The organism is Mycobacterium sp. 360MFTsu5.1 (assembly GCF_000383495.1).
Taxonomy (GTDB): Bacteria; Actinomycetota; Actinomycetes; order Mycobacteriales; family Mycobacteriaceae; genus Mycobacterium; species Mycobacterium mucogenicum_B.
Genome location: NZ_KB911469.1, coordinates 227,774 through 281,767, shown reverse-complemented (window position 1 = coordinate 281,767; position 53,994 = coordinate 227,774). Strand labels below are relative to the sequence as shown.

Below are 53,994 nucleotides of genomic sequence, written 5' to 3'. Positions count from 1 at the left end.
GATTCGACCGTCGGACACAGTCTTTGCGAAAGAAGGGGACCAAAACGCACATGGCCAAAACTCAGATGTCGTCGAGCGGTGGAGCCATCAGGATGATCGGGGTGGGCCTGGCGGCGGGCGGATTGATGCTCCTCGCGCCGGCCGGCCTGGCATCGGCCGATGGCGGGCCGCTTGACGGGTTGGGTGGCGCGCTGACCAACGAGGTCGGTTTTGCCCAGCACTTCACCACCCACAACATCGGGGGACTCGAGGGCATCGCCGCGATCAACACCGGCGGACTGCAGGCCGGCGTGGGGTCGCTGAGCTCGGGCGTGCTGTCGGGGTCGACGGTCACGTCGTCCCTGCTCAATTCAGGTGGCAACCTGACGACATTCGCGGTGCAGGGCATCCTGCGGCCCGGCCACTAGCCGGCCCGGGGCGGCGGCGCGGAAGGCGCGCGGCGGGTCAGCCGTGCGCCACCCGCAGCATGTGGGCCACATCTGTCAGCTTCACCCGCGGGCGGTTCTGGCCCTCGCCGGTTGACCGCTCGTGCGCGTCGATCAGGCGCCAGTGGTCATTGGTGACCAACGCGGGCTGCCGGGACAGGAACCACGCCGCCAGGTCCTCGGTGTGGGTGGGGCCGAAGTCGGCCAGCTCGGCGCCGCAGATGTCCTCGATCAGGGTGTTGACGGTGTCCTGCGAGTCCTTCTTGTTGCTGCCGATCACGCCCGACGGCCCGCGCTTGATCCAGCCGACGACGTACTCGTTGCGTCTGCCCTCGACCCGGCCCTCGGTGTGCGGGATGGTCGCGGCGCGCTCGTCGAACGGCAGGCCCGCGGTCGGGACGCCGCGGTAACCGACGGCACGCACCACCAGCTGGGCCGGCAGTTCATCGCGATGACCACTGTCCTTGGCGACGATCCGGCCGCCGTCGTCGACCAACTCGTTGTGGCCCAACACGATTGACTCGACGCGATCGGTGCCCTTGATCTCGATCGGCGACGTCTGGAACTTGAACACGATGCGGCGCTCGCGCCCGAGGGCCCCGCGTTCGGCGTAGCTGCGCAGAATCTTGATGTTCTGCCGCACGGTCTTGCCGGCCGCTTCCAGGTCCGCGTCGGTGATGCCGTCGACATCGGCGGGGTCGACGATCACGTCGACGTCGGCCATGGCCGCCAGGTCACCGAGCTCGCGCAGTTCCAGCGTCGTGAACGGGGCCTGCAGCGGGCCACGGCGGCCGATGATCACGACCTCGCGGACGCCGCGGGCGCCGAGGGCCGTCAGCGCGTGGTCGGCGATGTCGGTGGCCGCCAGCTCGGCGGGATCGCTGACGAGGATGCGGGCCACGTCCAGCGCCACGTTGCCGTTGCCGACGACCACGGCCCGGTCCTTCGTGACATCGGGGTTCATGGCCGCGAAATGCGGATGCGCGTTGTACCAGCCGACGAAGTCGACGGCCGCCACGCTGCCTTCCAGCTCCTCACCCGGGATCCCGAGCGGCCGGTCGGACTGAGCGCCGATGGCGTAGATGACCGCGTCGTACCGCTCCGAGAGCTCGGTGGCCTGCACGTGCTCACCGACGGTGACGTTGCCGAAGAAGCGGAACCGGGGGTCGTCGGCGATCTTGTCGAACTGCGCCGTCACCGTCTTGATCTTCGGATGATCCGGAGCCACGCCGGAGCGCACCAGACCCCAGGGGGTGGGCAGCATCTCGAGCATGTCGATGCGCAGGTCGACCGGATCATCGGTTGCGGCCTTGGCATCGGCGAATTTCAACAGTGACGCGGCAGCGAAAAACCCTGACGGGCCGGATCCGACAACCGCCACATGGTAAGGGCGCATATGTATGGTTTGCCTTCTTGTTCTGCTCAGTGCGCGCAAGGGGCTGTCGCGACGCGGCCGAGCGGGCCTACAGGGCGATGCTAAACCGGTCTAAGCGATCAGGGCTTGCAATGTGAAAGTCCGTCTCACTGGTCGGTACCCTCATCCTTTGTGGACCTCGACCGTCAAGCCGACATTGCCGCCCTCGACAGCACTCTGACGACTGTGGAGCGGGTGCTCGACGTCGAAGGTCTGCGCGCGCGAATCGCCAAACTCGAAGACGAGGCATCCGACCCCAAGCTGTGGGACGACCAGGCCAACGCCCAGAAAGTGACCAGCAGCCTGTCGCACGCACAGGGTGAGCTGCGCCGGGTCGAGGAGCTGCGTGGACGGGTCGAGGACCTGCCCGTGCTCTACGAGCTGGCCGAGGAAGAAGAGGGCGCGGCCAAGTCCGACGCCATCGCCGACGCCGACGCCGAATTGGCCAAGCTGCGTGAGGACATCGAGGCGCTCGAGGTTCGAACGCTCCTGTCGGGGGAATACGACGAGCGGGAAGCTGTCGTCACCATCCGCTCCGGCGCCGGTGGCGTCGACGCTGCCGACTGGGCCGAGATGTTGATGCGCATGTACATCCGCTGGGCCGAGAAGCACGGGTATCCGGTCGAGGTTTTCGACACGTCGTACGCAGAGGAGGCGGGCATCAAGAGCGCGACGTTCGCGGTGCACACGCCTTTCGCGTACGGCACGCTGTCGGTCGAACAGGGCACGCACCGGCTTGTGCGAATCAGCCCCTTCGACAACCAGAGTCGGCGCCAGACGTCGTTCGCCGACGTCGAGGTGCTGCCGGTCGTCGAGACCGCCGACTCCATCGACATCCCCGAAGGCGATGTCCGGGTCGACGTCTACCGGTCCAGCGGCCCGGGCGGTCAGTCTGTGAACACCACCGACTCGGCGGTCCGGCTGACGCACATCCCGACGGGCATCGTCGTGACCTGTCAGAACGAGAAATCGCAGCTGCAGAACAAGGTTTCCGCGATGCGAGTGCTCAGCGCCAAGCTGCTGGAACGCAAGCGCCAGGAAGAGCGCGCCGAGATGGATGCGCTCAAGGGCGACGGCGGCAGCTCCTGGGGCAATCAGATGCGCTCGTACGTGCTGCACCCCTACCAGATGGTCAAAGACCTGCGCACCGAGTTCGAGGTTGGCAACCCGGCCGCCGTGCTCGACGGCGACATCGACGGCTTCCTCGAAGCCGGGATCCGCTGGCGCAACCGAAAAGAAGATGACTAACTTTTTCTCTGACTTTGTCGCGAGCCAACCGCAATCGCTCGGTTGGTGGGCTCAACAGTGGCATGACTTCTGGCGAGGCTCGATCGGCGAGTGGATCATCACCCGCGGGCTGCGCATCGTCATGCTCGTCATCGCGGCGATGCTCATCGCGCGGTTCGTCGGCTGGCTGACGCACCGGATCACCGCCCGCATCGATGAGCGTTTTCAGGAGAGCGACGCGCTGGTCCGGTCGGAGACCACCAAACACCGGCAGGCCGTCGCCTCGGTGATCTCGTGGGTGACGATCGCGCTGGTGTCGGTCATCGTGCTGGTCGACGTCATCGGAATCCTCGGCATACCCATCGGTTCACTGGTCGCGCCCGCCGCCGTGCTGGGCGCCGCGCTGGGTTTCGGCGCGCAGCGCATCGTGCAGGACCTGCTGGCCGGGTTCTTCATCATCACCGAGAAGCAGTACGGCTTCGGTGACCTGGTGGCGCTCACCGTCACCGGCATCACCGTGCCGGCCGAGGGCACCGTCGAGGACGTCACGCTGCGCGTCACCAAGCTGCGCTCCAGCGACGGCGAGGTGTACACGATCCCGAACGGCCAGATCGCCAAGACCGTCAACCTGTCGAAGGACTGGGCACGCGCGGTGGTGGACATCCCGGTGCCCACGACGGCGGACCTGGGCAAGGTCAACGACGTGCTGGGCCGGGTGTGCGAACGCGCGATGGAGGACCGCCAGCTGCGTACACTGCTGCTCGACAAGCCCCAGTTGATGGGTGTGGAGAGCATCGAGCTGGACACCGTGAACCTGCGCATGGTGGCGCGGACGCTGCCCGGCAAGCAGTTCGAGGTCGGCCGGCGACTGCGCGTGATGGTCGTCTCCGCGTTCGGGCGGGCCGGCATCGAGAGTCCTGCCGACCACGAGCCTGAAGTGGAGGCCATGGTGCATCCCGCCACGGTCGGCGGCGCGGAGGACAAGACCCAGGGGCCGGGGGACGAGCAGTGATGAACGCGCTGTCCCGGATCGCGGTCAAACGCGCCGACCGTACCTGGCCGACCTACATCCTGGGGCGGTTCCGAACGTCCACGGTCGGCCTGATCGTGGCCTTCTTCGTGGCGTACTGGCTGCACCAGACCTACGCGCCCCCGCCACCTCCGCCGCCACCGCAGCCCGCGGTGGTGCCGCCGGGTTTCGTGCCCAACCCCGAGTACACCTGGGTGCCGCGTACCGACGTGCGCCCGAAGTCGACGTACCGGCCGACGCCGACGGAGACGGAGACCACCGAGACGACGACCACGACCACCACGACCACGACGCCGAGCAGCACGCCGACCACGACCACGACGACGGCGCCGCCCACCACGACGGTCATCACTCCGGCGCCGGGCCTGCCGCCGATCACGCTGCCGGTGCTGCCCGGCATGGCGCCGGCACCGACTCCGGCCCCCGCACCGTCGCCGCCATCGGGCCCGCTCCCGGCCGCAGCGCCCGCCGATGGCCCGGTCACGACCACCATCATTTCGCCCGGCGCGGCACCCGCGCCGAGCTAGCGGCATCAGCCTCAGCCGTCACACCTCAGCGTCCGACTACACTGGCGTGCCGTGATGATCACCCTCGACCACGTGAGCAAGAACTACAAGTCTTCGGCACGCCCAGCCCTGGACAATGTGTCGCTCAAGATTGACAAGGGTGAGTTCGTCTTTCTCATCGGTCCGTCCGGTTCCGGGAAGTCGACGTTCATGCGTCTACTGCTCGGTGCCGAGGTGCCGACCTCGGGTGACATCCGCGTCTCGAAGTTCCACGTCAACAAGCTGCCCAGCCGGCACATCCCGAGCCTGCGCCAGGTGCTCGGCTGCGTGTTCCAGGATTTCCGGCTGCTGCAGCAGAAGACGGTGTTCGAGAACGTGGCGTTCGCGCTCGAGGTGATCGGCAAGCGCCCGGACACCATCAACCGCATCGTGCCCGATGTGCTGGAGATGGTGGGCTTGTCGGGCAAGGCCAACCGGCTGCCCGGTGAGTTGTCCGGTGGCGAACAGCAGCGGGTCGCGATCGCCCGGGCCTTCGTCAACCGGCCGCTGGTGCTCCTGGCGGACGAACCCACCGGCAACTTGGACCCCGAGACGAGCAACGACATCATGGACCTGCTGGAGCGGATCAACCGCACCGGTACGACGGTCGTGATGGCCACCCACGACCATCACATCGTCGACTCGATGCGTCAGCGCGTCATCGAACTCGAACTCGGCCGCCTCATCCGTGATGAGCAGAGCGGCGTCTACGGAATGGATCGCTAAGTGCGCTTCGGCTTTCTCGTCAATGAAGTCCTGACTGGATTTCGTCGCAACGTCACCATGACGGTCGCCATGATCCTGACGACCGCCATCTCCATCGGCTTGTTCGGCGGTGGTCTGCTGATCGTCCGCCTGGCCGACCAGTCCAAGCAGATCTACCTGGACCGCGTGGAGAGCCAGGTCTTCCTGACCGACGACATCTCGTCCAATGACCCCAACTGTGACGCCGACCCGTGCAAGTCGCTGCGCAAGCTGATCGACGACCGCAAGGACGTCAAGTCGGTGCGGTACATGAACCGGGACCAGGCGTACGACGACGCCGTCCGCCGGATTCCGGCGTTCAAGGACTATGCGAGCAAGAAGGCGTTCCCGGCGTCGTTCGTCGTCAAGCTCGACAATCCCGAGCAGCACAAGGGATTTGAGGATGCGCTGCGCGGACGTCCCGGTGTGCGTCAGGTGACCGACCAGAAGGAACTGGTCGACCGGCTCTTCGGCATTCTCGACGGCATCAGTGCCACCGCCTTCGCCGTGGCTCTCGTTCAGGCAATCGCCGCGACCCTGTTGATCGCCAACACGGTGTTGATCGCCGCACGTACCCGCAGCACCGAGATCAGCATCATGAGGCTGGTCGGCGCCACGCGCTGGTACACGCAATTGCCGTTCTTCGTCGAAGCGGTGCTCGCGGCACTGGTTGGTGTGGTGCTTGCCGTCGTCGGGTTGATCATCGTCCGGGCGATGTTCCTCGAGGACGTGCTCAACCAGTTCTATCAAGCGGGTTTGATCGCCAAGGTCGACTACGCCGATGTCCTCGTCTATTGCGCGCCGCTGATGTTGTTGCTGGGGCTCGGCATGGCCGGCATCACCGCATACGTCACGCTACGCGCGTACATCCGGCGGTAGCGATGGCGAAGAAGAAGGACGACAAGGACAAGTCGGGTAACAACTCCGTCGTCGCGACCAACCGCAAAGCGCGACACAACTATTCGATCATCGATACCTACGAGGCGGGGATCGCGCTGGTCGGCACCGAGGTGAAGAGCCTGCGTGAGGGCCTGGCATCGCTGGCCGACGCGTTCGCCACCGTCGATGACGGCGAGGTGTGGCTGCGCAACCTGCACATCGCCGAGTACCACCACGGCACCTGGACCAACCACGCGCCGCGACGCAACCGAAAGCTGTTGTTGCACCGCAAGCAGATCGACATGTTGGTCGGCAAGCTGCGGGACGGCAACTTCACGCTGGTTCCGCTGAAGCTGTACTTCTCCGACGGCCGGGTCAAGGTCGAATTGGCGCTGGCCCGCGGTAAGGAAGCGCACGACAAGCGCCAGGACATCGCCAAGCGTGATGCGCAGCGCGAGATCACCCGTGAGATGGGCCGCCGTTTCAAGGGCAAGATCTGACCGGGGTTCTGCTCGCGCTGCTGTCGGCGCTGGGCTACGGCATCAGCGATTTCGTCGGTGGTATCGCGGCACGGCGCGTCGCGGCACTGCGGGTGGTGCTGGTGTCATACCCCATCGCCGGGGTACTGCTGACGGTGATGGCATGCGTTGTCGGCGGCCAGGTTTCGTCGAACGCGGTGCTCTTGGGTGTGTCGTGCGGCGTGCTGCAGGCATTCGGCATCTGGTGGTTCTACGCCGCGTTGGGTTCCGGACCGATATCCGTCGTCTCGCCATTGACCGCGATCCTGGTGTCGGCAGGGCCGATTGCCGTCGGCGTCGCCATGGGGGAGCGGCCCAGCGGGCTGGCGATCGCCGGGATCGCGCTGGCGTTGGTCGCCGTCGCGCTGGTGAGCGCTCAGGCCACCGATGAGGACGAGACGCCGCACCGGTTCACGGCCAAGGTCGCCTGGCTGACCGTCGGCTCGGGATTGACCTTCGGGCTCAGCTTCGCCGTGATCCATCAGGTGCCGCACGACGCGAAGCTCTGGCCGTTGGTGTTCGCCCGCTTCGCGGCCACCGCGGTCGTGATGATCGCCGCGGTGGTGACCCGCAATTTCGCACTGCCGGCCGGACTTCCGCTGAAGCTCGCCCTCATCGCGGCGGGACTCGACGTCATCGCGAACGTCGCGATGCTGCTGGCGCTGCAGGCCTCGATGCTGTCGTTGGCGAGTGTGCTGATCTCGCTCTATCCCGCGGCGACCGTCGCCCTGGCCATGGTGGTGCTCAAAGAGCGCGTACGGGCCTGGCAAGCCGTCGGCATGGTGCTGGCGTTGGGCTCGGTCGCGATGATCGCCGCGGGATAGCCGGCAGCACTAGAGCTGATTGATCCGGATCAGGTTGCCGGACGGATCGCGAAATGCGCAGTCGCGCACGCCATAATCCTGGTCGGTCGGTTCCTGCAGCACGTCGGCGCCCGCGGCCTCCAGGCGCGCGAACAACGCGTCCAGGTCATCGGTGGCCAAGGTGACGGCGCCGTAGGAACCCTTGGCGATGAGCTCCAGGATGGTGCGACGCTCGTCGTCGGTGATGCCGGGGTCGGCGGCCGGCGGGTGCAGCACGATCGACGTGGCCGGCTGTCCGGGCGGGCCGACCGTGATCCACCGCATGTCTTGGTAGCCAACGTCTTTGCGCACCTCGAAGCCGAGATCGTCGCGGTAGAACTTCAGCGCGGCCTCGGCATCGGTGTGGGGCAGGAATGCGTAGTGAATGGAGATGTCCATGCCCGTCACGGTAGTGGCGGTCAGTGCGGCGGTGCTTCTTGATTCCTGATCGGTCTGGTGACCTGCCGGGCCAGGCAGGCGGGAATGCCGTCGGCCGCCTGCGAATGGTCGCGGCGGTACACACTCGGCGCCACCCCGACCAGTTCGGTGAACCGCGTACTGAACGTGCCCAGCGATGAAAAGCCAACGGCGAAGCAGACATCGGTCACGCTGAGGTCGCCGCGACGCAGCAGCGTCATGGCCCGCTCGATGCGCCGCGTCATCAGGTACGAGTAGGGCGATTCCCCGTAGATGCGCCGGAACTCCCGGCTGAGGTGACCGGCCGACATGTGCGCGCCACGGGCCAGGTCTTCGACATTGAGGGGCTTGGCGTACTCCCGGTCGATCCGGTCCCGCACCTTGCGGATCACCGTGATGTCCCGCAGGCGCTGTGCCTCGGCCCGGTCGTCCCCCATATGGCCATCGTCGCATGACCAACGATTGGGATGCATTGCGCGATTCGCCTTCCGCGGCCGTCCGGCCGTCGTACGGTCAGCCGGTGAGCAGCTCAACGCGACCCGTGACCGTCCTGGAGAAGTCCGACGTCTTGCCCGCCCTCTTCGGGGTATGGGACGACATCGACAAACTGCTGGCCACCATCTCCGAGGCGGAGCTGCTGACCACACAGACCGAGTTGCCCGGCTGGCACGTCCGCGATGTCGTCGCGCACATCATCGGCACCGAGCTCATGCTCAAGGGTGAAGCGGTGCCCGAAGCCGACATCGACGTCTCCGAGTTGGACCACGTGCACAACCCCATCGGCGTGATGAACGAGTGCTGGACCCGGTCGATGGCTGCGCTCTCGAGCACCGAGCTGTTGGAGAAGTTCCGCGCCGTCACCGACGACCGGCGGGCCACGCTGACGGCGATGTCGGACGAGGAGTGGAACACCCCGACGATGACACCGGCCGGCCAGGACAGCGTCGGTCGCTTCATGCGGATCCGGACGTTCGACTCGTGGATGCATGAGCAGGACATCCGCGAGTCTGTCGCGCGGCCCGCACCGGATGCGGCGTTGCAGAAGCCGGAGGCGCAGCTGTCCCTCGACGAGATCGAGACGATGATGGGCTTCGTCGTCGCCAAGCGCGGGGGAGCGCCCGACGGATCGCGGGTCGCGATCGAGCTGACCGGACCCATGGCGCGCACCATTCGGGTCGCGGTCGACGGCCGCGCCGCGGTGGTGCCCGACTTCGGCGGCGCCGAGCCGACCACGGTGATCCGGATGGACGGCTGGCAGTTCACGCGGCTGTGTGGCGGACGTCCGCTGGGCGCGGTGCGGCCGGTCGCCATCGAGTTCGAGGGTGACGCCGAGATCGGCCGGCGGATCGTCGAGAACCTCGGTTACGTCATCTGACCTGGTCTGACGGCGGGACCGGATACTCGGTGGACGTTGTCGGTGCGGCCGGTATGATGGAGTGTCCTGCCGAAAGTCGGCGGGGGTGCGAGGGGCTGAACGGTTTCGACTTCGCGCATCGAATCAAGGGAAGCGTGCCGGTGCAGGCAAGAGACCACCGTAAGCGTCGTTGTAACCAATTAAGCGCCGATTCTCATCAGCGCGACTACGCCCTCGCTGCCTAAGTAGCGACCGCGTGTCTGTCAGACCGGGAGCGCCCTCGGCCCGGACCCTGGCATCGACTAGAGGGACCCACCCACGGGGCCGGTCGCGGGGCCCGTGGGGACATCAAACAGCGACTGGGATCGTCATCTCGGCTTGTTCGCGTGACCGGGAGATCCAAGTAGAGGCATAGCGAACTGCGCACGGAGAAGTCTTGAGGGAATGCCGTAGGACCCGGGTTCAATTCCCGGCAGCTCCACTGAAACAGCAGGTCAGAACAACAGAAAATAGTTGTCAAACAGTTGTCAAACTCTACCGCCGGGGGCTACCCTCGGCGGTATGAGTCATTTCAGGCCATCCATGCAGGTCAACCCACAGAAAACGGCCCGCTGATGGCCTCTGTTCGCGGACCACGACGCAAGGACGGGACGGGCTTTACCGTCCTGTATCAGTACGAGGGCCGCCAGTGCGGCGCGACCGTCGACGACAGGGCCACCGCCGACGAGATGGCGGCCGACATGAAAGCCATCGGCGTCGAGAAAGCCATGAAGGTCTGGGGCATCAAACCCACCAAGGCCGCCGCCAAACGATCCAACGCGCCGACCGTCGCCCAATGGCTACAGAAGTACATCGACACCAGGACTGGCGTCACCAAGTCCACCCTGTTCGACTACCGGTCCTACTTAAAGAACGACATCGAACCAGTCCTCGGCTCAATACCGGTGGACCTGCTCACCCCCGAAGACATCGCCGGCTGGGTGCAGGGACTCGCGGACCGCAAACTCGCCGGGAAGACGATCGCCAACCGCCACGGCTTCCTGTCCGCCGCTTTGAACACCGCGGTCAACGCACGGCCGCCCGTCATCCCACACAACCCGGCGCTCGGCACACGCATCCCCCGCACCGAGCGCAAAGAGATGTGCTTCCTCACTCACGACGAGTTCGCACTACTCCTCGCTGGAGTGGACGACTACTGGAAGCCGATGGTCCGATTCATGGTGGCGTCCGGCGCCAGGCTCGGGGAATTGACGGCGCTGCGCCCCACCGACGTCGACCGGAGCCGCCGCGCCGTCCATATCGGACGCGGCTGGAAACGCACCTACGAAAAGGGCAAGCTGTACGAACTCGGCTCCACGAAAACCAAGAAGTCCGTCCGAACCATCATCGTCGACAAGGACGTTCTCGACGCCCTGGACTACACCGGGGAATGGCTTTTCGCCAACCCGGACGGTTCGTCAATCCTCCATGTCGACTGGCGCAAGCAGGTCTGGTATCCGGCCGTCAAAGCCGCACAGGCAGCAGGGCTGCAGAAGCAGCCACGGATCCACGACATGCGCCACACCTGCGCGTCGTGGATGATCGCCGGCCGCGCCGACATGTACGCGGTGCAGCGCCACCTCGGGCACGAGTCGATTCAGACCACCATCAACAGCTACACCCATCTGGACACGCAGCAGGCTGAAGCTGCGGCCGATATCATCGGCAAGGCGCTGCGGCCACCAGTCGGCTAGGGGCAGCTCGGGTAGATGGCCATCACGTCGGATACGAATACTTCGCCGACCGTCATGTTCCCGCCGGATGCGGCGGCATACTCGCGCTTGGCGTTGAACGGCGATTGACCGTTGGCGAGGTGTGCGCAGACCAGGTGTGCATCACGCGCCATTGACGCGAAGTCGCGGACCACGATGCCCTGCGCGATGAGCCTGTTGAATAACTGCTGGTCGTAGATGCTGACCCATTGCGGGGCGGCGGGCGTCGGCACCGGTGCAGTTTTCGTGCTGACGGATGGTGGAGCTTGCACGATGACGGTCGTGATCGTCACCGGCGGTGGTGGCGGGGCTGGGGGTGCAGAGGCGCCGAGCTGCAGCGGTGCCACGCTGGTCGTCTGAGTTGGACTCGATACCACGAGCGCGGACGCTGTCTCGTGGCGATTCCAGCCGACGAACAGAACTGCGCCGACAACCATGCCGGCCACCGCGACGATGCCACCCGCAATCAAACCGACCCGCACTCGCGAGACCGGCTCCGGGTAGTCGAGCACTTCCGTCTCGTCGCTGTACGCGAGCTGCGAGCCAGTCTCGACAATCGCGCCACCGAGCTCGGTCGGAGCAACTCCGGTTTCGCACTCGTGATCGACAGGCACGTCCCCCGACATGGCCCCTCCTTGGCTAGATCGTCAGCTGCGCGATTTCAGCGTGTGACTGATGGCGAACGCCGTCCAAACGAGGGTCCACATGCCACCCCAGAGCAGCCACATGATGCCCATTCCGCCCGCAACACCGCCACCTTCATCGGCGCCCGACGAGCTGAACAAGCCGATGCAGGGGATGACAGTGCCCAGAAGTGAGAAGACTGCCAGTAGCGCGAACCCGTAGTGGATTGACACTTGACGCCCAGTTGCAACCGGTGTCGGCGCGGGACTGCTCGTAGTGGCCGTCCACTGTTGTCCGTCGTACCACCGGTTCACCGGTGCGCCGTGCGGGTCTGGGTACCAGCCGGGTGCAGCGCTTGTGGTCATGGTTGGATCGTAGGTCTTTCGGGTAGGGGTTATTGACGCTTTTGATGTGGACACTTACTGGATTCTGTCAGCTGACTGGTAACACGCTTGGCCGTTACTGAAACGTGATGTTTGAGTCTTGGCAAACGACGTTTACGACCGCGTCATTTGGTCGTAACCTATCGACTGACAGGCCACTCGGGGTTGGTCGTCAACCTAGTTCTCAAACGAAATTTCAGGGGTAGCAATGCCTTTCGTACAAGCGCGCGCAAATCATGTCCACCACCATTGACGCGTACCCGCCGCAAGAGACGCCCGCCGAACTCCTCCAGCGCATCCAAGCCGTGCTTTCGGCAATGCCAACGGTTGAAGCCGAAGCGCGGCTCTTGCCACATCTGGAGTGGCAGCTCGACGGCATCCTCGAGGACCTGACTAGTTCCGATCTGCTACCCGGTCGAGCAGCTGGTCCATGAGGCGTGCTGCGTAGTGGATTCGGTTGGCGTCACCGTCGGCTCGTGCGTCACGCAACCGTTGCAAGGCGATGGTGATGCGTTGTGCGAGGGGTGGTGCTGGGTAGACCTTGGCCACGTCGACCCCCTGACATGACGAAAGCCCCAACCGCGTTGGCAGTGGGGCTTATCGATCGGGACGCATGAGACTGCGCCTACGGCGTCAGCCTATCACCACAGTCGCACCTTCCTGTCAAGCAACTGCGAGCGTGTTGACGTGTCGTACGAGGTCGGTGGCGAGTTCGAACCATTCGCCGGAGACGCGGAGGTGTGCGAATTGTTTGTGTCGTTGGAGTTCGATGGTTCGGTTGCCGTGTTCGTAGCCGATGCAGTCTTCGGGTTGGATTTCGGCGATTCGGCGTTTGAATGGACGTCGCGCTGCGACTGCAATCCGCCTGAGAGGAATACTCGAATGAAGTTGCCTACCATCACCGCCAAGCAACGCATGTACGCCTACGGTGTCATCGCTGCGGGTCTCGGTGTCCTGACGTTCTATCGGCTGATCGACCCGGCTGCCATACCGGTGTGGTTGGGATTCGCCGGCGTTGTGCTGGGCATCGCAGGCAACGCAACGGCGGCCGTGAAGCTGAACGGCCAGATCAAGACTGGCTCGGTCGAGTGAGCGGCGGCATCACCCCGTTCAACCCCGATTCGTGGATGGACGTCGTTGCCCTGCTTGGTATCGCCGCGATCGGCCTCGCCACAACCGCCCTGCCTCTGTGGCTCAAAGCGCGTTCGACGGGCACGAAGGTCACTGAGATTCACGAGCAGACCGTCAACGACCACAAGGAAGAGACGAACCTGCGGGTGCAGCTCGACCGCATGGAGCGTGACCAGCGTGCGTTCCACGAGGCGGTGACCGGTGAGATTCGTGGCTTGCGTAGGGACATTGGGCGTCTAGCTGATGCTGCCGTGGACGATCGGGCGATGCACCACAAGGACATTGATCGCCTAGATGACGACATTGACGAGTTGCGCCGGCGGTCCGCGTGAGCGCAAGTGGTTGGGCGGCCATCGGTGGACTCGTGGCCGTGCACAACGTCGCGGCTGCCGGCCGGGGTACGCCGATGCTGTCGGAGACGTTCGACGGGTTCCGCACACGGCATCCTGTGGTGGCGCACGCTGTGGTGGTGCTCGTCGCTGGGCATCTGCTGCGGATTCTGCCGAAGTTCGCGGATCCGCTTGGTGCAGTCATGGGCACCCTGGCGCGCAAGATCGGGCCGTTGCGTTGACCTGACTTGTCACCGGTCGGCGCTAAGCTGACATTGGCTGGTGGTAGGGCTCGCAGGCCCGCGCCGCTGCGAAGGTAGTCCACCGGCCACAAACTTACTCACCCCGTCGCCTCGTGCGGCGGGGTCTTTTTTCATTTCAGAAGTAAACCGATGGACAGGGTTATTAAAGCCTTGACCAGTGCGTTTCTATCTTTTGTCAATCGCCTCGTTTTGTTTTCAGGGGTTGGCGGCGCCCGCGCACTTATACAGGCCTATAGAACCGTATAAAACTCGATGGAACCGTTCAGCCCTCGTAGCCGTCTATTGCCCGTGCAAGGAAACTTGCATGTCGGCCGGGGTGTTAAAACAAACGGGCCGAAACTTTATAGGTTGAGGCGGAACCGAAAGCGACTCGCCAACGTCTCTACCTGTAGATCGTCCCTGGCTGGTCTCTCCGTCGGCCAGGGACGATCTCTTTGTTTGCTGGCCGACGCATACCGGGGCAGGGTATTTGGTGACGGATTGACATTGTCAATGTCTGTTCAAAAACTCCCTGGTCACTTGATTCGCTTTCGTGCCTTCAGTACCCCGTCGAATTGGTCGCGACCTGCGGAAACACCTTGGTTGCGCCGGGTTCAATTCCCGGCAGCTCCACAAGAAAGGCCCGGCTCGGATGCGAGCCGGGCCTTTTCGTTTGGTCGCGTCGGGTTGTCATCCACCGGGGCGGGCGATGTGGTTGTGGCCCTACTGCCATAGATCTGCTGGGGCGCCTTGAGATCCCCGGTTCAACTCGGTTTCGTGCCAGCTTTGAGCTGTGCGCAGTGGTCTACTGCTGTGGCGTGAAGTCGATCCAACGCTGCTGAGACAGCCACACACTCGTCGTAAATCGATTGGCATGCCGCAACTCTGATGCCGTCTGGTGGATTTCCTTGCGTCGCCAAACTTAGGTTGGTCCGCGCCGGCCCAGTTTGTTCCTTGGCCAAGCTGCGGTCAGTGTCTAGTTCGGCAATCAATCGTTCAGTTGTTGCGATATCCGCATTGTGTGCCGCTGGGGGATCAAGCGGCGAGATACATTGACGCATAGCTGCTTTCAGTGCCGGCACTCGTTGCGCGAGTGTGCCTAGAATCGCGACGACATCGGCACGAGCGGGACGGTCCGCGTCTAGCGTGGCTTCAAGTCGATTGAGAAGTTGGGAAATGTCGCTGTAGTAGCGGCCGGCTTGATCGCTGAACCACGTTGCGCCCATGGTGCGCGCGTTAATCGCGGCGAGGCGACGTCTGGTGATCTTGATGAACGATCTTGTCGCGATAATGCGGTCGCCTTCGTCGTATCGGCGGATCCATGCCCGGCGCAGGCCCAGGAGTGCCGGCTCGGAGATGTAGTCGGCAAGGCCTAGTGCGACAAATGCCGGATGTCCGGGTATATCTCGAGGCCGCGGCGGCTTTTTGATTTTCTTGATGACGCTGACGACGGCCTCCTTTCCAGCTTCGATGAGGACGTCACTTACGACGGCAGCTGGTAGCCCAAGTGCTGCAACAGCCGGTAGTGCGGCTATGACGGTGGCCGTCGGTAACACGTAAGGCGCAGCGGCCACGCCTACCGAGATTCCGACGGCCAGGGAGCCAGCCTTTTTGACTGCTCCCCATATGCCGCGGCGCAGCCGCCTCGGAGTCGAATTGGGGTCCTTGCTCAGGTCGTTGAGGCGCTCAGCGAAATCGCGAAACTCACCAGAGAGGGCTTCACGGTTGAAGTCGCCGTCACGTGGGTTGTTGACCGCCTCAGCGAATGAGTTATTCCATTCGTCTATGGTTGGCGGCGGCTGATAACCGATCGGGTCGAGCAGGTCTGTCCACGGGAATCCGACTGCGGCATCGGCGATCGCTCGCCGCAGTTCAGCTCGTTGGTGAGGCGCAATATCGTTCGCTGCTTCTGTGGGAGCCAGTGCGGCCCATAGCGCGGGGGTGTCAGCCGCTGCACGCAACGCATTGCTTAGTCGCTTCGCAGCTGCGCGCTGCTCACGAATTGGAGTGCCAATGTTAAGTGCTTTGAGACCTTCGGAGTGTGCTGCGAGAAGTTGATCGAGAAGTCCACGGAGCTGGTCGTTTGGTTGCATCGTCGGAGCTCCGATCCTGAAGGCCAACGTGAGCCGCCGCGGGCGGGCTGGTACTGCCTCAATGAAACTCTTGCGTGACTGCCGGCGCGGGAGCGTCTTGACTTCCGATAACCCGGCTGCCGCCATAGGCGGATCGTATCCCGGCCACTCTGGTGTACCAGCGGAACTGCGGAAATGCATACCAGGAGAAGGCCTTAGAAGTGAAGTACCAATACGCAGTGTTTGGTGCGGAACGGGCTCGCCCGCGAGATTCTCATCGAGAAGCGTGTCGGGCAACTCCAGTCGGACGATCGAGACACCGCCGACTCGACGGTGGGGTTTCGACCGTAACCACCGCTGTCCCACCAAGCGTGATTCCGCCCCAGGAGGTGCCCCAATTATGGGTACGCAGCACCCGGCCAAAGCTTCGCCCCGAGCGGCGTGTGGGGAAGTAGCGATTTTCAATACTCGATCTGTCCCACACGCCACCCGGGCTCAGACGTTACGGATGTCCGCTTTGAGCAGGTGGGGTTCGGTGTCGGTGTCGTCGATGCCGAAGCTGATGATGCGGCGCGGGGTGATGCGGATGATCGCGGAATCGAGGGCATCTCCCGCGGGGCCATGCTGCCCTGACGCTGTCACGGCCTGTTCTGCAGTGCCGCGAATCTCCAGGCAACGAACGCGCCACGGGTCGCGAGAGGCGATGTCGTCGACGACGAACGCCACCTTGTCGTGGTGGGCGAGGTTGCGGAACTTCTGACTCTTGGCCATGTTGTAGCCCGAGATGTCGATGGTGCCGAGTTCCTCGTTGTAGGTGAAGCCCACGGGGCTGACCTGCGGTGTGCCGTCGGGCTGGATCGTGGCGAGTCGCCCGAGGTCTGCCGCCTTCATGAATTCGATTTCGTGTGGTTTGAAGGACATGTATTCCACGCTAAAACCTCAACCATGGTTGAGGTCAACCCCGGCGCATGCAACACGATTCGTAGTTTCAGTACCACCATGTGGTGAGCCATGTCCCGCATTTTCGTGACAGAAACTGAAACACGTTCTAGTCTCTGGGTCATGGGTAACCTGGAGGCGATCGCCGACATTCAACGGCTCAAGTACCGGTACTTCCGCTCCTTGGACCTAAAGGACTGGGACACCTTCGGGGACTGCCTCGCCGCAGATGTCGTGACCCGCTATGGCACACACGCGATGGGTGAGCCGGTGCACTACGAGGGACGAGACGCCGTCGTCGACTTCATGCGGACGAACCTCGACAACGGAATCATCACCACGCATATTGCCAGCCACCCCGAGATCGACCTCGACTCCGACACCACGGCGCACGGTTCGTGGGTGTTCGAGGACACCGTGATCGTGCCGGGGCACGCGATGATCCGCGGCTCGGGCTACTACTCCGATACCTACCGCAAGGACGAAGACGGTGTGTGGCGGATCGCCAGCACCGGGTACCAGCGCATCTACGAGGCGCTCACGTCGCTGGAAGATATGCCGAGTTTCAAATTGCTCGCGAACCGCTGGGCTTAGTGCTCGCGCGCCGCGGCGCTCAGTTCGTCACCACGTTCAGCACGAAGTTCGCGTCGGTCTGATTCGGCACCTCGGGTGGCACTTGCGCGGTGCCGTCACCGCGGGCCTTGCTGTACTTGCCGCTGCCTCCGACGATCGAGACGGGCAGTGTTTCGCCCTTGCTGAACACGGCGGCGCGGTCGGCCAGCATCTGAATCGAAATCTGACCGCCATCGAGGATGAAGGTCTCGGTGCACGAGACGTCCCCTGTGGTGGCATCGCCGCTGACAGTCGTGCACACCCCTGCCGTCCGCCCGAGCTTCGTGCCGCCTTGGCGATCGAAAACGTCTCCGGCGAAGATGAATTGGTCACCCGGACCCTCGCCGGGAGTTCCGAGATCCACACTGGTCTGCCCGGTGTCGTGCTCGTAGAAGTGCAACGTCGTGCCGCCCGGCGCCGACTGATCCTTGCCTCCCGAGGAACAAGACATCGTCAACAGCAAGGCAGGGATCAGCACGGCCGTCGTAGTGCGCAACATGTTCATGTCTCTTCCTCTCGGAGGGGTGAATAGCTACCGATGGCCGCCAACCATCGGCTGACCGGCAAGACCTCCTCCTCCATAGATTCAGCTGCGAGTTGCCTGTGGGGAACCGTTGTCTGTTGAGCATCCCACTCGCGGAGCGCGATTCATAGCAAACAATTCGGCAGGTGACGTGCGCGCAGAAAGTTAGGCTTGCTCGGGTGTGCACCCGAGTCATCTGGCCTGACGCAGGCGATGCGGTCCTGGTCGGCCGCAACATGGACTTCCACCGCGACCTCATGACGAACCTGTGGAAGCAACCGCGCGGCGTGACCCGTGACGACGGCGTCACCGGAAAGCTCACGTGGACCTCGAAGTTCGGCAGCGTGATCGCCACTGCCTTCGACATCATCTCGGTGGACGGCATCAACGAAGCCGGATTGGCCGGGCACGTGCTGTGGCTGGCCGAATCCACCTACGGCACACCGGATGACACCCGGACCCAGCTGAGCCAGGCGGTCTGGCTGCAATACTTCCTCGACAACTTCGCGACGGTGGCCGAGGCGGTCGCCTGGATCGGCGAGACCGACGTGCAGGTGGTCCAGCTGGACGACCCCACCGGCGGCGACCCGCCGACCATTCACCTGGCGCTCGATGACGCCACCGGCGACTCGGCGATCATCGAGTACCTCGACGGCCGGCCGAAGGTCTATCACAGCAAGGACTTTCGGGTGATGACGAACTCGCCCACCTTCGATCAGCAGCTCGAGCTGGTGAAGAACTTCGAGGGCCTCGGCGGCCCGGAGCCGCTGCCGGGTACGACGTCGGCCTCCGACAGGTTCGCGCGCGCCACCTACTACGCCGGCCGGCTGCCCACGCCGGCCGGCCAGGTGGAAGCGATCGCCGGCATGTTCTCGGTGATCCGCAACGCCGCGCAGCCCTTCCGGATACCGGATCCGGGCAAGCCCGATGCCTCGCAGACCATCTGGCAGGTGGTCATGGACCTGACGAACCGGCGCTACGTCTACGAATCGACCACGCGCCCCAACATCGTGTGGGTCGATCTGGCGGATCTCGACTTCACCGCGGGCAGCCCGCAGCTCAAACTCGACCTGATCAGTGACCTCGCCGTCGAAGGCGGTATCGCGGGCAACGTCGGCAGCAAGTTCAAGGACGCGGGACCGATGACCTTCCTGTCGTTATCGCTGCTGCACGAACTCGAGAAGGCGAACACGGCGGATTGAGCGGCACGTCCGCTATTGCCATGACGTGCCGTTGACGCTCTGACACGCTGTCCGGATGGACCTCATGTGGGGTGTCGTCGCGCTGACCGTCGCGACGTTCACGGTGCTGCTGGCGGTGCGCCGCGTTGTGATGGCCGTCAGCGGACTCGTGTTCGCGCGCTATGTCGCCGTCGGCGGATTGGCGGCGTTCTCCGTCGACCGCGACGCCGCGGCTGACGACACCTGTCGCGTGCGGTTCGAGGTCGGTGGGCCCGCAGTGTTTCACAACGTGACGGTGCAGCTGTTCGGCATGCCCGAAGGCGCTGCGTCGGCACCACCGCCGTTGCGCCACACCATGATTGCCGGCGACGATCCGATCGACTGGACCTTCCGGCTTCCCGACGGCGCGGCCGCGCAGGCGTGGGTCACTGTCACCTGGGTGCGGCCCTACCTGCAGGGCGTCGAATCCGAGGCTCTCGCACATTGGCTGCAGGGCGACCGGCTGTACGAATGGCGTTGGTACTCAGAGACGAACCGCTACGTCCGGACGGTCCTGCGATTCATCGCCCGACGGTGGTCCGTGGGCGGCGAGTCGTTGCGGGAGTTGCCGCTGTACGGGCGGTGGCGGCGCACCTCGTCGAACAACAGCGCCGATCTGTTGGGCCCGGCGGCCACCCCGCCACCGAGAACCTAGACACCGTCAGGTCGGCAACTGCGCGAGCACCGCTGCCATGACGTCGGATACCGCGGCGGGATTGTCGCCGCTCACCTCGACCACGGGGACCAGTCGACGTTCATGGCCGGCGCCGACACCGCTGAACTCGTCGCCGACGATGGCGGTCGCCGTCGTCGTCCCCCGATCGGTTGCGGTGTAACCGGGATGCCCACCGAACGCGGTTGGCTGGGCGTTGACGGTCGCGAGTTCCCGAGTGCGGTAGTTGAAGCTCACCAGAAGATCTGTCCCGCCGCGTTTGAAGAAGCAACTGTCGAGGCTCTGGTCTTTCCAGTCGAACACCAGGCCCGGCACCTTTTGCAGTTCGGGTACGACGGCACACGGTGCAGTTCGGGTGAGCGCCGTGACTGTCGTGTTCGGGGAGCTGCCTTGGGCCGGCTGTGACGGCCACTTCGACAGCACGGCGCGTACCAACGGTTCACCGGATGTACATGCCTTGCGGTCCCGGGCCATCGATACCGACATGCGCACCGCGATGTCGTTCTCGAACGGTATGTCGATGCTGCACGCGCTCTCGTCCAGTTGGCCCCGAGCTTCCGGCGGGAGGGCTGAAGCAGAGTCGATCTGCCGGATCCGGGTACCGTCGATCTCGGTGAGTGTGCCCAGGGGAGTGATGAGGAAATCCGTTGGTGTGAAAGCGATCGCCCAGTCGACGTCGACGCCGCGGTCGCTACCGTCGTCTATGTGGGCGGCGCAGCTCGTCGGGCTGGACGCCGTCCCGAAGGCCCTGATGGTGCCCAGCGCGGCGAGCTTGTCTCGGTCGATCAACGCGCACGGATCAATCCCGCGGGCCCACGCGATGGCATCCTGACGGGTCAGGTTCTTCGGCATCGGCATCGGCTTCGTCGCCGACGTCGGGGCCGGCGCCGGTGTGGGCTCGGTGGTGCTACAGCCCGTCATGAGCGACGACGCAACCAGTGCGAGGCCGATACGGTTAGCCCACTTGCGATTTCCCCCGATACGCATGGCTCAAGCCTATGGGGTCGCGGACGTGGCACCTTGCACGTATTTGTAGCGACGACGATCACGGCAGTGCCAGGATGGCCTCATGACTGTCGTTCTGGTGCATGGCAATCCGGAGACCGCTGCGATCTGGGGTCCGCTGGCCGACGCGCTCGGTCGCGACGACGTGGTGCGCCTGTCGCCACCGGGATTCGGCGCCCCACTGCCCGAGGATTTCCCGGCTACCTACCTTGCGTACCGGGACTGGCTCGAGGCCGAGCTGGAAGCCATTGGGGAGCCGGTCGACATCGTCGGCCACGACTGGGGCGGCGGCCACGTACTGACTGCCGTCATGCACCGGCCCGAACTCGTCCGCAGTTGGGTGACGGACGTGGTCGGGATACTCGACCCGGACTACGTGTGGCACGACCTGGCGCAGGTGTGGCAGACGCCGGGGGAGGGCGAGCAGCTGGTCGAGACCATGCTCGGCGGCAGCGTCGAGGACCGCGCCGCCCAGATGGTCGCCCTGGGCATGCCGCCGGATGTCGCCACGGCCCTCGCCGCCGCGCAGGGGCCGGAGATGGGCCGGGCGATCCTGGCGCTGTACCGTTCGGCGCGCCAGCCCGCGATGACGGAGGCCGGGCGTGACCTCGAGAAGTTGCGTGCCAGGCCGGGTCTCGCACTGCTGGCCACCGACGACCCGTACATCGGCTCCGACGAAATCCGTTACCGCGCAGCCGAACGCGCGGGCGCGCGCACCACGGTGCTCGACGGGCTGGGGCACTGGTGGATGCTGCAGGACCCCGCGCGCGGCGCGGCCGCGCTCACCGAGTTCTGGGCCACGCTCGACTGAACCCCAGAACCCCACTGGCTCAGGGCAGTACGGTGTGCAGCAGCATCACGTTGTACGCCGACCACAGCGACAGTGTGAAGTACAGGTCGCGACCGTTGGACCACGGGTGCAGGTACGGCGCGTAGACACCGCCCGGGAACTGCTGCGACGACACCACCAATTGCTCTGGGCCCCAAGGCCCTTGCGGTGTCGGCGCGGTACGGATCACCACGTCGGACAAGTTGTTGCAGTACATCGCCAGGTATTGCTTGAGATAGGTGTTGTACTGCACCGACATCTCACCGACCGGACCGGGAATGATCGGCGAGGCCGCACCGGGGTTGTTGGGCACCCACGACTGGCTCTCGTTGTTCCAATACTCGTACTTGCTCATGTCCGGCAACAGGTTCTGCGGTACCCGGGACACATAGGCGTTTCCGACTCGGCCAGAAGGGGTTCCGTACGAATAGATGTAGCCGTCGCTGCCCTTCAGGAAGGCGCCCTGCTGGAAGTTCTCGTTCCCCGGCAGGTACGCCACGCGCGACACGCTGTCGGGCGCCATGGGCCGGACGCTGCTGGGGTACACACCCCAGTTCTGGCCGTTGTCGTTGGAGACGGCGATCGCCGAGTAGTTCGTCGTCCACGCGCCGGCGCTGTCCCAGTTCTTGATCGACATGAAGCTGGCGTACTGCGTCTTGCCTACGGAGACACCGGAAGTCGGGATGATGCCCTTCTCGACCGGCGCCCACCGGATGGTCGGGATGGTCTGCTTGGCCAGATTCGGCTGCCACTCGGGTGAGCCCGAATAGGGGTTGGTCACCGAACCGGGCGGAATGTGGATGCCGTGCGACAACGTGCGGTCGTTGGTGCGGAACATGGTGTTGTAGCGCCATTGCTGATTGGGGGTGGCGCAGTAGCCGTATGTGTCACCGAACATCATCAGCACCTGGTTGTTCACCGGGTCGCCGTTGTCCCACATGATGCCGAGGTCGGTGCCGGAGATGCCGAACCGCTGCAGGGTGTCGCCACCCGCGCTCTGGTCGCCGGTCACCCAGCCGACCAATGACGTGGTGCCCGCGTCGATGGCCGGCGCGGGTTCTGCTCCGGGCTGGGGTTGCGCCGCGGCGGGGGCGGGCTGTGCCGCGCGCGGTTGGACCGGCGGCTGCGGCACGCGGGGCTTGCCGGGCAGCACGCCCGCCTGCTGTTGCACGGTGCCCTGGGTGAAGGCGCTCAGCAGCGACCGGGACAACTTGCCCAGAGTCGGCAGCGGGGCCTTGTCGTTCGCGTTGCTCGGTCGGTGGCCGCCCGACGGCGGCCGCATGACGCCGCTCGAGGGCACCCCGTTCGGTGGCAGGACGCCCGCATTCGGGCCGGTGCATGGATCGGCGGCTGCGCGTGGCGGCGCGATGCCGACTGCTCCACCGAGAACGACGGCGGCCGTCAAAGCCACCGATGCAATGCGAGGACGCGGCGACACGGTCACACCTTTCGGATGGCGGGCGGCGCTCGGACGCCAGCGAGGGGCTTTTGTGACCATAGTTATCAATGGGGCTGTTGAGGCCTCTGCTGTCGGGATGGGTACCCATCTGTAACCACGTCGCGATCGTTCACCTGGCGTTTGCCCGGCGAAGGTGACCCGCGTCGCAGTGCCGGAGCGCACCGGCTGTGCCGCGCGGCCGGATCGTCGTCCGACCTAGACTCCAGCCATGACTGCCGCCCAGCGCGAACGTGCCGCACTCGTCGAATCCCTGCGCGAGCACGGGCCCGATGCACCCACTTTGTGCGAGGGCTGGACCGCTCGTGATCTGGCGGCGCACCTGGTGGTGCGGGAACGTCGGCTCGACGCCGCGCCCGGAATTCTGGTGCCGCAGCTGGCCGGTTACACCGAACGCGTCCAGGCGCAGGTGACCGCATCCACCGACTGGGAAAAGCTGGTCGACATGATCGCTGCGGGCCCGCCGCTGTACTCGCCGTTCAAGCTGCTCGACCCGTTCGTCAACGTCGCCGAGATGTTCATTCACAACGAGGACGTCCGCCGGGCTCAGCCGACGTGGGAACCGCGCGAGCTCGACGACCGGCTGGTGTCCGCGTTGGCGGGGCAGGTGGCGAACATGGCGCGAATCGGGATAAAGAATGCTCCGGCGCGGATCGTGCTGGTCACGCCGGACGGCCGCCGACTGGCCGCAACGGGCCGCGGCGCCGAGGTGACGGTGACCGGCGCGCCAGGGGAGCTGCTGCTCTTCGCAGCGGGTCGCGGGCCGGCTCAGGTGGCTTTCACCGGGCCTGACGAGGCCGTCGCCGCGGTCCGGGGTTCGAACCGCGGATTCTGACTTTCAGCCTCTAGAAAGCACAACGCGGCTCGATCCCGAAGGATCGAGCCGCGTTGTTCTGGCTTCTGATCAGAAGTTGTTGCAGGTGTTGGCCACGTTCAGCACCAGGTCGGTGTACTGAGCGGCGCCCGGGGTGTTGTACGCCCGGGTGATCAGGGCCTTGCGCTGCTGCGGACCGGAGGCGATCAGCTGGTGCAGGTAACCGACGCCGATCGGGTTTGCCTGCAGCTCGGCGGCGGCACCCGGGTCGAGGGCGGTCAGAGCGGCGATCACCTGCGGGTAGGTGCAGGTCGAGTACATGATCGGGGTGGGGTCCGGCTGAGCGGTGGCGACTGCGCCGCTGGCCATGACAGCGACCAGTGCCGAGCCCGCGCCGACCATCATCCGAGTGGTGAAAGACATTGTGTATTCCCCTCCCGCACCAGCTAACCGATGCGACCAAAGTGATTGATGACTACGTTAGCAGTTCTATCGACCGTCTGTGGCTGTGCGTTACAGCGCCTGAACGAGCAGTCCGTGCGGGTTCTGGGTGGCATGAGTGGCGGTATCGGCGACGGTCGGTATGTGCGCATCGGCCAGGTGCAGACACCCCGATGTAGGCAAACCTAACCTAAACAAAATCGGGTAGGCTCGCCGCTGAAATGACCGAGATTGATCAGGGGCCGGTGCTACCGCGCGAGTTGACCTCACTGTCCGCTGAAGTGCGCGCGGTGGGTGCACCACCCGTTCCGCAGCTGGCAAGCCCGTGGGCAGTGCGCCTTGTCGACGCTGACGCCGACGCCGAGATGCTGTCCGAATGGATGAATCGACCGCATCTGGCCGAGGCGTGGGAGTACGACCGACCGCCGGAGTGGTGGCGACGTCACCTGCAGGCGCAGCTCGACGGTGAGTACTCGCGGCCGTTGCTGGTGAGCTACCAGGACAAGGCCATGGGCTACCTCGAGCTGTATTGGGCCGCGAAGGATTCCATCGCGCCTCGATACGATGCCGATCCCTACGATCTGGGGCTGCACGCCGCGATCGCGGATGAGCGCTTCGTCAATCGCGGCCTGGGACCGATGTTGATGCCCCAGGTGCTGGCCAGTCTCTTCCAACTCGTGCCATCGTGCCGTCGGGTGATGTTCGATCCCGACCATCGCAATACCGGTGCGCGCCGGCTGGTCGAACATGGCGGCGCCGAATTCCTCGGTGAACACGACATGGCCAACCGCAGGATGGCGCTGTACGCGCTGGCGCGCCCAGCCAGCTGACGTCGGGCCTGCCCTGTATATAGAGGGAGTGGCAAAAAGGCTTCTGCTGTTGCTGGCAGTGCTCGCCGTCGTGGGGGTGTGCGCGGGACCGTGGTTCTACCGAACCCAGATGGAAGGCGCCCCGGCTCCGGCCCTGACCTTGCCGTCCACTCATCGACCGGCCAGCACGAACCTCGACGGTAAATGGATCGTGGCCGCGGGTCCTGACGATGAGGCCAACCGCTCCCAGGCCGGTTACCGCGCCCGGCAACAACTGCTGTGGGAAACCGTGACCGTCACCGGACGGACCAACTCGGTCCGGGGCGACGCGACTGTTGCCGGTGGCACCCTGCAGGCAGCGAGCTTCGTCGTCGACGTGGCAACCATGCAGTCGCCGCACCGCGGCCGTGACGACAGGTTCCGCGGCACCGACGTGATGGACGCCGCCAAGTTCCCGACGGCCAAACTCGCCGTCCTCGACCCGGTCGACCTGTCGTCCATCGCCGGTGACGGCATGCCGACGACCATGGAGGTTTCGGCGCAACTGACGCTCAAGGGCGTCGCCCGGCAGGTCGCGGTGCGCCTCGATGTGCAGCGGTCGGGCAACGGGGTCGTGGCCGTGGGCCAAATCCCTGTCACCTTCGCCGATTACGGCATCGTCCCCCCGGCGCCGCCGGGGGGAGTGCTCGCCGTCGATCCCATCGTCACCATCGAATTCCTGGTGAATCTCGTCAAGCGATGAACGGTGAGGACGTCACCGCGTCGTACCCCTCGTAGTCAGGCCGCATTCCCGCGGCCACGAGTTCCCAGAGCACCTCGTCGGTGCCGCCGCCGACCCGGGCGAGCTTCATGTCACGCCACCACCGGCCCAATGGTGTCTCGTCCACCAGATATCCGGCGCCGCCGAAGATGTGCATGCACTCGTCGACGACCTCGACGCCGAGCCGCGCCGCGGTGACCTTGATGGCCGCGGCCGCGCGCAGATCCATGCGCCCCTGCGCGGCCAGCCCGGCCAGGCCGTAGCGCAGCAGATCGACCCGCGCGTGCAGGTCGGCCAGTCGCATCCGCAGTGCTTGATGCTCGTACAACGTGTGGCCGAATTGGCGCCGTTTCATCATGCGGGCTAACGTGATTCCGATGATCCTGCGGCAGTTGGCCTCGATCTGACCGGCGACTGACAGCCGCTCCTGCGCCAGTCCCCAGGAGATGGCGGCCAGGCCGGTGCCCGCCCGCGCCACCAACGCTTCTGCCGGCACCCAGGTGTCGATGTGGACCGCCGCGGTATCGAGTGGACCGGCGCCCACCTTGCGGTAGGGCGTCCGTACCTCGACCTGCGCGGTCGGCACGGAGATCACCACGACGCTGCCATGGCGGCTCTCCGGATCGTGGTCGACGCTCCGGGCGACCACCATGATGTGATCGGCGATGGGCGACAGCGACACGAACTTCTTGGTGCCGCGGACCTCGAAACCGCCACGCGCGGAGACGACTTCGGTCTCGGCGATTTGCAGGTCCGAACCACCCGACTCTTCCGACGCGCCGATGCACAACACGGCATCGCCCCGGATGGCCTGCTCGGTGATGTCGCGCAGATAATCGGACCTGCCGAATCTGCGCAGGATGGCGATGGCCGAGTCATGCAGACTGACCCCGACACCGATGCCCGCGGATCCGAGCTTGCCCAGTTCCCCGGCGAGGGCGAAGACCTTCGCCACGTCCGGATGCTGGCTGTCGCCCCACTTGGCGGCGAAAACCTCCGACTGGCCCAGGTATTCGATGAGCTTGCGCGGAAAGCGTTCGGTTTCTTCGGCTTCCGCAGTCCATTCGCGGACCCGGTCGTCGAAGACCTCACTCAGCAGCTCGCGATAGCTCTCGGTGGTGCGGGCCTCGAAAGTGGTCACGATCCCACCGTCTCCAGGGTGCGACGGACTTCGAGGCGCCGGAGTTTGCCCGACGAGGTTCGCGGCAGGGAACCCGGTTTGAGGAACACCACGTCCGCCGGCACGATGCCGCACTCGGAAGCGACCAGGGACACCACTTGGCTGCGGGCGGTCGACTCGTCGTCGCCCTTGAACTCTGCGGCAATCACCAAACCCTGCCGGGCGCCCGCGTCTTTGGTGCCCACAGCCACGACGGCGCCCTCGCGCACACCATCGGCGCGGGCGGCCACCTGTTCGATCTCGGTCGGGAAGATGTTGCGTCCGGCCACGGTGATGAGTTCTTTGAGCCGGCCGCACACCACCAGGCCGTCGGCGGTGACGTAGCCGAGATCGCCCGTGGCGAACCATTCTTCGCGGTCGACGGGTTCCTGTCCGAGATAGCCGGCCATCATCGAGGTGCCGCGCACCTGAACTTCGCCCACGTCGCGTCCGGTGAGCTCATGGGGCACGTCCGTGGGAGCGATGCGGACTTCCATACCGTCGATCGGCCGGCCGAGCACCGCGTACCTGCGCACGGCGGTGTCGCCGTCGATCGACACGGTGACATCGTCGCAGCGCAGGCCGCCACCCGGAGCGGGAACGGTTACCGCGCAGGTCGATTCGGCGAGCCCGTACGACGGGCACAGGGCGTCCGCGTCGAAGCCGAACCTGGCCATCTCGGTCGCGAAGCGGTTGGTGCCGTCGCAGTCGACGGGTTCGCCGCCGTTGAGTGCGAACCTCAGCGCGCCCAGGTCGACATCGGTGACCAGGCGGGCGTACTTGCCGAGCAATCCGAACGCCATGTTCGGGGCCGCGGTCATGGTCGCCTTGCTCTCGGTCAACCACTTGAGCCAGTTGAACGGCGACGCGGAGAACGCGGTGGTGGGCGCCTGCCAGAGCTCGCCGCCGCCGAGCGTCATCGTCAGCATGAACGCCAGGCCCATGTCGTGGTAGATCGGCAACCACGAATGTCCACGATCGGCGTCGGTGACGCTGATCCGCGCGACCAGTCCACGCAGGTTCGCCAACGCCGCGTCCGCGGGGATCTGCGCGGTGCGGGGTGTGCCGGTCGATCCCGCGGTGCCCTGCAGGATGCCGAAGTCGGCGGTGCGACTGGCGAGGTAGGTCGTCGAACGACGTTCGTGGGCAATGGTATTGACGTCGTGTAGGTGCGTGTCACCGGTGCCGGTGCGCAACAGGTCGAGGTGCTTGCCGTGGCTGAGCACCGTGCCGATGCCGATACCGGCGAACCTGTTCAGGGTGGCGTCGGCCCAGGCGGCCGTGTCCGCGCCGCGTACCGGTCCGGGCAGGATGGACACGGCGGCGCCGGCGAAGATCGCGCCGTAGATGCCCGCCAGGAATTCCACCGTGGGCTCGCCGACCAGCCCGATTCGGCTTTGTCCGTCGATGTGTGCAGCGACGTTCTCGGCGCGGGCGTGCACCTCCTGCCAGGGATACCGTTGCCAGTCACCAGTTTTCGGATCGAGGGTGATCAGGTCGCGCGTGGACCGGGTCATCACCTCGGACAGGGCGGACGCGAGGCTCGAGGCGCTCATGAGCGTTGGGCGGTAGGCAGTTTCGCGGCGATGGCGTCTTCGAGGTCGCCGACGGTTTCGCTGCTCAGCAGGTCTTCCTCGGACAATGCGACGCCGAAGCGGTCTTCGATCGCGACCATGCCCACGGCGAAAGCCACCGAGTCCAAACCGACATCGTTGATGAGCCGGGATTCGCGGGTGACGCGTTTGATGTCCACGCCCATGTCGTCCTGCATGATCTTGGCCAAGCCAGTGCTTACCGATTCAGCTGTCTCCATGTCGAGGGACCGTAGCTGACCGAAAGTGTTTAGGCTAGGCTTACCTTCTAGCCAAGGAAGTGTCCCAGACTGGTACTACCGTCCCGGTTTCCATTGTCGATGGAGACCAGCGCCGGCACCCGTTCGCAGGTGACCACGCCGTGGTCGGCGGTCACTTCGTCGATGAGATCGAAAGCGGTAGAGATGTTTTCGGGGGTGTCGACCACGATTGTCGTGACAGGGACCTGGCGGCCGAGCTGAAACAACCGGTCGCCATGCGGTGTCCGTCGGTCATGGAAGCCCCAGATGCCACGCAGCACCGTGACGCCGCGGCTGGCCTCGATGGCGCGCAGTCGGCGCACGATCTCGCGGTGCGCCGGCTCGCCGCCGTGCAGCGTGTCCTCGGTGGTGTACACCATGAGCTTCTGCCATAACGGAGTTCCGTCGGCGTCGTGCGCCGGCAGCGCACCTGGGCGGGCCAGGAGTGTCCCGGCCTGCTTGCACAGCTCGGCCCGCTCCACCGTCACCAACGGGTCGGACAGCAGCCGCTCCAGCTCGGGCAGGACCGCGGCCGCGCGGTCGCCGTCGCCGATCGCGATGATCATGACGGGAACGTCCGTGTTGCGGTTCAGGAATCGGGCCCGTTCGCGGCGGCCGCGGACCGTGCCGTCGACCCCGAGAAAGACGGAGGCGCAGGCGAATCCGCTGCGGTGGAGCAGGTCGCACACCGCGATGTGGGCCGGCCGACCATTGATCCGGTGCTGGCGGCCGACATAGACGGTGAGCTTGGTGTGCGCGCCGACCTTTGCGGTGGTGAGCAGGCGCGCGCGTTCGAGCGTGACCAGTCCGCGCGTCGTCAGCTCCACGGTTTGCTCAGCCAGTCCGGCGATCTTGTCGGCGGTGTCCACCGCGGCGATTGCCACCGGCAGGTCCTCGGACTGGCTCAGGGTCTGATCGGTGCGCAGCTGGTGCCGTGGCCCGAATCCCGCGATGCCGCGCAGCACCACGCTCGTGGCGACATTTTCGGCGGCGTAGAGGTCGAGCAGCTCCTCGGCGAGGAAGCGGCGGCCCTGATGACGTTGGCGCTCACCGAAATACGTGGTGAGTTTCAGGTAGTCCGTGGAGTCGCTCACAGCAGGCCGCCCATCCATATTCCCAGCGCCGCGGCGGCCAGGCCCAGCACCACGCTCGCCACGATGTTGGCGAGCGCGAACCAGACCTGTCGTTCCTCGCCGAGGCGCTGGGTTTCCAGCATCCACGTCGAGAACGTCGTGTAGGCGCCGACGAACGCGGTACCGGCCAACAAGGCGACATTGGGAGGCAATGCCAGACCGCCGAAGAAGCCGAGTAGCCAGGCGCCGCTGAGGTTCACCACGAACGTGCCGTACGGGAAGCTGCTGCTCTTGCGTTTCGATACCGCGCGGTCCACCAGGAACCGCGTCACCGCTCCCACGCCACCGATCAGCGCGACGCCCAGCCAGATGACCGCCGTCATGCCCGCACCCGGACTCGTCGGACCAGGACGGTGGCGAGGTAGACCGCGGCCAGGCCGGCGATGATGCTGGCCACCGTGTAGCCCGCGGCCAGCCCGTAGGCGCCGTGTTGGAGCATCCGCACCGTCTCGACCTGCATCGTGCTGAACGTGGTCAGGCCACCGCACACGCCCGTGCCGAGCAGCGGGCGCTGATAGCTCGATACCGGTAGTCGCTCCAGCAGCCGGGTGGTGAAGTAGCCGAGCAGGAACGCGCCGACGATGTTCACGATGAACGTGGGCCAGGGCCAGTGCGCGGGATGGGGCGCGGCGAAGACGGCGAGGGCGGCACGCGCGACGGTACCGATGGCGCCCCCGACGAACACGGCGGCCAATTCTCGGTTGTCGTGGCCGAACATGAAGCAAAAGTATGGTGGCAGACCGTCGACAGGTGCACACCGGGGGAGAACCGGTAGCAGAATCGAGGCCATGACGGCCAACCCGCGCGCCGGCCAACCGGCCCAGCCAGATGACCTGATCGACGTGGCCCACGTGGTCACCGCCTACTACACCGTGGCGCCCGATCCCGAGAACGTCGATCAGCAGGTGGTCTTCGGCACGTCGGGCCACCGCGGATCGAGTCTGGACGCGGCGTTCAACGAGCCGCACATCCTGGCCACCACACAGGCGATCGCCGAGTACCGCGCCGCGCAGGGCACGACCGGACCGCTGTTCATCGGCCGTGATACCCATGCCCTGTCCGAGCCGGCCTGGGTCACGGCGCTGGAAGTGCTCGCCGGCAACGAGGTCGTCGCGATGATCGACGCCGCCGACCGCTACACGCCCACACCGGCGGTCAGCCACGCCATCTTGACCTTCAACCGCGGCCGGGAAGGCGACCTCGCCGACGGCATCGTCGTCACCCCCTCGCACAACCCGCCGCGCGACGGTGGCTTCAAATACAACCCGCCCAACGGCGGCCCGGCCGACACCGATGCGACGAGCGCGATTGCCAAGCGCGCCAACGAGATTCTGCGCGACGGGCTGCGCGACGTGAAGCGGATGCCGCTGGCACGTGCGCTGGGCTCGACGGAGCGGCACGACTACCTCAATGCCTACGTCGAGGATCTGCCGAATGTGGTTGACCTGCATGCCATACGCGCAGAGGGGGTGCGCATCGGCGCGGATCCGCTCGGCGGCGCCAGCGTCGACTACTGGGCCGCCATCGCCGAACGGCACCAGTTGGACCTGACCGTGGTGAACCCGCTCGTGGACGCGACCTGGCGGTTCATGACGCTCGACACCGACGGCAAGATCCGGATGGACTGCAGCTCGCCGAACGCCATGGCGTCACTGATCGCGAATCGCGACCGCTACCAGATCGCCACCGGCAACGACGCGGACTCGGACCGGCACGGCATCGTCACGCCCGACGGGGGCCTGCTCAACCCGAACCACTATCTCGCCGTGGCCATCGACTACCTGTACACGCATCGGGCCGGGTGGCCGGGTTCCACCGCGGTGGGCAAGACCGCGGTCAGCTCGTCGATCATCGACCGCGTGGTGGCCGGGCTGGGGCGCCAGCTGGTGGAGGTGCCGGTCGGCTTCAAGTGGTTCGTGGACGGATTGCTCAGCGGCACAATCGGCTTCGGTGGCGAGGAGAGTGCCGGGGCGTCGTTCCTGCGCACCGACGGGAGCGTCTGGACCACCGACAAGGACGGCATCATCCTGGCGCTGCTGGCCTCGGAGATCCTGGCGGTCACCGGTAAGTCGCCGTCGCAGCGCTACGCCGAGCTGACCGAAAAGTACGGTGCCCCAACCTATGCCCGTATCGACGCGCCGGCCAACCGCGAACAGAAGGCGCGATTGTCGAAGCTGTCGGCCGAACAGGTCACCGCGACCGAGCTGGCGGGCGAACCGATCGTCGCCAAGCTCACGGCGGCGCCGGGCAACGGCGCGCCGCTGGGCGGGCTGAAGGTGACAACCGAGAACGCCTGGTTCGCCGCGCGGCCCTCGGGGACCGAGGACGTCTACAAGATCTACGCCGAGTCGTTCAAGGGTCCGGAACATCTGGCGCAGGTTCAGGCCGCCGCGCGGGAAGTGGTGAATACAGTCATAGCGTGAGCGCTGTAACGGAGGGCGACTGTCCGACCCCGACCCGACTGCCGGCCGAGATCTGGGTGCTGGCCGGCGCCAACATCGTCATCGCACTCGGCTACGGCGTGGTGGCCCCGGTACTGCCGGCGTACGCCCGCAACTTCGGTGTCAGCATCAGCGCGGCGACGTTCGTCATCACCGCGTTCGCCGCGATGCGGCTGATCTTCGCGCCGCCCAGCGGCCTGTTGGTGCAGAAGCTCGGTGAGCGGCGTGTCTACCTCACCGGCCTGCTGATCGTCGCGTTGTCGACGCTGGCCTGCGCGTTTGCGGAGACCTACTGGCAGCTGTTGGTGTTCCGATCCCTCGGTGGTGCGGGCTCGGCAATGTTCACGGTGTCGTCGCTGGCGCTGATGATCCGGCTGTCGCCGTTCGACGCCCGTGGCCGGGTGGCCGGGTTGTTCTCGAGCGCATTCATGATCGGTGGCGTGGCCGGGCCGGTGGTCGGCAGCTTGACCGCCGGGTTGGGTCTGTCCGTGCCGTTCGCCATCTACGGGGCGGCGCTGGTGGTCGCCGCGGCCGTGGTGTTCGTCAGCCTGCGGAACTCGACGCTGGCCGCGCCGGACGAGGAGGCGGTCGGGCCGACGGTGTCGGTGCGAACCGTGCTGCGTAACCGCGCCTATCAGGCCGCCCTGCTGTCGAACCTGGCGGCCGGATGGGCGGCGCTGGGCCTGCGCGTGGCGCTGGTGCCGCTGTTTGTCGTCGACGTGCTGCACCGCAGCGCGGGCATGGCCGGCCTGGTGCTGGCGATGTTCGCGATCGGCAACGTCTGTGCCGTGATTCCCAGCGGGCACCTGTCCGACCGGGTGGGCCGCCGCAAATTGATGATCGTCGGCTTGACGGTGTCGGCCGCCTCGACTGCGCTGCTCGGCTGGACCACGTCGCTGCCGGTGTTCCTCGTGATCGCGTTCGTGACGGGTGCGGCGAGTGGCGTCTTCGTCTCGCCCCAGCAGGCGGCCGTCGCGGACATCATCGGCAACCGGGCTCGCGGCGGCACCGCCGTGGCGACCTTCCAGATGATGTCGGACCTCGGCACGATCGTCGGCTCCCTGGCCGCCGGACAGGTCGCCCAGCGCGTGTCCTTCACCGCCGCATTCGGCGTCGGCGGGGTGATCCTGCTGGCGGCTGCGGTGTGTTGGTCGCTGGCCCCGGAAACGCGTCGATCCGGTGACGACGAGGAGACCCCGATCTGTCCACTGGGCCACGAGCCGGTGGAAGGGTCCCTCTGACCAGCCGTTTTGTCGACCGTGGTGCCAGTGGTGTAGCTTCATCAGGCACCACTTAAGGGGCTATGGCGCAGCTGGTAGCGCACCACACTGGCAGTGTGGGGGTCAGGGGTTCGAGTCCCCTTAGCTCCACAAGTAAAACCCGTTCTGACTCCGGTCAGGGCGGGTTTTCTCGTTTCACAGCGCGCTGCGGTTGATCCTGCGGCAGCGCAGAACTCGTAATTCCTCAGTAACACCGGTCCACGAAGCTGTACCGCATGACACGAGATCAAGTAACCGAAGAGATCGTCGCCGCGCGTCTGGCGAAAGGCCTGACATGGCAACAGTTGGCGGATGCGCTGGAGCGTCCGTTGGTGTGGACGATCGCCGCATTGCTCGGCCAGCACCCGGTGCCCACCGAACTGGGTGCCAAGGTCGTGGCACTGCTCGGTCTCGACGAGTCCGTCATTCCCGTCCTGGCAGCGGTGCCGATGCGCGGCGGGTTGCCGACCGCGGTGCCCACCGACCCGACCATTTACCGGCTCTACGAAGCGCTTTCGGTATATGGACCAGCGCTCAAGGAAGTCATCCACGAGCAGTTCGGTGACGGCATCATGAGCGCCATCAACTTCAGCATCGACCTGCAACGTAAGTCCCACCCAGGCGGCGACCGCGTGGTGATCACGTTCGACGGGAAGTTCCTGCCCTATGAATGGAACGCGGCGACGAACTGATCGCTGCCGACCGCCTGGCGTCCCGGCCGCAGGAAGGCGCCACCTATCGACCAGCGAACTTACCGCGCGGTAAGATGCGCGCATGACGCAGCGCAGCATGCCCACTCTCGATGGCGTGACCCATGAATATGTGCAGGCCGGTGACGTGAAAATCCACGTGGCTGCGGCCGGGCCGGAGGGTGGACGCCCCGTCGTGCTGTTGCACGGCTGGCCGGAGAACTGGTTCATGTGGCACAAGGTCATTCCGGCGCTGGCCGATGCCGGCTACCGGGTGCACGCCATGGACCTGCGCGGCGCCGGCTGGAGCGAGGTCACCCCGAAGGGTTACGAGAAGGAACAGTTCGCCTCCGACGTGCTCGCCGCGGCGACGGCGCTGGGGCTGGACACCTTCGACCTGGTAGGCCATGACTGGGGCGGCTGGACCGCGCAGCTGGTGGCGTTGAAGGCGCCGGCGCGCGTCAAGCGGTTGGCGATCCTCAACATCCCGCCGGTGTGGCAGGAGCCGGGCCGGGTCGCACGGCATGCCCACAAGCTGGCGTACCAACTTGTCGTGGGCGCTCCGGTCGTTGGACCGCTGTCGCACCTGTCACCGACGCTGTGGTGGTTCATCCGCCGCAGCGGCATGCCCCAGGAGTCGGTGGACTTCTTCCGCAGCTGCTTCCGCGACCGGGACCGTCGCGTCGCGGGCTCAAAGATCTACCGCGCCATGGTCGGCAAGGAGTTCGCGAAACTGGCGCGTGGTCCCTACGACGATCAGAAGCTCGCGATGCCGGTGCGCGTCCTGTTCGGTCTCGACGATGTGGCGGTGCATCCGTCGCTGCTGGAGGGCTTCAAGGATCACGCCGACGATCTGAACATCACCGAGGTGCCCAACTGCGGTCACTTCATCATCGACGAGCAGCCCGATCTCGTGATCAAGTGGCTCTCGGACGTGCTGGCCGAGTCACGGCAGAGCTGACGTTGTCGGGCAGTTCTGGCAATCCGACCCAACCGCCGCGGCCGGATGCCCGGTGGCGAACAATGATCTGATGGTGAATCCCGAGCTCGTACCGTTCGGCGACGTGTCCACCGAGCTGGCGGTGATCGAGGCCGCGGAACCCCCGGGCCTTCCGGGCAGCAATCCGACTCTCGCGCTGCAGCATATGGAAGCCGCGCTGGTTCGGGCCGACCTCGACTGCCCCGACGTGCTCAGCCCCGAGCAGTTCCGGCGCTTGCGCTACCTGTTGAGCTTCGCGCGTCTGACGGTGTTCGAACCGGGCGCGGCCGGTCCGGGCGGTACCCGGGGTCGCGGCGACGTGACGGTTGGTGACGAGATCGCCGGCTTCCGCGCGCGAGTGATCGATGCGCTGTACCACGCACTGCGCGGGCGGACCACCGCACAGGAACGGTTGGACGCGGCGAAGGCGATCCTCGAGACTTTCGCCGAGGACGTCGACTATGAGCGGTCGCTGCTGCTGGAGCGCCACGCCAACGACTTCTCCGCGGCGGAACTCGATGCCGAACTCGGTTACAAGACCTACGTCGCGGTCCTGGGCGGCGGGGGCGGCGCCGGCTACGTCTATCTGGGCGGCATGCAGCGCATGCTCGCGGCGGGCCTGCCGCCCGCCTACATGTTGACCAACTCGTTCGGCGCCATCGTCGGCAGCGTCATGGCCCGCGTCCTGCCGGTGCCCATCGAGGACTACGTCGCCTGGGCGAAGACCGTCACCTACCGCGGCGTCCTGGCCCCGGCCCGGACCCGCCGTCGCCACGGACTCAATGGCCTGTTCTCGTTGCAGTTCAACGAATTCGCCAAGGAGATGTTCACGCGCGAAGACGGTGAACCGATGCGGATGACGGATCTCTCGATCCCGTACGAGACCGTCGTCGCCGGCGTCCGGAAGCAGTCATTCGATCGGCTGCCCGGCCAGTTCCATCCGTCGCACTTCACGATGATGGGGGTGCGCGCGCTCGAGCACCTCAAGCTGGGCTACGCGCCCGGCGTCGTCAACCGGCTGTGGCAGGTCGCCGCGTTCATCGATTCCCGCGTCGTCAAGCCGATCGTGCTCGGCGGCGACGATCTGACGGCCGACTTCAATGTCGTTGACGCCGCGAGCTTTTCGTCGGCGATCCCGGGGATTCTGCATCATGAGTCGAGTGATCCGCGGATGTGGGGCCTGCTCGATCAGCTGCTCGTGGAGAAGGATGTCGCCGCGTTGGTCGACGGGGGAGCGGCGAGCAACGTCCCGATCGAGCTGGCGTGGAAGCGAATTCAGGACGGTCGCCTCGGCACCCGCAACGCGTGCTACATCGGCTGGGACTGCTTCCATCCGCAGTGGAACCCGAGACACCTTTGGCTGCAACCGATTACCCAGGCGCTGCAGTTGCAGATGGTCCGCAACGCGCCGTTCGCCGACCGTGTCATCCGGTTCAGCCCTACGCTGTCTCCGGTGACGTTGGCTGCCGCGCCGGAGGCCATCGACCGCGCGATCGAGTGGGGCAACGCCTCGGTGGAGAGTTCGGTGCCGTTCGTGCAAAGGCTCACCGAACCGGTGTGGTGGAAGGGAAGTCAGCCGCCGCAGGTCGATCGGACACCGGTTCGGGTCTCCGCTCCGTTGCAGCCGATGGCCACGATTCTGGACGGTGCCCGACGGGCCGCCGAATACGTACCGCGGGTCACTCGGGTACGGCGCCGGGTCGCGGCCGTCGGGGACCGCATCCGCAAGTCGCAGTCCGAGTCGACCTAGGCGCTCGGTCAACGCCAGTGGCGATCACCGGCCATGCGGAGTACGAGGATGGCGAGCCACGCGGCGATGGCGCACACCTGTATCCGCTCCACCAGCCCCACCATGGCTGTTGAGTCCGTCAGGCACATGGCGACGTCGACACTGCCGAGAAGCGCGGCCACGGCTGCGGCAGAAAGTCCGGAGACGCCGAGCCTGCCGTAGCCCGGCTGTCGTGTCAGCGCTGCCCCGTAGAGGCCGATGGCACAGACGAGTGCGGTGAACCCGATGAGGCTGGAAGCGGTATGGGGTTGCACGACCTGCGTCGTGTGGATCGCTTCTTCCGTTGCGCGGCAGCTCACGTCGATCGACGGCGCGCACGGCATGGTCCACAGGCCATCGACCATCGACGAGACGCCGGCGACCATCGCGCACAGATGCGCGACCGACGCCTGCCTCGTCGGCGGCCAACGCATCAGCAGGTTGGCAACGGCGATCAAGCCCACCCCGGCCACGATGTCGCTGACCCGGAAGAACGCACGTGCCGGTTGGCCTGCGACCGCCAACTCGCTGACGTATGAGCGCAGCGGGCTCAGATGCGAGTTGACCAGCCACGCCACCGGGAAGTCGCAGTATGCCAATATCCCCACGAACGCGGTGAGGGTGACGACGACCGACAGCGACGCGCGGCGATCCTGGACCATCTCGGCATTCATGTTCGGCTGATACCCACTTCCGCCGGGTCCAACGTAGTCCGACGCGGACCGTCGTTGCGTGGCCTTGCGGAAAGTGTTGGTGGGCGCACAGCTGCGGCCGATTTCCAACGCGTTTCCAACTGCCTGCCACTACGTTCCCGTCATGACCCGATCCACCGGTTTCATCGGCACGACCGTCATCGTCGGGGTCCTCACGCTGCAGCTGAGCGCGTGTACCTCGACCATCAAACCCGAAGGCGCCGCGCAGTCGGTGACCGACATGGTGAGCAGCAAGACCGGATTCCACCCGACCGATGTCAAGTGCCCGTCGGGCATCGACGCCAAGGTCGGCGGCGAATTCGACTGCACCTTCACGGGACCGGAAGGGCCATACAAGGCGCATCTGAAGATCACCAGCGTCGATGGCGAGAAGGTCGGCTTCGACATCAGGACGAACCGGAGCTGACGTCGGCGACGCGAGCGAGAATGCCGTTATCAAATAGGTAGAACATTCCTTCCGGTCGCGGTATCGTGGCGGGGTCATGGCCGAGTGGTTCTTGTTCCTGCCGCAGGTGCGGCTGAGTATTGGCGACATCGTCGAGCGCGCACGGGTGGCCGAGGAGTCGGGCTTCGATGGCATCGCCTTCATCGACCACCTCGAAGCGCCCGGCGCCCCGGATCGCGGTATCTGGGACGCCACGGCCATTGCCGCCTGGGTCGCGGCGCATACCCAGCGGCTGCGCGTCGGGCACCTGGTCCTGTGTGACGGTTTCCGTCATCCGGCGGTGCTCGCCAAGCACGCCGTCACGATGTCCGCCGCGTCGGGCGGGCGGTTCGAGCTCGGTCTGGGCGCGGGATCGATGCCTGCCGAGTTCGAGCGGTTCGACATCGACAACGCCGACGACGCCCCGGCCCGCTTCCGGCGGCTCGAACGTGACCTGCAACTGATCCGCCGGTACTGGGGCGACGACGGCGACGACGCACAGGTCCCGCGCCGGGAACACCCGATTCCCTTGGTGCTGGGCGGTGTCGGCAAGAAGATCATGGAACTCGTTCGCAGACATGCCGATTGGTGGAACCTGCCATGCAATCACCTCGACCGGCTGCAACTGCTGCGCCCGCAGGCGGGCGCAGCGCGGGTGTCGGTGCAGCAGATGGTCGGTTTCGTCGGCTCCGCAGCGGACCGCGCGACGGTCACCGAGACGAGCACGCGCCGCTTCGGGCATCTCGGTGCCGGACTGACCTGCGGTACGGCCGACGAGCTAGTCGACCACTTCGGGCGGATGAGTGATCTTGGCGCCGAACGGTTTTACGTCTGGTTCGCCGATTTCGCCGAGCCCGATACCTTGCGGGAATTCGCCGAGACGGTGGTGATGGCGGCATGAGTTTCGTGGACCGCCCCGACTACCGTGTCGATATCCATCGCCGCCGCAACAGGATTACAGCCGAGTACGACGGACGACTGCTCGCGTCGACCGCGGCCGCGTTGCTCGTCGACGAGCAGGACCACGGCCTGGTGTTCTACTTCCCGCGGTCGGACGTCCACATCGAACTGCGCAAGGACCCGGACGCGACAAGCCGCTGCCCGTTCAAAGGGCAAGCCACCTATTGGCGATTCGACAACGACGGAGACGAACCGGTGTGCTGGAGCTACGAGGACCCGACCGAACAGGTGGCGCGGCTGCGCGACCACATCGCGTTCTATCAAGACCGCGTTGTCGTCCGCGTCGCCCAGGCTCACCCCGCTGTCCTCGGGTACGGCCACGCATGACGACGCCGTCCTCCGTCACCGGAATGCTCGAGGTGTTCGACGTCCAGCCTGCGGGCCCCGGCCGGTTCCGCGGCTTCAGCGACGGTGGGGAACGCGCTGTCGTCGACGGCACGCAGCTGCTGGCGCAGTCCATCGTGGCGGTCGCAAAGCAGTTGCCGAACAAAGCGATTCGCTCCGCCCACGCGATCTTCGGCCGGGCCGTGCAGGTTGATCTGCCAGTCGACTTTGCCGTCGACGTAGTCAACGACGGCCGTAGTTTCGCCGTGGCGGTCGTCGCGGTCGAGCAGGGCGGCCGGCGCTGCGCGACGGTGACGGTGTTGGCAGACACCCCGACACCCGACGTGATCCGCCACCACGCGGACCGCCCCGACATCGCGCCTCCCGCCGAGTCGAATCCGAGCCCCATGCCGATGATCGGCCGCGAACTGCGCCTCGTCGACGTTCTCGACGTCAACAGTCCCGACGAGGTCGGTCCGCCCGAATTGCACGCGTGGCTGCACTACGATCCGATCCCGCGCCGCGACGACCTGGCCAAGGCGCTGCTCGCGCACTTCACCGGCCACCTGTCGATCTCGGCGACCATGCGTGCGCACGCCGGCATCGGTACCAGCCAGGCACACCTCACCGTGTCCACGGCGCCGATGACGGTCACCGTGGCGTTTCATGAACCCGTCGGCTGGGACGGTTGGCTGCTGTACTCCCACGACAGCACCCAGGTCGGTGCCGGAATGTCTTATGTCCGAGGACAAGTCCACACCGAGGACGGTCGACTCATCGCCTCGTTCACGCAGGAGGGCATGATCCGTCCGCTACGGACCACCGACACCGCCGTCGCCGCGACGGCGCGGTTGTAGTCGGCATGGCAACCGGTGGCCGCCGTGACCGAACCGGTGAGGACGGTCATGTCTCATATACTGTGAATGCAACAGTAACCATTATAATTAGAGGAACCGAGGTCGCGTAATGCCCACACCCGTCATCGTCGGTGCTGTCCGCACAGCGATCGGCCGTTCTTTCAAAGGCACCCTCGTCAACACTCCGCCGGAGACGCTGATCACCACCGTCCTGCCGGAGGTGGTGCGGCGTGCCGGCATCGACCCGAATGCGATCGACGATCTCATCTTCGCTGAATCCCATTACGGTGGTGGTGATCTCGCTCGTTATGCGGCCGATGCCACCGGTATGCAGCATGTGCCCGGGCAGTCTGTGAACCGGCATTGCGCGGGTAGCCTCACCGCGATCGGCAATGCGTCGGCCCAGATCGGCTCGGGCATGGAGCGGGTACTGATCGCCGGCGGCGTGCAGTCGCTGTCGATGAATCCGCTGGTGAGTTGGCGCATCCCGGGGCCGGAGCTGAAATTCGAAGAGCGATGGATGCCGCCGACGCACGTCGAGACGCCGGATGCGCCGGCCAAGGACATGTCGATCACCGTCGGCTGGAACACCGCGCAGGCCATGGGCATCACCCGTGAAGAGATGGACGCCTGGGCCGCGCGGTCGCACCAGCGGGCCATCGCCGCGATCGATGCCGGCAAGTTCCTCGACGAGATCGTGCCGCTGAAGGTGCAATTGCCCGACGGCTCGGTGGTGGACTTCAGTGTCGATGAGCATCCGCGGCGGGAAACCACCGCCGACAAGCTCGCCGCCCTGAAGCCCCTGCACCCTGAGATCGAGGGCTTCTCCATCACTGCCGGCAACAGCAGCGGCACCAACGACGCCGCGGCCGCGGTAGCGATCGTCGACGCCGCCTACGCCGAGGCGGAGAACCTGACGAAGATGGCCACCGTGCGCGCGTGGGCTGCCGCCGGTGTCGCGCCGCGGGACACCGGCCTGGGTGCGCTACGGGCCATCGACAAGGTGCTGCAGCGTGCGGGCCTGCAACCGGCTGATGTTGCGTTGTGGGAGGTCAACGAGGCGTTTGCGTCGGTGTCGATCGCGGCCTGTAAGGAATTCGGTCTCGACGAGGAGAAGGTCAACTTCTCCGGAAGTGGTTGCAGCCTCGGCCATCCCATCGCCGCGTCGGGCGCTCGGATGGTGACGACCCTGATCTATGAGCTGCAGCGGCGCGGTGGCGGCATCGGTGTCGCCGCGATGTGCGCCGGCGGGGGCCAGGGCGGCGCCGTCGTCATCGAGGTCTGAGCCGGACTAGGCGCGCAGCGCCTTGCGGCTCCGGGGCGCCGGTTTCTTGTTCGCCTCGATCAGGCGTTCGGCCTGATCGAGGATGCACTCGAGTCCGAAATCGAAATTGCTCTCGTCGACGGTACCCAGGTGATGGCCCTCGCGGACGGCGCGGGCGAGCAACGGGGTGGTCTCGGCATCGATGGTCATGGCGTCCTGGAGGTCGCCCAGCACCTTGCCGTCGGCCTGATTCTTGTCGCGAAGGCGTTGCAGCACAGCCGATCCGCGGACGTGCACCGATACCGCCGAATAGATGTCGAAAGCGCTCTGCGGCGGCAATCCGGCCTCCACCAGGCTCGCAATGGCCTTTTCGACAGCCTGCACGCCGACACGGGCGGCCCGCGGGCTGAGCGCGGAGCGGATGAGGATCAGGTCGCACAGAATCGGGTTGGCCACAAATGCCTCACGCATGGTGCGGGCATGGTTGCGCAGCGTCGAACGCCAGTCCTTGGCTTCGACATACGGCGTGGCGAACACGTACTCGCGCAGGGCGCGGTCCGTCATTGCGTTGAGCAGGTCGTCCTTCTTGCGGAAGTACCAGTAGATGCTCGTGACGCCCACGCCGAGGTGTTTGCCCAGTAGCGGCATGCTGAGGTTGTCGATCGAAACCTGTTCGGCGAGTTCGAATGCGCCGTTGATGATGTCGTCTGGGTTGATCGAACCTCGCTCACGCCGTTGGCGCTTCTCGGCGGTTGCCACCTTTGCCACTGTCGGCACCTCCATCACGATCGATGCTGCGCAACTGTTGAATCTACCGCGTGCGGTCCTCTCGACTGGCACGCCTATCTACTGTAAGAGTTATGGTAAGTACTTCTGTGTAGCGTGGAGGGCGGACGATGGCAGATGAAGTCCTCATCGAGCGGCAGGACCGCGCTGTCGTCGTCATCATCAATCGTCCGGATTCGCGCAATGCCGTGATCAGCGGTGCTGGCGGAAACAACTGTGCTGGAGTGCATTTCAATCTGACAGAGAGGGTCACGTGAGCGACCAGATTGCCGACGTCGTCCTGATCACCGGTGCATTCGGGCAGGTCGGGAAGCGGTGTGCGGAGATCCTGCTCAGCCGGGGGCGAACCGTCATCGCCATGGACCTGCAGAACGACAAGACCACCGCGGTCGCCGCCGAGCTCGCCACCCAGTCGCGCGACGGAACACTCGTCATCGCTTATGCAAATCTGCTCGACGCGGACACCATCGCCGAGTGCGTGACCCGAAACAAGCCGGCGGCCATCGTGCACCTGGCGGCGATGCTGGCCCCGGTGTCGTATCGAAACCCGTTACTGGCACGCAAGATCAACGTCGACGGGACACGCAATCTCGTGGCGGCCGCGCGCGCACTTGCCGAACCGCCGCTGTTCATCGATGCGTCGAGCGCATCGGTCTATGGATCACGTAATCGGTACACCCATCCGCAGCGCATCACCGCTCAGACCCCGGTGAACCCGATCGACCAATACGGCGAGGACAAGGTGCTCGCCGAAGAAGTGGTACGCGCCAGCGGGCTGCCGTATGCGGTGCTGCGCCTCGGGGGAGTCATCTCGACCGACGTCTCGGCCAACTTCAACGCCGACTACCTGGTGCTGATGCGCGCGACGCCGCGGGACAATCAGTTGCACACGGTCGATGCCCGCGACGTCGCACTCGCATTCGCGAACGCCGTTGACCGCCGTGAAGCGGTGACCGGCAAGACTCTGTTGATCGGTGGCGACGATACGCATCTGCATGCTTTCCGGGATGTCGAGGACGACATGATGCAGGCGTTCGGCATCGGGCGGCTCGGGCCGTCGGCGAGCCTGCCTGGGGATCCGGACGATGAGCGGGGTTGGGGCTTCACCGGCTACTTCGACACCACCGAAGCGCAGGAGCTGCTGCAATTCCAGGAGCATCCCTGGACTGAGACGGTGTCCTGGGTTGCGGAATCCCTGGGGCGCGCCCGCACGCTACTGAAGGTGTTGGGGCCGGCGATCCGTCCGGTACTGCGGACGTTGCTCGCGGTCCAGCGGAAGGTCGAGCGGCGCGGTCCGTATGCCGATCCGTGGGCACTGATCGAAAAGAGTTATGGGCCAGGCGCTTTGGCTGGCGGGCAGGCCCGAGCGGTAGTGGACGAACGCCTCTAGTCACCGCGCCGCCGGCGCAGGGGTGTATCAGTGCGGACCTGCCCAGGTGTCGACGCTGACGATGTGTTTCGCGTACTGAGCGCCTTTATGGAAGTAGCGTTCTCCTTTCTGATAACCTGATTCTCATGGTCAAGACAGGTAGCCGGCTGCGCAGTCAGGTCTGTGACACCCAAGTGATCGTCGTCCGGACGGGGGACAGCCTCGACGATCTGCGGTGCGGTGGTGCCCCCATGGTGGCGCTCGATGCCGAGGTCGACGGTGCGGCGGTCGCGGACCCGAAGTTGTGCCACGGTTCCGTGATGGGCAAGCGATACGTCGACGACGCCGCGGCGGAGGTCTTGGTCACCCGGGCCGGCGCCGGCACATTGAGCGTCGGGTCGACACCGCTCGTCCTCAAGGAAGCCAAACCCCTCCCCGCGAGCGATTAGGAGTGACCATGCAGAAAGCGCTTGCCCCGGAAATCTCGACGTGGCCGGACGCCGACCCGCAGCTGATCGGCAGTCAGTGCGGTGCCTGCGCGGCGTCGACGTTCCCGCGCCAGGACCGTTGCCCGAAGTGCAGCAAGGCCGAGATGTCCGACGTGCTGCTGCCGCGGCGCGGCACGGTGATCGCCTGGACCACACAGGGTTTCCCGCCCGGAGCACCGTACGCCGGCCCGACCGGCAAGGACTTCGTGCCGTTCGGCGTCGGGCTGGTGCAGCTCGGTGACGTCATCCGGGTCGAGGGCCGACTGACCGAGAATGATCCGGCAAAGTTGAAATTCGGCATGGAGGTCGAGCTCACCATGGCGCCTTTCGCCACCGACGCCGACGGCGATGAGCTGGTCACCTTCTGGTTCAAGCCGGTGGCGGCATGAGCAACGACGTAGCGATCATCGGCGTCGGTATCCATCCGTTCGGCCGGTTCGACAAGACCGCCATGGAGATGGGCGCCGAAGCGATCCAAGGTGCGCTGACCGATGCCAACCTGGAGTGGAAGGACATCCAGTTCGGCTTCGGCGGCAGCTATGAGGTGTCCAACCCCGACGCGGTGACCCGCCTGGTGGGGCTGACGGGCATCACGTTCACCAACGTGTTCAATGCCTGCGCCACCGCGGCCAGCGCCATCCAGCAGACCGCCGACACCATCCGGCTCGGTAAGTACGACATCGGGATCGCGATCGGTCTCGACAAGCACCCGCGTGGCGCCTTCACCGACGATCCGGCCAAGCTCGCGCTGCCGCAGTGGTACGCCAACAATGGACAGTTCGTCACGACGAAGTTCTTCGGGATGAAGGCCAACCACTACATCAACAAGCACGGCATCTCCGAGGAGACCCTGGCGCGGGTGGCCAACAAGAACTTCCGCAACGGCATCTTGAACCCGAACGCGTTCCGGCGCAAGGAGATCACCGTTGACGAGATCATGGCCTCGCCGGTGCTCAACTATCCGTTGCGCCAATACATGTTCTGCGCACCCGACGAAGGCGCTGCCGCGGTCATCATGTGCCGAGCCGACATCGCCCACCGCTATACCGACAAGCCGGTCTACGTGCGCGCCAGCGAGATCCGCACCCGTACCTACGGCGCCTACGAGGTGCACGCCACCTCCGCGCCGCTCGACGAGGACGTGTCGCCCACCGTCTACGCCGCCAAAGCCGCCTACGAGGCCGCCGGCATCGGGCCGGAGGACGTCGACGTCGCGCAGCTGCAGGACACCGACGCGGGTGCCGAAGTCATCCACATGGCCGAAACCGGGCTGTGTGCCGACGGTGAGCAGGAGAAGCTGCTGGCCGATGGTGCCACCGAGATCCATGGGTCGCTGCCGATCAACACCGATGGCGGACTCATCGCCAATGGCGAGCCGATCGGCGCGTCGGGGCTGCGCCAGATGCACGAGCTGGTGCGCCAGCTGCGCGGTGAGGCGGGGGAGCGGCAGGTGCCGGGCAATCCGCGCGTCGGTCTGGCCCAGGTCTACGGCGCGCCGGGCACCGCGTCGGCGACCATCTTGAGCCTGTAGGGGGAGACTGCGACATGGCCGACTACAAGTACGTCACGTACGAAACCCTCGACGAGGGCACCATCGCCCGAATCATGTTGAACCGCCCGGACACTCGCAACGCGCAGAGCCGCGGCATGCTCACCGAACTGCATGAGGCGTTCCTGCAGGCCGAGGCCGACGACACCGTCCGCGTCGTCATCCTCGGCGGGCTGGGGCCCATGTTCTCCTCGGGCCATGACCTCGGCTCGTCGCAGTCGCGCGCTGAACGCGCGCCCGGACCCGACCAGCACCCGAGCTTCCGGATCAACGGCGCCACCCGTCAGGGCGCCGAGATGCTGATGCTGCAGGAGTGGCACTACTACTTCGAGAACACCCGCCGGTGGCGCAACCTGCGCAAGATCACCGTCGCCCAGGTGCACGGCGACGTGTACGCCGCCGCACTCATGCTGATGTGGGCGTGCGACCTGATCGTCGCGGCCGACAACACCACGTTCGCGGACGTGGTGGGCACCCGGTTGGGTATGTGCGGTGTCGAATACTTCGCGCACCCATGGGAATTCGGGCCCCGCAAGACGAAAGAGCTGATGCTCACCGGAGACAGCCTGTCAGTGGACGAAGCCCACCGCATGGGTATGGTGAGCAAGGTGTTTCCGGCTGACGAACTTGCTGACCGCACACTGGAATTCGCCCGACGGATCGCCGCGGTACCGACGATGGCTGCCCTGCTGATCAAAGAGTCCGTCAACCAGACGCAGGACAACATGGGCTTCTACAACTCCCTCAACGCCTGCTTCACCCTGCACGAACTGAATCACAGTCACTGGGCGCAGGTGCACGACAACGGGTTTCCGGTCGGGCTTGAGGAGGACGGCCTGCCGAACTGGCGCACCGCGCCGCCCGTGGTGTCGGCGGTCAAAGATCAGGTGCGCGGCGGGGAGTGATCAGGGCCGACCCTCGAGCGCGGCGAAGTTGACCGTCGCTGTCGCGGCGAGATCGCCGTTGCCGCGCCGGATTTCGATCTGAACGACCGCTGAGCGCCGACCTCGGTGCACGATCCGTGCCTCCGCGCGGGCCGGACCGGTGTCGATGCGGCGCAGGTAGCGGATGTGCAGGTCGGTGGTGGCGATGCCGGTGCCGAACGGTGCTCACGAGGCCGGTCTCCAGTTCGTCGCTGTCATCTTGTTCACCATCAAATGACCGATCGCTCGCGGGCCTGCTAGCCGAGGAACAGATCCGGGATCGGGTCGGATCCACCGCCGTACCGGGTCAGGTCCTTGCCGGCCGCGGTGAGGACGTCGGCGTCGATGAAACAGCCTGCAGTGCAGTCGGTGGCCCGGCGCAGCAGAATCTGGACCGCCGCGTCACCCATGATCGCCGGGCTGCGCGACGAGTCCAGCAGCGCTGCGCCGTCGGCCATGTTGGCGACCGCCGAGGTGGCGATATAGGTCTCGGGCCAAAGGCAGTTGAACGCGATGCCGGCATCGGCGTATTCGGCCGCCCAGCCGAGTGACAGCAGGGTCATCCCGTACTTCGACAGCGTGTACGCCGGGTGCGCACCCAGCCAGCGTGGCGTCAGGTTCAGGGGTGGCGCGATGGTCAGCACGTGGGCGTTGTCCGACTGGCGCAGGTGCGGCAGCGAGGCCTTCGTCAACAGGAAGGTGCCCCGGATATTGACCTGCTGCATCAGATCGAACTTCTTGGCGGACAACAGCTCTGTCGGCTCGACGCCGATCGCGCTCGCGTTGTTGACGCAGATGTCGACACCACCGAAGCGCTCGACCGCCACGTCGACGACGCGGTTGACGTCGTCCTCGGAGCGGATGTCACCGACCACGGCGGCGGCCTTTCCGCCGGCAGCCTCGATCTCGGCCGCGGCGGTGTAGACCGTACCGGGCAGTCGGGGATGGGGCTCGGCGGTCTTCGCGAGCAGTACGACATTGGCGCCCTGCTGTGCGGCGGCCACGGCTATCGCCAGTCCGATACCCCTGCTCGCTCCGGAGATCACCATTGTCTTGTCGGCGAGTGCGTGGTCCGTCATCGTCCTCCTCAGGAGCTGTTACCGAAAATGGTATTGGCATTCTCTTTTTTTGCAAGTACGTTATCCATTGATGGATAACGATGGCCAGACTCCGTCCGGAATACCGCTGAAGCCGGTCTACGGACCCGCGGATCGTCAGGGCGATCCGCCGCAGCCGGGTGAATTCCCCTTCACCCGGGGAAATTTCGCGTCCGGGTACCGCGGAAAGTTGTGGACTTTCCGTCAGTACTCGGGTTTCGGCACTGCCGAGGAGTCGAATCAGCGCTACCGCTATCTACTGGATCAAGGCGGGACGGGACTCTCGGTCGCCCTTGATCTGCCGACGCAGTGCGGCTACGACTCCGACGACGAGGAGTACGGCGAGGAGGTCGGCCGCGTCGGCGTCGCCGTCGACACCCTGGCCGACGCAGAAGTGCTGTTCGATGGCATTCCGCTGGACAAGATCAGCACCAGCTTCACGATCAACGGGACGGCCGCCATCCTGTTGGCGTTCTACGTCGCGGCCGCGGAGAAGAAGGGTGTGCCGCGCGAAAAGCTCACCGGCACAATCCAGAACGACATCCTCAAGGAGTACGCCTCGCGCGGAACCTGGATCTGGCCGCCCGAGCCGTCGCTGCGCCTGATCGCCGACACCATCGAGTTCTGTGCTGCCGAGGTGCCGAGATTCAACGCGATTTCGGTGGCGGGAGCCCACTTCCGTGATGCCGGCGCAAACGCCGTGCAGGAGATGGCGTTCACGCTGGCGGACGGTGTCACGTATTGCGACACGGTCGTCGAGCGGGGCCGGATGACCATCGAAAAGTTTGCGCCGCAGATTTCCTTCTTCTTCTACACGCACGGCGATTTCTTCGAGGAGATCGCCAAATACCGTGCGGGACGCCGCCGTTGGGCCACCATCGTGCGCGAGCGTTATGGCGCCACCACCGACAAGGCGTCGATGTTCCGGTTCGGGTGCGTCTCGGGCGGGGCGTCCCTGTATGCGCCGCAGGCGCAGAACAATCTGGTGCGGGTCGCCTACGAAGCGCTGGCCTCGGTGCTCGGCGGCGTACAGTCCATGTTCACCGCGGCGTGGGATGAGCCATTCGCCCTGCCCAGCGAGGAGTCCGCGACGCTGGCCCTGCGGACCCAGCAGATCCTGGCCTACGAAACCGGCGTCGCCAAGGTGGCCGACCCGTTGGGCGGCTCATATTTCGTCGAGGCACTCACCGACGCCACCGAAGAGAAGATCATTGAGATCATGCGCGATCTCGAGTCGCACGGCGGCATGGTGCGCTGCATCGAGGACGGTTACCTGCAGGGGCTGATCGCCGACGAGGCGTTCAAGATCCACCAGGAGACCGAGTCGGGCGAGCGCCCGGTGGTCGGGGTCAACAAGTTCGTCGTCGACGAACCCGCGCCCGACCTCGCCACGTATGAACTGGATGCCGAAGGCCGCGACAAGCAGCTCAAACGGCTGGCCAAGGTGAAGGCTGAACGCGACGATGTCGCGGTGAAGGAAGCCCTTGCCGCCCTGGCTCGTTCGGCCGATGGCGACGACAACTTGATGCACCGGCTCATCGATTGCGCGAATGCTTACTGCACGGTGGGAGAGATGGTGTCGACGTTGAAATCGGTGTGGGGCGAGTTCCAGCAGCCGGTGGTGTTCTGATGCTGCGCACGCGAGGAGCGATCTGATGGCAGTCCGCGTATTGGTGGCCAAGCCCGGGCTGGACGGTCACGACCGGGGCGCCAAGATCGTCGCCCGGACCCTGCGGGACGCGGGCTTCGAGGTGATCTACACCGGTATCCGGCAGCGGATCGAGGACATCGTGTCGATCGCTCTGCAGGAGGACGTCGCCCTCGTCGGCCTGTCGATCCTGTCCGGTGCGCACCTGGCGCTGACGGCGCGCACCGTCGAAGCGCTGCGGGCCGCCGACGCCGGAGACATCGCGGTCGTCGTGGGCGGCACGATTCCGTTGGGCGATGTGCCGAAACTGCTGGAAGTCGGTGCGGCGGCAGTGTTTCCCACCGGTACGGGGCTCGACACCCTGGTGGCGGAAGTGCGCAAGCTGACGTCGGAAAGCGCGGTGGGCTGACATGCGCCTCGGTGTGATGATCGGGGCCGAGCGCGGCGACATGGCGCGCAAGGTCGCCAAACTGGTCGCCGACATCCAGTGGGCCGAGAGCGCGGGGCTCGACAGCGCCTGGATGCCGCAGGTTCCCAACGATTTCGACTGCCTGACGATGGTGGCGTTGATGGCGGCGAACACATCGCGCATCGAACTCGGTACGGCGGTGGTTCCGCTGCAGGCGCAGCATCCGGTCGCTCTTGCCCGTCAGGCACTTTCGGTGCACGCCATGTCGGGCGGTCGCCTGGCTCTGGGTGTCGGGCCGTCGCATCATTGGATCGTGCGCGACATGCTGGGCCTGCCCTATGACAAGCCCGCCGCGTATACCCGTGACTACCTGCAGGTGCTGAACACCGCGATCAGTGGTCCGGGAGCCGTTGACGTGGAGAATGATTCGTTCACCGTGCACAATCCGACGGTGCTCGGCGCGGATACCCCGATGCCGGTGCTGGTGTCGGCGCTGGGGCCGGTGATGCTGCAGATCGCCGGTGGGCACGCTGACGGCACGTCGCTGTGGATGGCCGACGAGAAGGCGATCGGCGAGCACATCGCGCCCAAGATCAACAAGGCCGCCGCCGAAGCGGGTCGGCCTGCGCCACGCATCGTCGCCGGCATCCCGGTCACGCTGTGCGCCAACTCCGAGATCGACGCCGCCAAGGACCGGGCGAACCGCATCCTGGCCGAGGCAGAGACATCGCCGAATTACCAGAAGCTGCTGGACCGCGGGGACGCCCGGAGCGTCGGCGACCTGTGCGCGGCCGGCGACGAAGAGTCGATTCTCAAGCGGTTCAGGCAGTTCGCCGACGCGGGCGTGACGGATCTGTCGGTACGCCTGCTGCCCATCGGGGACAACCGCGACGAGTTGATCGCCTCGAAGCACCGCACGCGCGAGGTGATCGCCGAGCTCGCCAAGGCAGTCTCGTGAGACGTCGAGGCGGCGCGTTTTCGCGACTTTTCGGCGAAACCGCATCACAAACCGTAGTCTCGGCGCCGAAATGAATGCTCCTCTCGCCGGTATCCGGATTCTCGAGGTCGGCGTCATGCTGGCCGGCCCGTACGCGACGATGCTGCTCGCGGATCTGGGTGCCGAGGTGATCAAGATCGAGCCGCCCGGCGGGGAGATTTCCCGGCAGGTCAGCGACAGCTACTTCGCGAGCCTCAACCGCAACAAGACCAGCATCTGCCTGGACCTGGCGTCGGAAGCGGGCAAGGCGCGGCTCGGCGAGCTGGTCGCCGAATCCCATGCGCTGCTGGTGAACATGAAACCTTCGGTGATTCGCCGGCTGGGCCTGACGTATCAGTCGCTGCGCCAGTTCAACGAGAAGATCGTCTGTGTGGCGATGACGGGCTTCGGGCTGGACGGCGGCGACGACCCGGCATTCGACTACGTCATCCAGGCGGCGACGGGAGTGGCCGCGATGACCGGCGACCCGGACGGGCCGCCGACGCTGCCCGGTTACTCATCCGCGGACAATTCCACCGGCATGGCGGCGGCGCTGGGCCTGCTCGCCCAGATCGTGTCGGGGCGTGGTGGTCAGGTCGAGGTGTGTCTGCGCGACGTGATGCTGTCGCAACTGAACTACCGTGCGGCGGCGTATCTGAACGATGGCACGCACCCGAGCCGGCACCCGAACGGGGCGCACTCGTATTACGTACCGGCGCAGCTCTTCGAGACGGCGGACGGGTATCTGGCGTTGTTCATCACCCACGACGGCTTCTGGAGATCGTTTGTGGGGGAGGCGGGCATCGACCGCAACGGTGAGATTCCGTTCGCCACCATGGCGGAACGAGCCGCGAGCCGGGACGAGGTGCTCGCGGTGGTCGAGGAGGTGCTGTCCACCGACACCGCCACCGGCTGGGAAAAGCGGCTGCGTGCGCTCGGCATTCCGGCGGCAGCCGTTCGCACACTGCCGGAAGCCTTGGATGCGACGCCGGAAATGATCGTCACCGCAGGCGATTTCCGGTTGATCGGCAGTCCGATCCGAATCGCCGGCCACCACGCAGAGTACCGGCCGGCGCCGGCTCAGTCGTCGTAACGCACGGTCACCGACGCGGTGTCCGGAACTGCTTGGCAGGTCAGCACATAACCCTCGGCGACTTCGTCGTCGTCCAGGGCCTCGTTGTTGCGCATCGTGGCGCTGCCTTCGGTCAACATGGCGATGCAGGTGCCACAGTTGCCTGCCTCGCAGGAGAACGGTGGCGCCAGCCCGGCCCGCCGGGCGCTGTCCAGTAGCGTCTCATCGCCGACGCGGGGGACCGACACCTTCTGCCGGTCGAGGTGAATGGTGATCGTGCCCGTGCCCGTGCCCGCGTCCGTGCCGGTCGTCGCCGTCGTCGTGGCTGGCCCCATCATCGTCCCATCGTCGCGTATTGTCGTTCTAACTATAGGAGAATATGATTCTCGGTATCAACCGGAAATCTTCTCACTCTGCTGGAAGGAGCGGGCGCGACGTGGCTGACGGTGCGGTGCTCGCCTTCGATCAGCGGGAGTACAGCCGGCCGGAGCTCGACGCCCTCGCCGGCGGGATGGCCGCCGTGTTGGCCGACCGGGGCGTCGGTGTGGGTGACCGCGTCGCCCTGATGTCGTCGACCCGCCCGGAATTCGTGATTGCGCTGCACGCCATCTGGCGTCTGGGCGCCGCCGCCGTGCTGCTCAGTCCGGCATGGCGGCGCGCCGAGGTGCAGCACGCGCTGGCGGTGACGGCGCCGTCATGCGCAGTCGGCGACAGCGCTGTTCTCGCTGATCTGATGCCGATGCTGCATCTCGACGAGCCCATCGCCGCGAAGGACTCACCCGCCGGCACTCCGGCGCCGGATTCGGATGCCGTGCTGGCCTTCAGCTCCGGTACCACCGGGATGCCCAAGGCAGTCCGCCATAGCCACCGTGGGCTGGCTGCTGCCGTGCGCCAGTGGCGCGCCGCGCTCGGTCTGTCCGCCGCGGACCGCCTGCAGGTGATGACCCCACCGTCGCACATTCTCGGCCTGCTGAACATCATGACGGTGCTGGACGCGGGTGCCTGGATTCGGTTACATCCGCGATTCGACGTCGAAGCCATGCTGCGCCACATCGAAACCGACCGCATCACCATCGAAATGACGGTGGCGCCAATCGCATTGGCTCTTGCCGCCCACCCACGGCTGGAGACCTACGACCTCTCGTCGCTGCGGTACCTCATGTGGTGCGCGACGCCGGTGACCGCGACGGTGGCCGAAGAGATCACGCGCCGTACCGGCGTGGGCTGGGTAACCGCTTACGGGACAACCGAATTGGTCGTCATCGCGTGCGATGACCTCACTGGTGGGCGGTTGGACACCGTCGGCAGGCCGGTGCCCGGCGTCGATGTGCGCATCGCGGAGTCCGGAGAGATCGAGGTGCGCTCGGAAGCGGTGATGGCCGGCTATCTTCCCGCGGAGGAAACCTCGACGGTCATCGTCGACGGCTGGTTCCACACCGGTGACATCGGACATTTCGATGAGTCCGGGCGGCTACGGATCACCGACCGGCGCAAGGAGATGATCAAGGTGCGGGGCTTCCAGGTGGCCCCGGCCGAGATCGAAGCGGTCCTGCATTCGCATCCCGCCGTCGCCGACTGCGCGGTGTTCGGGCTGCCCGACGCACGAGACGGTGAGACGGTGGTGGCTGCGGTGGCCACGAACTCGGCCGTCACCGATGGCGAATTGATGGACTTGGTCGGCGCCAGACTGGCCTCCTACAAGCGGCCGAGCCGCGTTGTGTTCGTACCCGAAATCCCGCGGCTGCCTTCCGGGAAGGTGCTGCGCCGAGTGCTCAAGGAGCGCCTGTGGACGTCCGTCTGACCGCCGAACAGCGGCAACTCGCCGAATCGGCCGCCGAATTGGCTGCCGATTTCGGCCTGCACTCGGT

At 65.7% G+C, this 53,994-nt stretch carries 62 protein-coding genes, 1 tRNA gene, 1 other RNA gene and 3 pseudogenes (1 of these 67 running past the window's edge); 44 read left to right on the top strand and 23 right to left on the bottom strand.

The window, feature by feature from the left end:
* The first annotated feature begins 50 nt into the window (after positions 1–50).
* Positions 51–407, top strand: a complete 357-nt coding sequence (locus H289_RS0120500) for a hypothetical protein (protein WP_155944190.1) — start codon at positions 51–53, stop codon at positions 405–407.
* Positions 408–444: 37 nt separating this feature from the next.
* Here the strand turns inward: H289_RS0120500 and H289_RS0120495 are convergent, their stop codons facing one another.
* Positions 445–1,821, bottom strand: coding sequence for an FAD-dependent oxidoreductase (locus H289_RS0120495; RefSeq protein ID WP_029105505.1), 1,377 nt, complete (start codon positions 1,819–1,821; stop codon positions 445–447).
* Between the two features lie 150 nt (positions 1,822–1,971).
* Between H289_RS0120495 and prfB the strand changes: the two genes are divergently transcribed.
* Genes prfB through H289_RS0120460 form a run of 7 tightly spaced genes read left to right on the top strand, consistent with a single transcriptional unit; the run spans position 1,972 to position 7,606 of the window.
* On the top strand, positions 1,972–3,087 hold the full coding sequence (prfB, locus tag H289_RS0120490) for a peptide chain release factor 2 (protein WP_020102690.1): 1,116 nt from the start codon (positions 1,972–1,974) through the stop codon (positions 3,085–3,087).
* Entirely contained in the window at positions 3,080–4,078 is a 999-nt protein-coding gene (locus H289_RS0120485) for a mechanosensitive ion channel family protein (protein WP_020102689.1), read from the top strand. The genes prfB and H289_RS0120485 overlap by 8 nt, the downstream gene beginning before the upstream one ends.
* A complete protein-coding gene (locus H289_RS0120480) occupies positions 4,078–4,623 on the top strand; it encodes an Rv3103c family proline-rich protein (protein WP_020102688.1) in 546 nt (181 codons plus the stop codon). Before H289_RS0120485 ends, H289_RS0120480 begins: the two co-directional genes overlap by 1 nt.
* 54 nt (positions 4,624–4,677) lie before the next feature.
* Positions 4,678–5,367, top strand: coding sequence for a cell division ATP-binding protein FtsE (ftsE, locus tag H289_RS0120475; RefSeq protein ID WP_020102687.1), 690 nt, complete (start codon positions 4,678–4,680; stop codon positions 5,365–5,367).
* Positions 5,368–6,264: a permease-like cell division protein FtsX gene (gene ftsX / locus H289_RS0120470; RefSeq protein WP_020102686.1), complete on the top strand. Its 897-nt coding sequence runs from the start codon at positions 5,368–5,370 to the stop codon at positions 6,262–6,264.
* Between the two features lie 2 nt (positions 6,265–6,266).
* Positions 6,267–6,764 carry an SsrA-binding protein SmpB gene (gene smpB / locus H289_RS0120465; RefSeq protein ID WP_020102685.1) on the top strand — a complete coding sequence of 166 codons (498 nt, stop codon included), beginning with the start codon at positions 6,267–6,269 and terminating at the stop codon, positions 6,762–6,764.
* Positions 6,761–7,606, top strand: coding sequence for an EamA family transporter (locus H289_RS0120460; RefSeq protein ID WP_090562393.1), 846 nt, complete (start codon positions 6,761–6,763; stop codon positions 7,604–7,606). Before smpB ends, H289_RS0120460 begins: the two co-directional genes overlap by 4 nt.
* Before the next feature lie 9 nt (positions 7,607–7,615).
* Here the strand turns inward: H289_RS0120460 and H289_RS0120455 are convergent, their stop codons facing one another.
* Together H289_RS0120455 and H289_RS0120450 are read right to left on the bottom strand one after the other, a co-directional pair.
* Positions 7,616–8,023: a VOC family protein gene (locus tag H289_RS0120455; protein WP_020102683.1), complete on the bottom strand. Its 408-nt coding sequence runs from the start codon at positions 8,021–8,023 to the stop codon at positions 7,616–7,618.
* 20 nt (positions 8,024–8,043) lie between these two features.
* Positions 8,044–8,478 carry a helix-turn-helix transcriptional regulator gene (locus H289_RS0120450; RefSeq protein WP_020102682.1) on the bottom strand — a complete coding sequence of 145 codons (435 nt, stop codon included), beginning with the start codon at positions 8,476–8,478 and terminating at the stop codon, positions 8,044–8,046.
* An 83-nt stretch (positions 8,479–8,561) separates the two neighbouring features.
* Here H289_RS0120450 and H289_RS0120445 point away from each other — a divergent pair, with 83 nt between their 5' ends.
* The 3 genes from H289_RS0120445 to H289_RS0120440 all read left to right on the top strand — a co-directional run bounded on the left by H289_RS0120445 (position 8,562) and on the right by H289_RS0120440 (position 11,128).
* Positions 8,562–9,416, top strand: coding sequence for a maleylpyruvate isomerase family mycothiol-dependent enzyme (locus tag H289_RS0120445; RefSeq protein WP_029105504.1), 855 nt, complete (start codon positions 8,562–8,564; stop codon positions 9,414–9,416).
* Between the two features lie 91 nt (positions 9,417–9,507).
* Positions 9,508–9,879, top strand: a transfer-messenger RNA (tmRNA) gene (gene ssrA / locus H289_RS32540).
* Between the two features lie 130 nt (positions 9,880–10,009).
* Entirely contained in the window at positions 10,010–11,128 is a 1,119-nt protein-coding gene (locus H289_RS0120440) for a tyrosine-type recombinase/integrase (RefSeq protein WP_020102680.1), read from the top strand.
* Here H289_RS0120440 and H289_RS0120435 read toward each other — a convergent pair.
* The 3 genes from H289_RS0120435 to H289_RS33450 all read right to left on the bottom strand — a co-directional run bounded on the left by H289_RS0120435 (position 11,125) and on the right by H289_RS33450 (position 12,702).
* Positions 11,125–11,772, bottom strand: a complete 648-nt coding sequence (locus tag H289_RS0120435; protein ID WP_020102679.1) for a hypothetical protein — start codon at positions 11,770–11,772, stop codon at positions 11,125–11,127. The two genes, H289_RS0120440 and H289_RS0120435, sit on opposite strands and share 4 nt — an antisense overlap.
* Positions 11,773–11,793: 21 nt before the next feature.
* A complete protein-coding gene (locus tag H289_RS0120430; RefSeq protein ID WP_029105503.1) occupies positions 11,794–12,135 on the bottom strand; it encodes a DUF2510 domain-containing protein in 342 nt (113 codons plus the stop codon).
* 411 nt (positions 12,136–12,546) lie between these two features.
* Positions 12,547–12,702, bottom strand: a complete 156-nt coding sequence (locus H289_RS33450; protein ID WP_020102677.1) for a hypothetical protein — start codon at positions 12,700–12,702, stop codon at positions 12,547–12,549.
* Between the two features lie 138 nt (positions 12,703–12,840).
* Here H289_RS33450 and H289_RS34095 point away from each other — a divergent pair, with 138 nt between their 5' ends.
* The 3 genes from H289_RS34095 to H289_RS30910 are packed head-to-tail and all read left to right on the top strand — an operon-like array spanning position 12,841 to position 13,855.
* Positions 12,841–13,245, top strand: coding sequence for a hypothetical protein (locus H289_RS34095; RefSeq protein WP_020102676.1), 405 nt, complete (start codon positions 12,841–12,843; stop codon positions 13,243–13,245).
* Positions 13,242–13,616 (top strand): DUF2746 domain-containing protein, encoded by a 375-nt coding sequence (locus H289_RS30915; RefSeq protein ID WP_020102675.1) that lies wholly within the window; start codon positions 13,242–13,244, stop codon positions 13,614–13,616. The genes H289_RS34095 and H289_RS30915 overlap by 4 nt, the downstream gene beginning before the upstream one ends.
* Positions 13,613–13,855 carry a DUF7427 family protein gene (locus H289_RS30910; RefSeq protein ID WP_020102674.1) on the top strand — a complete coding sequence of 81 codons (243 nt, stop codon included), beginning with the start codon at positions 13,613–13,615 and terminating at the stop codon, positions 13,853–13,855. Before H289_RS30915 ends, H289_RS30910 begins: the two co-directional genes overlap by 4 nt.
* Positions 13,856–14,619: 764 nt before the next feature.
* On the opposite strand, the gene H289_RS33120 is transcribed toward H289_RS30910, so the two are convergent.
* Positions 14,620–15,948, bottom strand: a complete 1,329-nt coding sequence (locus H289_RS33120) for a hypothetical protein (RefSeq protein ID WP_155944189.1) — start codon at positions 15,946–15,948, stop codon at positions 14,620–14,622.
* A gap of 474 nt (positions 15,949–16,422) precedes the next feature.
* Complete coding sequence (locus H289_RS0120400; protein WP_029105501.1) at positions 16,423–16,848, bottom strand: PPOX class F420-dependent oxidoreductase; 426 nt, start codon at positions 16,846–16,848, stop codon at positions 16,423–16,425.
* Between the two features lie 141 nt (positions 16,849–16,989).
* On the opposite strand from H289_RS0120400, the gene H289_RS0120395 reads away from it, so the two are divergent.
* Positions 16,990–17,460 carry a nuclear transport factor 2 family protein gene (locus H289_RS0120395; RefSeq protein WP_020102671.1) on the top strand — a complete coding sequence of 157 codons (471 nt, stop codon included), beginning with the start codon at positions 16,990–16,992 and terminating at the stop codon, positions 17,458–17,460.
* Between the two features lie 19 nt (positions 17,461–17,479).
* Here the strand turns inward: H289_RS0120395 and H289_RS0120390 are convergent, their stop codons facing one another.
* Positions 17,480–17,983, bottom strand: a complete 504-nt coding sequence (locus tag H289_RS0120390; RefSeq protein WP_020102670.1) for an allene oxide cyclase barrel-like domain-containing protein — start codon at positions 17,981–17,983, stop codon at positions 17,480–17,482.
* Between the two features lie 197 nt (positions 17,984–18,180).
* Here H289_RS0120390 and H289_RS0120385 point away from each other — a divergent pair, with 197 nt between their 5' ends.
* Positions 18,181–19,203, top strand: coding sequence for a linear amide C-N hydrolase (locus tag H289_RS0120385; RefSeq protein ID WP_020102669.1), 1,023 nt, complete (start codon positions 18,181–18,183; stop codon positions 19,201–19,203).
* A gap of 55 nt (positions 19,204–19,258) precedes the next feature.
* A complete protein-coding gene (locus H289_RS0120380) occupies positions 19,259–19,876 on the top strand; it encodes a hypothetical protein (protein WP_020102668.1) in 618 nt (205 codons plus the stop codon).
* Positions 19,877–19,882: 6 nt separating this feature from the next.
* Here the strand turns inward: H289_RS0120380 and H289_RS0120375 are convergent, their stop codons facing one another.
* Positions 19,883–20,815: a DUF3558 domain-containing protein gene (locus H289_RS0120375; protein ID WP_020102667.1), complete on the bottom strand. Its 933-nt coding sequence runs from the start codon at positions 20,813–20,815 to the stop codon at positions 19,883–19,885.
* A 148-nt stretch (positions 20,816–20,963) separates the two neighbouring features.
* On the opposite strand from H289_RS0120375, the gene H289_RS0120370 reads away from it, so the two are divergent.
* Positions 20,964–21,710, top strand: a complete 747-nt coding sequence (locus H289_RS0120370; protein ID WP_020102666.1) for an alpha/beta fold hydrolase — start codon at positions 20,964–20,966, stop codon at positions 21,708–21,710.
* 19 nt (positions 21,711–21,729) lie between these two features.
* Here H289_RS0120370 and H289_RS0120365 read toward each other — a convergent pair whose 3' ends face one another.
* Entirely contained in the window at positions 21,730–23,166 is a 1,437-nt protein-coding gene (locus H289_RS0120365; protein ID WP_029105500.1) for a glycoside hydrolase family 183 protein, read from the bottom strand.
* A gap of 229 nt (positions 23,167–23,395) precedes the next feature.
* On the opposite strand from H289_RS0120365, the gene H289_RS0120360 reads away from it, so the two are divergent.
* Positions 23,396–24,019, top strand: a complete 624-nt coding sequence (locus H289_RS0120360; protein WP_020102664.1) for a TIGR03085 family metal-binding protein — start codon at positions 23,396–23,398, stop codon at positions 24,017–24,019.
* A gap of 69 nt (positions 24,020–24,088) precedes the next feature.
* Here the strand turns inward: H289_RS0120360 and H289_RS0120355 are convergent, their stop codons facing one another.
* Positions 24,089–24,421, bottom strand: a complete 333-nt coding sequence (locus tag H289_RS0120355; RefSeq protein WP_020102663.1) for a hemophore-related protein — start codon at positions 24,419–24,421, stop codon at positions 24,089–24,091.
* A 239-nt stretch (positions 24,422–24,660) separates the two neighbouring features.
* On the opposite strand from H289_RS0120355, the gene H289_RS0120350 reads away from it, so the two are divergent.
* Both H289_RS0120350 and H289_RS0120345 read left to right on the top strand, forming a co-directional pair.
* A complete protein-coding gene (locus H289_RS0120350) occupies positions 24,661–25,269 on the top strand; it encodes a GNAT family N-acetyltransferase (protein ID WP_020102662.1) in 609 nt (202 codons plus the stop codon).
* Positions 25,270–25,297: 28 nt separating this feature from the next.
* A complete protein-coding gene (locus tag H289_RS0120345) occupies positions 25,298–25,990 on the top strand; it encodes a YceI family protein (RefSeq protein WP_029105499.1) in 693 nt (230 codons plus the stop codon).
* On the opposite strand, the gene mbtN is transcribed toward H289_RS0120345, so the two are convergent.
* The 6 genes and pseudogenes from mbtN to crcB (H289_RS0120315) all read right to left on the bottom strand — a co-directional run bounded on the left by mbtN (position 25,980) and on the right by crcB (H289_RS0120315) (position 30,849).
* Positions 25,980–27,149 (bottom strand): mycobactin biosynthesis acyl-ACP dehydrogenase MbtN, encoded by a 1,170-nt coding sequence (gene mbtN / locus H289_RS0120340; protein ID WP_020102660.1) that lies wholly within the window; start codon positions 27,147–27,149, stop codon positions 25,980–25,982. The genes H289_RS0120345 and mbtN overlap by 11 nt on opposite strands.
* Positions 27,146–28,723, bottom strand: coding sequence for a long-chain-fatty acid--ACP ligase MbtM (mbtM, locus tag H289_RS0120335; RefSeq protein ID WP_020102659.1), 1,578 nt, complete (start codon positions 28,721–28,723; stop codon positions 27,146–27,148). Before mbtM ends, mbtN begins: the two co-directional genes overlap by 4 nt.
* A pseudogene (locus tag H289_RS0120330) lies at positions 28,720–28,995 on the bottom strand (acyl carrier protein); the annotation flags it as partial. The gene mbtM and the pseudogene H289_RS0120330, both read right to left, overlap by 4 nt.
* A gap of 32 nt (positions 28,996–29,027) precedes the next feature.
* On the bottom strand, positions 29,028–30,110 hold the full coding sequence (locus H289_RS0120325; RefSeq protein ID WP_029105496.1) for a DUF190 domain-containing protein: 1,083 nt from the start codon (positions 30,108–30,110) through the stop codon (positions 29,028–29,030).
* The gene (gene crcB, locus H289_RS0120320; RefSeq protein WP_020102656.1) at positions 30,089–30,454 is read right to left on the bottom strand and encodes a fluoride efflux transporter CrcB; all 366 of its coding nucleotides are present in this window, start codon (positions 30,452–30,454) and stop codon (positions 30,089–30,091) included. The genes H289_RS0120325 and crcB (H289_RS0120320) overlap by 22 nt, the downstream gene beginning before the upstream one ends.
* A complete protein-coding gene (crcB, locus tag H289_RS0120315; RefSeq protein WP_020102655.1) occupies positions 30,451–30,849 on the bottom strand; it encodes a fluoride efflux transporter CrcB in 399 nt (132 codons plus the stop codon). The genes crcB (H289_RS0120320) and crcB (H289_RS0120315) overlap by 4 nt, the downstream gene beginning before the upstream one ends.
* Positions 30,850–30,919: 70 nt before the next feature.
* Here crcB (H289_RS0120315) and pgm point away from each other — a divergent pair, with 70 nt between their 5' ends.
* The 6 genes and pseudogenes from pgm (at position 30,920) to H289_RS0120285 (ending at position 37,249) form a co-directional block, all read left to right on the top strand.
* Positions 30,920–32,554, top strand: coding sequence for a phosphoglucomutase (alpha-D-glucose-1,6-bisphosphate-dependent) (gene pgm, locus H289_RS0120310; protein ID WP_020102654.1), 1,635 nt, complete (start codon positions 30,920–30,922; stop codon positions 32,552–32,554).
* Positions 32,551–33,809, top strand: a pseudogene (locus tag H289_RS30905) (MFS transporter); the annotation flags it as partial. The gene pgm and the pseudogene H289_RS30905, both read left to right, overlap by 4 nt.
* A gap of 60 nt (positions 33,810–33,869) precedes the next feature.
* A tRNA-Ala gene (locus H289_RS0120300) sits at positions 33,870–33,942 on the top strand.
* A gap of 125 nt (positions 33,943–34,067) precedes the next feature.
* Complete coding sequence (gene cynS, locus H289_RS0120295; RefSeq protein WP_020102653.1) at positions 34,068–34,523, top strand: cyanase; 456 nt, start codon at positions 34,068–34,070, stop codon at positions 34,521–34,523.
* A gap of 82 nt (positions 34,524–34,605) precedes the next feature.
* On the top strand, positions 34,606–35,481 hold the full coding sequence (locus H289_RS0120290) for an alpha/beta fold hydrolase (protein ID WP_020102652.1): 876 nt from the start codon (positions 34,606–34,608) through the stop codon (positions 35,479–35,481).
* A gap of 70 nt (positions 35,482–35,551) precedes the next feature.
* Positions 35,552–37,249, top strand: coding sequence for a patatin-like phospholipase family protein (locus H289_RS0120285; protein WP_051128549.1), 1,698 nt, complete (start codon positions 35,552–35,554; stop codon positions 37,247–37,249).
* Between the two features lie 8 nt (positions 37,250–37,257).
* Here H289_RS0120285 and H289_RS0120280 read toward each other — a convergent pair whose 3' ends face one another.
* Positions 37,258–37,941 (bottom strand): DUF998 domain-containing protein, encoded by a 684-nt coding sequence (locus tag H289_RS0120280; protein ID WP_020102650.1) that lies wholly within the window; start codon positions 37,939–37,941, stop codon positions 37,258–37,260.
* Positions 37,942–38,083: 142 nt separating this feature from the next.
* Between H289_RS0120280 and H289_RS0120275 the strand changes: the two genes are divergently transcribed.
* The 5 genes from H289_RS0120275 (at position 38,084) to H289_RS0120255 (ending at position 41,830) form a co-directional block, all read left to right on the top strand.
* Entirely contained in the window at positions 38,084–38,386 is a 303-nt protein-coding gene (locus H289_RS0120275) for a DUF4333 domain-containing protein (RefSeq protein WP_036420991.1), read from the top strand.
* A 76-nt stretch (positions 38,387–38,462) separates the two neighbouring features.
* Positions 38,463–39,305, top strand: a complete 843-nt coding sequence (locus H289_RS0120270) for an LLM class flavin-dependent oxidoreductase (protein WP_020102648.1) — start codon at positions 38,463–38,465, stop codon at positions 39,303–39,305.
* A complete protein-coding gene (locus tag H289_RS0120265) occupies positions 39,302–39,691 on the top strand; it encodes a DUF427 domain-containing protein (protein WP_020102647.1) in 390 nt (129 codons plus the stop codon). The genes H289_RS0120270 and H289_RS0120265 overlap by 4 nt, the downstream gene beginning before the upstream one ends.
* On the top strand, positions 39,688–40,545 hold the full coding sequence (locus H289_RS0120260) for an acyl-CoA thioesterase (protein WP_020102646.1): 858 nt from the start codon (positions 39,688–39,690) through the stop codon (positions 40,543–40,545). Before H289_RS0120265 ends, H289_RS0120260 begins: the two co-directional genes overlap by 4 nt.
* Before the next feature lie 109 nt (positions 40,546–40,654).
* Positions 40,655–41,830, top strand: a complete 1,176-nt coding sequence (locus tag H289_RS0120255) for a thiolase family protein (protein WP_020102645.1) — start codon at positions 40,655–40,657, stop codon at positions 41,828–41,830.
* A 6-nt stretch (positions 41,831–41,836) separates the two neighbouring features.
* Here H289_RS0120255 and H289_RS0120250 read toward each other — a convergent pair whose 3' ends face one another.
* The gene (locus tag H289_RS0120250) at positions 41,837–42,577 is read right to left on the bottom strand and encodes a TetR/AcrR family transcriptional regulator (protein WP_029105494.1); all 741 of its coding nucleotides are present in this window, start codon (positions 42,575–42,577) and stop codon (positions 41,837–41,839) included.
* 128 nt (positions 42,578–42,705) lie between these two features.
* On the opposite strand from H289_RS0120250, the pseudogene H289_RS33115 reads away from it, so the two are divergent.
* The 6 genes and pseudogenes from H289_RS33115 to H289_RS0120220 form a co-directional block, all read left to right on the top strand.
* Positions 42,706–42,822: pseudogene (locus H289_RS33115) on the top strand (crotonase/enoyl-CoA hydratase family protein); the annotation flags it as partial.
* Positions 42,823–42,848: 26 nt separating this feature from the next.
* On the top strand, positions 42,849–43,985 hold the full coding sequence (locus H289_RS0120240; protein ID WP_020102642.1) for an NAD-dependent epimerase/dehydratase family protein: 1,137 nt from the start codon (positions 42,849–42,851) through the stop codon (positions 43,983–43,985).
* Between the two features lie 125 nt (positions 43,986–44,110).
* On the top strand, positions 44,111–44,413 hold the full coding sequence (locus tag H289_RS0120235) for a hypothetical protein (RefSeq protein ID WP_020102641.1): 303 nt from the start codon (positions 44,111–44,113) through the stop codon (positions 44,411–44,413).
* An 8-nt stretch (positions 44,414–44,421) separates the two neighbouring features.
* Positions 44,422–44,841, top strand: coding sequence for a Zn-ribbon domain-containing OB-fold protein (locus H289_RS0120230; protein WP_020102640.1), 420 nt, complete (start codon positions 44,422–44,424; stop codon positions 44,839–44,841).
* On the top strand, positions 44,838–45,983 hold the full coding sequence (locus tag H289_RS0120225; RefSeq protein WP_020102639.1) for a thiolase family protein: 1,146 nt from the start codon (positions 44,838–44,840) through the stop codon (positions 45,981–45,983). Before H289_RS0120230 ends, H289_RS0120225 begins: the two co-directional genes overlap by 4 nt.
* Positions 45,984–45,997: 14 nt before the next feature.
* Positions 45,998–46,906, top strand: coding sequence for an enoyl-CoA hydratase (locus H289_RS0120220; RefSeq protein ID WP_020102638.1), 909 nt, complete (start codon positions 45,998–46,000; stop codon positions 46,904–46,906).
* Here H289_RS0120220 and H289_RS33735 read toward each other — a convergent pair whose 3' ends face one another.
* Positions 46,907–47,092 (bottom strand): PaaI family thioesterase, encoded by a 186-nt coding sequence (locus tag H289_RS33735; protein ID WP_081633477.1) that lies wholly within the window; start codon positions 47,090–47,092, stop codon positions 46,907–46,909. It abuts the gene before it with no gap.
* Between the two features lie 89 nt (positions 47,093–47,181).
* A complete protein-coding gene (locus H289_RS0120205) occupies positions 47,182–48,003 on the bottom strand; it encodes an SDR family oxidoreductase (protein ID WP_020102636.1) in 822 nt (273 codons plus the stop codon).
* A 70-nt stretch (positions 48,004–48,073) separates the two neighbouring features.
* Here H289_RS0120205 and H289_RS0120200 point away from each other — a divergent pair, with 70 nt between their 5' ends.
* From H289_RS0120200 to H289_RS0120185, 4 genes are all read left to right on the top strand, one after another.
* A complete protein-coding gene (locus H289_RS0120200; RefSeq protein ID WP_020102635.1) occupies positions 48,074–49,651 on the top strand; it encodes a methylmalonyl-CoA mutase family protein in 1,578 nt (525 codons plus the stop codon).
* Positions 49,652–49,676: 25 nt separating this feature from the next.
* A complete protein-coding gene (locus tag H289_RS0120195; protein ID WP_020102634.1) occupies positions 49,677–50,078 on the top strand; it encodes a cobalamin B12-binding domain-containing protein in 402 nt (133 codons plus the stop codon).
* Position 50,079: 1 nt separating this feature from the next.
* Entirely contained in the window at positions 50,080–51,036 is a 957-nt protein-coding gene (locus H289_RS0120190) for an LLM class F420-dependent oxidoreductase (protein ID WP_020102633.1), read from the top strand.
* Positions 51,037–51,106: 70 nt separating this feature from the next.
* On the top strand, positions 51,107–52,147 hold the full coding sequence (locus H289_RS0120185; protein WP_020102632.1) for a CaiB/BaiF CoA transferase family protein: 1,041 nt from the start codon (positions 51,107–51,109) through the stop codon (positions 52,145–52,147).
* Here the strand turns inward: H289_RS0120185 and H289_RS0120180 are convergent.
* Positions 52,135–52,464: a 2Fe-2S iron-sulfur cluster-binding protein gene (locus H289_RS0120180; RefSeq protein ID WP_020102631.1), complete on the bottom strand. Its 330-nt coding sequence runs from the start codon at positions 52,462–52,464 to the stop codon at positions 52,135–52,137. The genes H289_RS0120185 and H289_RS0120180 overlap by 13 nt on opposite strands.
* Before the next feature lie 98 nt (positions 52,465–52,562).
* Here H289_RS0120180 and H289_RS0120175 point away from each other — a divergent pair, with 98 nt between their 5' ends.
* Both H289_RS0120175 and H289_RS0120170 read left to right on the top strand, forming a co-directional pair.
* Entirely contained in the window at positions 52,563–53,927 is a 1,365-nt protein-coding gene (locus H289_RS0120175; protein ID WP_020102630.1) for a class I adenylate-forming enzyme family protein, read from the top strand.
* A protein-coding gene (locus tag H289_RS0120170; RefSeq protein ID WP_020102629.1) for an acyl-CoA dehydrogenase family protein crosses the window boundary here: on the top strand, positions 53,912–53,994 show its start. The gene runs 733 nt beyond the window's last position; the window shows 83 of its 816 coding nt (coding positions 1–83); it begins with the start codon at positions 53,912–53,914; its stop codon lies beyond the right edge, outside the window. Before H289_RS0120175 ends, H289_RS0120170 begins: the two co-directional genes overlap by 16 nt.

Excerpts from the sequence above, each read along its gene's own strand:
- H289_RS0120500 (WP_155944190.1), top strand. The coding sequence starts at position 51 with ATGGCCAAAACTCAGATGTCGTCGAGCGGTGGAGCCATCAGGATGATC.
- H289_RS0120495 (WP_029105505.1), bottom strand. The coding sequence starts at position 1,821 with ATGCGCCCTTACCATGTGGCGGTTGTCGGATCCGGCCCGTCAGGGTTT.
- H289_RS0120485 (WP_020102689.1), top strand. The coding sequence starts at position 3,080 with ATGACTAACTTTTTCTCTGACTTTGTCGCGAGCCAACCGCAATCGCTC.
- H289_RS0120480 (WP_020102688.1), top strand. The coding sequence starts at position 4,078 with ATGAACGCGCTGTCCCGGATCGCGGTCAAACGCGCCGACCGTACCTGG.
- ftsE (WP_020102687.1), top strand. The coding sequence starts at position 4,678 with ATGATCACCCTCGACCACGTGAGCAAGAACTACAAGTCTTCGGCACGC.
- smpB (WP_020102685.1), top strand. The coding sequence starts at position 6,267 with ATGGCGAAGAAGAAGGACGACAAGGACAAGTCGGGTAACAACTCCGTC.
- H289_RS0120455 (WP_020102683.1), bottom strand. The coding sequence starts at position 8,023 with ATGGACATCTCCATTCACTACGCATTCCTGCCCCACACCGATGCCGAG.
- H289_RS0120450 (WP_020102682.1), bottom strand. The coding sequence starts at position 8,478 with ATGGGGGACGACCGGGCCGAGGCACAGCGCCTGCGGGACATCACGGTG.
- H289_RS0120440 (WP_020102680.1), top strand. The coding sequence starts at position 10,010 with ATGGCCTCTGTTCGCGGACCACGACGCAAGGACGGGACGGGCTTTACC.
- H289_RS0120435 (WP_020102679.1), bottom strand. The coding sequence starts at position 11,772 with ATGTCGGGGGACGTGCCTGTCGATCACGAGTGCGAAACCGGAGTTGCT.
- H289_RS0120430 (WP_029105503.1), bottom strand. The coding sequence starts at position 12,135 with ATGACCACAAGCGCTGCACCCGGCTGGTACCCAGACCCGCACGGCGCA.
- H289_RS33120 (WP_155944189.1), bottom strand. The coding sequence starts at position 15,948 with ATGCAACCAAACGACCAGCTCCGTGGACTTCTCGATCAACTTCTCGCA.
- H289_RS0120400 (WP_029105501.1), bottom strand. The coding sequence starts at position 16,848 with ATGTCCTTCAAACCACACGAAATCGAATTCATGAAGGCGGCAGACCTC.
- H289_RS0120395 (WP_020102671.1), top strand. The coding sequence starts at position 16,990 with ATGGGTAACCTGGAGGCGATCGCCGACATTCAACGGCTCAAGTACCGG.
- H289_RS0120390 (WP_020102670.1), bottom strand. The coding sequence starts at position 17,983 with ATGAACATGTTGCGCACTACGACGGCCGTGCTGATCCCTGCCTTGCTG.
- H289_RS0120380 (WP_020102668.1), top strand. The coding sequence starts at position 19,259 with ATGGACCTCATGTGGGGTGTCGTCGCGCTGACCGTCGCGACGTTCACG.
- H289_RS0120375 (WP_020102667.1), bottom strand. The coding sequence starts at position 20,815 with ATGACGGGCTGTAGCACCACCGAGCCCACACCGGCGCCGGCCCCGACG.
- H289_RS0120370 (WP_020102666.1), top strand. The coding sequence starts at position 20,964 with ATGACTGTCGTTCTGGTGCATGGCAATCCGGAGACCGCTGCGATCTGG.
- H289_RS0120360 (WP_020102664.1), top strand. The coding sequence starts at position 23,396 with ATGACTGCCGCCCAGCGCGAACGTGCCGCACTCGTCGAATCCCTGCGC.
- H289_RS0120355 (WP_020102663.1), bottom strand. The coding sequence starts at position 24,421 with ATGTCTTTCACCACTCGGATGATGGTCGGCGCGGGCTCGGCACTGGTC.
- H289_RS0120350 (WP_020102662.1), top strand. The coding sequence starts at position 24,661 with ATGACCGAGATTGATCAGGGGCCGGTGCTACCGCGCGAGTTGACCTCA.
- mbtM (WP_020102659.1), bottom strand. The coding sequence starts at position 28,723 with ATGAGCGCCTCGAGCCTCGCGTCCGCCCTGTCCGAGGTGATGACCCGG.
- H289_RS0120325 (WP_029105496.1), bottom strand. The coding sequence starts at position 30,110 with ATGGATGGGCGGCCTGCTGTGAGCGACTCCACGGACTACCTGAAACTC.
- crcB (WP_020102656.1), bottom strand. The coding sequence starts at position 30,454 with ATGACGGCGGTCATCTGGCTGGGCGTCGCGCTGATCGGTGGCGTGGGA.
- crcB (WP_020102655.1), bottom strand. The coding sequence starts at position 30,849 with ATGTTCGGCCACGACAACCGAGAATTGGCCGCCGTGTTCGTCGGGGGC.
- pgm (WP_020102654.1), top strand. The coding sequence starts at position 30,920 with ATGACGGCCAACCCGCGCGCCGGCCAACCGGCCCAGCCAGATGACCTG.
- cynS (WP_020102653.1), top strand. The coding sequence starts at position 34,068 with ATGACACGAGATCAAGTAACCGAAGAGATCGTCGCCGCGCGTCTGGCG.
- H289_RS0120290 (WP_020102652.1), top strand. The coding sequence starts at position 34,606 with ATGACGCAGCGCAGCATGCCCACTCTCGATGGCGTGACCCATGAATAT.
- H289_RS0120285 (WP_051128549.1), top strand. The coding sequence starts at position 35,552 with ATGGTGAATCCCGAGCTCGTACCGTTCGGCGACGTGTCCACCGAGCTG.
- H289_RS0120280 (WP_020102650.1), bottom strand. The coding sequence starts at position 37,941 with ATGAATGCCGAGATGGTCCAGGATCGCCGCGCGTCGCTGTCGGTCGTC.
- H289_RS0120275 (WP_036420991.1), top strand. The coding sequence starts at position 38,084 with ATGACCCGATCCACCGGTTTCATCGGCACGACCGTCATCGTCGGGGTC.
- H289_RS0120270 (WP_020102648.1), top strand. The coding sequence starts at position 38,463 with ATGGCCGAGTGGTTCTTGTTCCTGCCGCAGGTGCGGCTGAGTATTGGC.
- H289_RS0120265 (WP_020102647.1), top strand. The coding sequence starts at position 39,302 with ATGAGTTTCGTGGACCGCCCCGACTACCGTGTCGATATCCATCGCCGC.
- H289_RS0120260 (WP_020102646.1), top strand. The coding sequence starts at position 39,688 with ATGACGACGCCGTCCTCCGTCACCGGAATGCTCGAGGTGTTCGACGTC.
- H289_RS0120255 (WP_020102645.1), top strand. The coding sequence starts at position 40,655 with ATGCCCACACCCGTCATCGTCGGTGCTGTCCGCACAGCGATCGGCCGT.
- H289_RS0120235 (WP_020102641.1), top strand. The coding sequence starts at position 44,111 with ATGGTCAAGACAGGTAGCCGGCTGCGCAGTCAGGTCTGTGACACCCAA.
- H289_RS0120230 (WP_020102640.1), top strand. The coding sequence starts at position 44,422 with ATGCAGAAAGCGCTTGCCCCGGAAATCTCGACGTGGCCGGACGCCGAC.
- H289_RS0120225 (WP_020102639.1), top strand. The coding sequence starts at position 44,838 with ATGAGCAACGACGTAGCGATCATCGGCGTCGGTATCCATCCGTTCGGC.
- H289_RS0120220 (WP_020102638.1), top strand. The coding sequence starts at position 45,998 with ATGGCCGACTACAAGTACGTCACGTACGAAACCCTCGACGAGGGCACC.
- H289_RS0120205 (WP_020102636.1), bottom strand. The coding sequence starts at position 48,003 with ATGACGGACCACGCACTCGCCGACAAGACAATGGTGATCTCCGGAGCG.
- H289_RS0120200 (WP_020102635.1), top strand. The coding sequence starts at position 48,074 with ATGGATAACGATGGCCAGACTCCGTCCGGAATACCGCTGAAGCCGGTC.
- H289_RS0120195 (WP_020102634.1), top strand. The coding sequence starts at position 49,677 with ATGGCAGTCCGCGTATTGGTGGCCAAGCCCGGGCTGGACGGTCACGAC.
- H289_RS0120190 (WP_020102633.1), top strand. The coding sequence starts at position 50,080 with ATGCGCCTCGGTGTGATGATCGGGGCCGAGCGCGGCGACATGGCGCGC.
- H289_RS0120185 (WP_020102632.1), top strand. The coding sequence starts at position 51,107 with ATGAATGCTCCTCTCGCCGGTATCCGGATTCTCGAGGTCGGCGTCATG.
- H289_RS0120180 (WP_020102631.1), bottom strand. The coding sequence starts at position 52,464 with ATGATGGGGCCAGCCACGACGACGGCGACGACCGGCACGGACGCGGGC.